Consider the following 56,638-nt stretch of genomic DNA (forward strand, 5'->3'; position numbering starts at 1 on the left):
CCCGGAACTGGCGGATCTTCCGCATATGCCGGCCCGGTGGACGAAGCTCATCGCCATGGCACAAGCGTTTCTCCAACAAGAGGCGGCCTGACTTTTTTGTCCGCCGGAGCCCGTTGAACAGAACTCCTGCCGGATTCGGCGAAGCGAACCCTTGACCAACCGAACACCGCCAAAGGTAAAATTCGGTCATGGCAAGGGCGGCTTTCCTATTGCCTTCTTTTTGTCCCCGTCGCCCTTGACGACTCTTTCCCACCTTTGGCGGGTGTTGGTCAAGGGCGAATCCGGCCCTCCGCATGCCCCACGATGCTCAATGGTATGATCTGTGTGGAGTTTTCATAGAACTTTTGACGCTACCTAACTATATTATACTATATTTTACTGAATCTATCCTATTTTCAGCAAAATATAGTTAAGGCGATTCATCTCCCACTTACTCCGCTTCGCTTCGTTGAAGTGGGAGTCTTCTCGCCTAATTAAGATAAAAAGAATAAAAATTCCTCACCGATATGCGGAAATGTTTCGTATAATAGAAAAAAAAGGAGGCGGCAAGAATGAACGGCATCTTCATCGACGACAAGCGGCTCGGCATCCGCGTGCCGCATCTGGACAAGCCTTGGGAGGACTACAGCCCAAACGAACAAGAGGCGATTTTACTGGAATGGGAAACAATCCGCGGCATGATCCCCGACCGCATCGCAGAACTGGAGCGGGAAATCAACGAAAAACAAGACGCGCTCGGCCAAGAAGCGGATTTTGCGCGCTCGTGCCGGCTCAATGCCGACATTGCCGAACTCGCTTCGATCGTGAATGATTTATGGATTTGGTATCGGGTCAGTCCCCATGTTTCCTTTGAAAAGGAAGCGGCGGTAAAACGCAAAATACGCTGACGAAACCGGCCGTCTCTTTTTTCTACGGCCATGTCGCCCCCGCCGCCCTTGCCGCGGCTTTCGCGACCACCTCCCAAAAGGCTCGGGACACCCTTTCTTAACTATGATGTAGGCGTAAAACAATCTTGAAGAAACGATGTGTTGTGTTTTGTTTAAGAAAAAACAACCTTTTAGGTCAGTCCCCCCATTTCCGCTCATCCTCTCCTTTCGTCAAAGCGTCTTTCGCTGCTTCTCCCTATCCTTCCGAATCTCTCTCACCACATGCCTCAACTCCGGCAAAATGAGCTTCGTCATCGCGAGGCGCACAGCGCCGGTGGAGCCGGGGGTGCAAAAGACGGCGGTGTCCATCGCCACGCCGGCGACGGCGCGCGACAGCATGGCGGCCGGGCCGATGTCTTCGGTGTAGCTTAGGAAGCGGAACAGCTCGCCAAAGCCGACGAGTTCTTTCTCAAGCAGCGCTTTCACCGTTTCGATCGTCACGTCGCGCTTGGCGATGCCGGTGCCGCCGTTCGTGAGCACCGCATCGACATCGGCGTGGCAGCAGCCGTCAAGCACTGCTTCGCGAATGGCGTCCGCTTCGTCTTTGACGATCTCATAGCCGACGACCTCATGCCCGGCTTCCGTGAGCAGCTCGATCATCAACCGGCCGCTTCGGTCGGTTTCCTCCGTTCTCGTGTCGCTGACGGTGATGACTTTGCAGCGGACGGTTTTGGGAGCTTCTTGTTTATGGGCAGCTGTGCTCATTCCCTCATCTCCTTTTGTCATTGTGTTGTTAGCTATAGTATAGCAAAAATTACCCAACTCTTGCCGGCTGCTTCTCGCTGGCGAAACGAAAGGAAAAGACCCCATCGTGAAATCAATGTCTTCCGCTCCGTCCGGAGTTGTTGAAACAAGAATCAAGCGCACCAAAGCGGCAAAACAAAAAAATGGCTGCCCCGTTTGTTTGGGGCAGCCGTTTTGGCCAAAATGGCTGCAACGATTCTTTTTATTACAATCCGCTTACAAATTCGCCAGCCGCATGACATCACGGGCGATCATGACCTCTTCGTTCGTCGGGATGACGAGCACTTTGACCGGCGAGTGCGGGTAGCTGATGAACGCTTCTTTGCCGCGCACTTTGTTTAGGATGGGATCCCAGTAAACTCCCATAAACTCGAGGCCGCGCAGCACTTTGGCCCGCACGACTTCGCTGTTTTCGCCGATGCCGGCGGTGAAAATGATGGCGTCGACGCCGCACATGCGCGCCGCATACGAGCCGATGTATTTATGAATGCGGTTCGCAAACACTTCCAACGCAAGTTCCGCGCGCTCATTTCCTTCGGCGGCCGCTTTTTCCAAGTCGCGCAAGTCGCTCGAGATGCCGGAGATGCCGAGCATGCCGCTCTTTTTATTCAGCACTTCAATCACTTCATTAACGGTCATTCCTGTTTTTTCCATAATGTATGGGATAAGCGCCGGGTCGATGTTGCCAGAGCGCGTCCCCATCGCGACGCCCGCTAATGGCGTAAAGCCCATCGACGTGTCGATCGATTTGCCGCCTTCGACCGCCGCGATGCTCGCCCCGTTGCCTAAATGGCACGAGATGAGGCGCAGCTGCTCGATCGGCCGGCCGAGAAGCTCCGCCGCCCGCTGGGTGACGTATTTGTGCGACGTGCCATGGAAGCCGTACTTGCGAATGCCGAATTTCGTGTAATACTCATACGGCAAGCTGTACAAAAACGACTGTTCCGGCATCGTTTGGTGAAACGCCGTATCAAAAACGGCGACGGCCGGCACGTTCGGCAGCACTTCCTGAAACGCGCGGATGCCGACGAGGTTGGCCGGGTTATGAAGCGGAGCGAGCTCGGACACTTCTTCGATTTGTTTTATCACCTCATCGGTGATCAACACCGAATCGCTGAACTTCTCCCCGCCGTGGACGACGCGGTGGCCGATGCCGTCAATTTCGTCAAATGACCGGATGATGCCATAGCGAATCAGTTTGTCAAGCAGCAGTTTCACCGCCACGGCATGGTTCGGGATGGAAGTGACTTCCCGCTGTTTCTCCCCGTTCACGACGATCGTAAAAATCGCGTCGTCAAAGCCGATCCGCTCGACGATTCCTTTCGTTAACACCGTTTCCGCCGGCATGTCAAACAATTGGAATTTCAACGAAGAACTTCCCGCATTAACGGCTAACACTTTTGCCATCGAACATACAGCTCCTTTTTGCCAAAATCCGTTCGCACTTACGGTTAGTGTGCGCGATTGGGCGCTGTTTCACTATGCCTTTTTTCATTGTATGCCTCCCTTTTCTTCCTTTCAAGCGGCGTTTTCTTTCGTAATCGGTTGCAAATAAATGTTTTTATGTTGTGAAAATAAAAACAGCCTTCAAGCAGGTTGGAGACTGTCAGCGCCCTTTTTCGTCGGCGATCCAGGCATCGATTTTCGCCATCATCGCCTGCATGGCCGTCTTGTTGGAAAAGCGCGGCAGTTCGGCGAGCAGCACTTGTTTCGGCGCTTTCGCCATCGGGCCTTTCTTTTGCAAAATGAATATGCTTTTCGCCGCCTGCTCGTGTTTAAACATGGACAGCGGCAACTGCAACAAGCCTTGAACGATGGCGGTTTCTTTTAAAAATTCATTCAGCTGTTCCGCCTGAGGGCTGGAAAACAGCGTGTTCGGAATGAGGAAAAACAAATAGCCGCCGTCTTTTGTATAGCGCAAGCTTTGCTCGATCAACAAATGATGCGCATACGACCGCCCTTCTTTCGCTTTTAACACAAAGCGGCTGGCATTGGCGTCATCCGGGTAGTAGCCGACCGGCAAATCGCAGACAACGACATCGGCCGGTTCGACGAACAAAGGGCGCAGGCTGTCCTGGTTAAACAGCTGCACCGGGTGCTGCTGCAAGTTGGCATTGACATATGCGAGTTTGACGAGCAGATCGTCAACGTCGGCGCCGTAGCTTTTCGCCTGCCGGCCGCCGAGCCCGTTTAACACGGCTGTAAGCAAATTGGCCGTGCCGACGGCCGGGTCCAGAATCGTTAGCGCCAAATGCGGGCGCGTGAACTGCCGGACGAGGTAGGCCAAAAACACACTGACCGCATCCGGCGTCATTTGGTGGTTCGGCTGGACGTGCTGGCGCATCCCTTTTAAGACGGCAAGCTGAAACGCCTTGCGGATGTGCTCGTTCTGAAACTGTTCGAGCCCCAATTCGCGATATTGCTTTTTCAACCGTTTCGCGTTCAGCTCGCTCACCTCATCTTGCAGCACGTCGCCGTGAAACAAATTTTCCCCTGTTTCCGCGACAGCTTCCAAATACGTGCATTGCAGCTCCTCCTGCAAAATGCGGGCCGTTTCATCCAAGACGGCAAACAGCCGCTCAACGGGTGTCATCATACGTGCGTCCCCCTTTCTGCCCATGTCCCTTCTATATATTGTACGTCCGTCCGCCCCGCCCCGCAAGGCAAACAGCGACCAAAACGAAACGGCCCCGAACGGATCGGAGCCGTTTTCCTTATTTCGCCGCTTTCGCCGCTTCAATCGCTGCTTCGTAGTTCGGATGGTTCGTCACTTCCGGCACGTATTCGACGTATGTGACCGTGTCGTTGCTATCGATGACAAACACGGCGCGGGCAAGCAGGCGAAGTTCTTTGATCAGGACGCCGTACGCTTGTCCAAATGAGACGTCGCGATGGTCGGACAACACTTCAACGTTTTCGATGCCAGCGGCGCCGCACCACCGTTTTTGCGCAAACGGCAAATCCACGCTGATCGTCAGCACTTTCACGTTGTCAAGCTTCGACGCTTCCTCGTTAAACCGGCGCGTCTGCGCGTCACAAACACCGGTGTCAAGCGACGGCACGACGCTAATGAGGCGGACATGCCCCTTCGTATCGGCGAGCGTCACTTCCTGCAAATTTTGGTTCAACACGGTGAAGTCCGGCGCTTTGTCGCCGACTTTCACTTCGTTGCCGACGAGCGTGACCGGATTGCCTTTAAACGTCACTTGAGCCATGGCTTCTCCCCCTTAGGAAAAAATATGTACCATCTCCATAGTAAGACGAAAAGGCGGCGTTTGCAATCGTTTTACTCGCCGCATCGCCCCTTTCGCCTGCGGCCCGCCAAAACAAAGCGCTGGACGAAACCCGATCCAGCGCCAAGCCCGGCTAAATGTCAAAATCGTTCGCGGTGGAAGACGCGCCGTCTTTTTTGTTTTTCTTCAACATCGCCTGGATTTTTTCGATGGCTTGTGGGGCGAGATCGAGAATTTTTTCGTATAAATGCGTGCTTTCATCTAGATGGAGAAGTTTGACACCCGATGAGTTGACGACGAGAAACGCGATCGGGGTGATCGACACGCCGCCGCCGCTGCCGCCGCCAAACGGGTGCCCGTTCCCCTGTTGCTGCCCGTTTTGCCCGTTCGTTTGCGCCCCTTGACCGTTTGTCTGGCCGTCAAGCATAAATTCGCTGCCGCCGGCCGCAAACCCGAACCCGACCTTCGACACCGTTAAAATGACGCTGCCATCCGGCGTCTCGACCGGATCGCCGATAATCGTGTTGACGTCGATCATTTGTTTTAAATTTTCCATCGCGGTTGTCATAAGCCCTTGGATCGGATGGTTCGTCATCATCATTCCTCCTAATAGCCTTCATTTGCCTGTCGCGCAGCGGAAAGGCTGCGCTTTGGCGGATGCCGCCTGCGCCAATGTGTGATGACGCGCAATCCTGCTACCATAGCATGCCCGATTCGGAAATGAAACATACATAAAAACGACGTTTCCGAGACGGCTCGGTCGTACACGGGAACGATCGCAATCACCGGGGTCGTTTTCATGTTCATGTACCGCCTCGCCGCTCCGATAATAGCGTATTTCAACGACCAGCCAAGCCCGACGAGCAGCCCGGTCGATGCCGCATCACCCGTTCCGATGTTTGTCTTCCATTCCCATTTGGTAATCGTCACATGGCGACAAAATTGTTTCATAATTTCATGAAAATCGATGACGTGCTCCCAAAACTGTTTTACTTTGCGAAAAAAGTCGGCGATTTTTTTCGGCGTCCATTTTCCTTTCTTTTCTTCCTTGCCGCGCGTCTCCCCCATCCCTTTTTTGTGGATGAACGCCACCCCGGGCGCTTCCGATTCGGTTTCCAGCTTGATGAGCGGAATGTGAATCGTGTAGCGGATGAGGCCAAACAGCGTGCGCACCACAATTTTGTATTCATCATCGTCCTGCCGATGGCGAAACACAACCGTCACGGAAAGTTTCATGAAGGCGGCAAGAAGGAACAACACCATAACGGCTATGGCGACTATGATTACGACTTTCAAGGCCCGTCCTCCCTTTCACCATATCATTGTCGCCATATGAAAAAAAAATAAACCTGCCGCATGGCAGGTGAACAACGCCGTTTGCCCCGCAAAAGCCGGCTACTCGCGGATGACGATCGTATCGGCAAACTGGTCGTGCATTCCTTTTTTCTTTTCCGAAAAGGCGACAAACAAAAAGCCGACAAACAGCAATGTTTTGCTGATGAATTTGCCGATGACTTCGCGAAACAACACGGTCAGCCAGGTGAGCGGCTCGCCGCGCTCATCGACCACTTTTAAGCCGAACACCATTTTGCCAAACGTCTGCCCAAACGCTTTCGTCATCAACACGAAATAGGCGTAAAAGACGACGGCGGCCGCGACCGAGGCTGGCGCGAACAACCCGTCCCGCTCAAGCGGCCAATCGAATAGGCGGAAAAGCGGCCAAACGACAAGCCGGTTGAGGCTTGAGACAACAATGACATCAAGGCAATACGCCCAAAAACGAAGCCAAAACCCTCCGTAGCGGGGAGCGGGGTCCGCCGCATCACAGATGGACGCCGGCAGCGCCATCGATTGTGTGTCCTCCATTTCTTGATCCCCCCTATTCGGCGTACAAGTACATAAGCCGCGGCGAGGATGGGCGCGACAACAGGCGGATGAGCCCGGCCGCCTCGCTGTCCGGCTTCATCCGGTTCGACACCACCTCAAAGAGAGAGCTCCACGGCGCATCGTTCACGTATTTTACGACTTGAGCGCCGGTTAAATGATGCTCTTTTTTGAGCGCAGCGATCGCGTCATCCAAGTAGCCGAACTCGTCGACAAGGCGGAGCGCCTTCGCCTGTCGCCCGTCATAAATGCGGCCGTCCGCCAGCTTTCGCACCGTGTCTTCCGGCAGCTTTCTCCCTTTGGCTACCACATCCACAAACGCATCATACGAATCATTGATCAGCCGTTGCAAAATCTCCCGTTCCGCTTCGGTCATTTTGCGCGCCGGATTCATGATGTCTTTGTACGGCCCGCTTTTGATCGTGACAAGCTCCACGCCGTACTTCTTTGCCAGCCCTTCATAGTTGACGCTTTGCATGATGACGCCGATGGAGCCGGTGATCGTCTCCGGGCTGGCGAAAATTTTATCGCCGGCCGCTGCGATATAGTAACCGCCCGAGGCGGCCATGGTCCCCATCGATACATAAATCGGCTTGTTCGTCTTCTTTTTCAGCTTCATCAGCTGATCGTAAATTTCCGCGCTTTCCGCGACACCGCCGCCCGGCGAATTAATGCGCAAGATAATCGCTTTGATGTCTTGATCCTCTTTCGCCTGTTTGATCATTTGCAAAAACGTTTGGTGATTGTACTGTGATGAGGAAAGAAACGACTCCGCTTCCCCCGCATCTTGAATCACTCCGTTCACTTCCAACACTGCGATTTTTTTCAACGGGTCGCCCTCGGCGATGACTTCTTCGCTAAATGGCGACTCCATGAGCGCCAGCCACCTTTCCGACCAGCCGCCCGCCTTGTCGGACAAAAGAACGCCAACCGCCTGAACAAGCACGGAGATCACAAACAAGGCGGCGGCGATGGCCAACGCCGTCCATCGTTTTCGATTCATCATCTTCCTCCCTTTGCATCGGCTGCCATATTTTTAGAATCGTGGCAAACGTGGTACAATATTCATTGTACATCGGTTCAAGATTCAACGCTACTAGGAGGATGCAAAATATGGATACCGAACGCAACCACCTTTATTTTTTTTATAAGCGCGACGATGAACTCGTCCGGCGAGTGAAACCGCTCATCGAATGGGCTGAGCGCGGGCCGTTTGTCGTTGTCGACGACTATCGGGAAGCGAACATCATTGTCAGCATCGGCGACGACGGCGCATTTTTGCAGGCGGTCCGGCAGACGGGATTTCTTCCTGACCGTTTGTACGTCGGCGTGTCCGTCTTGCCGGCGCGCGGGTTTTACTGCGATTTCCATATTGACGACATCGATCATATGGTGGAAGCGGCGAAAAATTGGAAACTCGAAGTGCGGCGCTACCCAATCATCGAAGTGACGATCGACGGCGCGGCTTCGTTTTTCTGCTTAAACGAATGTTCGATCCGCTCGCAAATCATTAAAACGATGGCGGTCGACGTGTTCATCGACGATTTGCATTTTGAGACGTTCCGCGGCGACGGCATTATCGTCTCGACGCCGACCGGCAGCACCGGCTACAATAAATCGGTGCACGGAGCGGTCGTCGATCCGCTCTTGCCGTGCTTTCAAGTGAGCGAACTCGCCTCGCTCAACAGCAACCGCTATCGGACGCTCGGCTCGCCGTTCATTTTGAGCGGCTCGCGGACGTTGACGCTGAAAATGTTGGAAGAAACAAGCCATTTTCCGATCATCGGCCTCGACAATGAAGCGCTCAGCATCCAGCATATTGAGCGGATTGACATTCGTTTAAGCGACCGGGTGGTCAAAACGGTGCGCCTAAAAGACAATTCGTTCTGGGATAAAGTGAAACGCGTCTTTTTGTGAAGCGTGTGTCTGTTCTCCCGGCGAAACACCGGATCTAAAATGGCGAATCCGTTCGACGCGCATGCGGCAAGAGGGTGTCTCGCAACGAGACACCCTCTTGTTTGGTCGCCGCGCGGACATCGCTCCGCTTCTGGCAACGGCCAGCTCAACCGGCTCTTTCTACTTACGACGACCGGCCGACAAGGCGGGCTTCCCGCTCGCGCAGCTCGACGCGGCGGATTTTTCTGGACGCCGTTTTCGGCAAATCGTCGACAAACTCGATTTTGCGCGGGTATTTGTACGGCGCCGTCAACTGTTTCACATGTTCTTGCAAGGCCGGAATCAGAGACGAATCGTCTTTGTCGACCCCGTCGCGCAGCACGACAAACGCTTTGACAACATGGCCGCGCACTTCATCCGGACTGGCGACAACGGCGCACTCTTTTACGGCTGGGTGCTTGACAAGCGCGTCTTCGACTTCAAACGGGCCGATCGTATAACCGGCGCTGATGATGATGTCATCCCCGCGGCCTTCAAACCAGAAATAGCCGTCTTCGTCTTTGCGCGCTTTGTCTCCCGTAATGTAGTAGTCGCCGCGGAACTGCATCGCTGTCCGCTCCAGATCTTTGTAATAATACTTAAACAGCGCCGGCGTCTCGATATGGACGGCGATGTCGCCGACTTGTCCGGGCGGGCACGGCTCGCCGTTTTCATCGATAATTTCGACGCGGTTGCCTGGCGTCGGTTTCCCCATCGAACCCGGCTTGATGGGCATTCCTTTCATGACTCCGACCAGCAGCGTGTTTTCTGTCTGGCCGTAGCCGTCTCGCACTTCGACGCCGAAATGCTTGGCAAACGTGTCGATCACTTCGCGGTTGAGCGGCTCTCCGGCGGACACGGCGCTGTGCAAATGAGATAGATGATAGCGGCCGATGTCCGGCACTTTCGCCATCAAACGATACTCGGTCGGCGTGCAGCACAGCACATTGATGTTGTGTTTTTCCAATAGCTGTAAATATTTTTCCGGCTCAAAGCGGCCGTAATAGACAAAGCCGGTCACCCCTGAGCCGAGCACCGATAAAAACGGGCTCCAAATCCATTTTTGCCATCCCGGTCCGGCCGTCGCCCAAACGAGGTCGCCTTCTTCAATGCACAGCCAGTTTTTCGCAGCCGTGCGCAAGTGGGCGTACGCCCAACCATGGCAATGGACGACCCCTTTCGGATTGCCGGTCGTGCCGGATGTGTACGACAAAAACGCCATATCATCGCGCGAGGTATCCGCCGCCTCAAGCGTTTCGCTCTCTTTGGCCATGGCGTCTTCAAGCGGAATCCATCCGTCTCGGGGTTCCCCGATGACGAACTTCGTCAAACGTTCGATGCCGTCAATCGGCGCAAATTCGTCCGTATACGGCGCATAAGCGACAACCGCCTTCGCTTCGCTATGGACGAGCCGATATTGCAAATCCTTTGTCCGCAGCATCTCCGAGCTTGGGATGACGACAAGCCCGGCTTTGAGCGCCCCTATATACACTTCGTATGTTTCAATGAGGCGCGGCATCATGACGAGCACTTTATCGCCTTTTTCGAGCCCATGCGATAAGAAAGCGTTTCCAATCTGGTTGGCGCGCGCCATCAAGCGGCCGTATGTAATCTCTTTCGTTTCGCCTTGCTCGCTCTCCCATTTCAACGCGATCCGATCCGGGCCGGCGGCCGCATGCCGTTCCATTTCCGATGTTAAATTGTAGCGCTCGGGAGCAATCAAGTCTTCCCTCCTCATCGTTCCTCTCCCCCTCTGTCTTGTTTCGCCTTGGTCGGCATCTTTATTATACAAAATAATCGTTCTATTTTGAATACCGTTTTTCTCATATGAAAGCGGCGGGGAATGCCCCCGCCGCGTAAGCCATCATTATGAAATTAGAATTGGCGTGCGCCGCCCAATTGTTGCTGCGCCATGGCAACGAGGCGTTTCGTGATCTCGCCGCCGACCGAACCGTTGGCGCGGGAAGTCGTGTCAGCGCCTAAGTTGACGCCAAATTCTTGGGCGATTTCGTATTTCATTTGTTCGAGCGCTTGTTGGGCACCCGGAACAAGCAATTGATTGTTGTTGCGTGCCATCTGTTTTCACCTCCTTGTACCTATAGAATGTGTGAAAACAGATGGCGATATACAGTGATGCTTTTTGGTAAATTTTGAAATTCAAAACAGCTCGGCAAACTCATCGCCCTGCCCTGTTTCTTCATCAATGACGAGCGTTTCTGTGTCATTGACTGCCTTTTCCAGAAGCGGAGCGAGGTCGAGCTGGCTCTCATAATGGAACACTTTTTCTTTTTTTGGCTTCGTTTTCGGCGCTCTTGGCGTAAAAATGGTGCAACAGTCTTCATAAGGAAGAATGGAAATATCATGTGTGCCGATTTGCTTCGCCAGCTCGATAATTTCAAGTTTATCCATCGAAACAAGCGGGCGCAAAATCGGGGTATTGGTCACCTCATTGATCACGTACATGCTTTCTAGCGTCTGGCTCGCGACTTGGCCGAGGCTTTCGCCTGTGACAATCGCCAACGCCCGCTGGCGGCGGCGCAGCGCGTCGGTGATCCTAAGCATCGCCCGCCGAGTGGAAATGAGCGAGTACTCGTTCGGAACTCCTTGATAAATGGCTTGCTGCACTTCCGTAAACGGCACGATGTGAAGCTTGATTCTCCCGCCGTATGTCGTCAACTTGCGCACGAGGTCAATCACTTTTTGCTTCGCCCGTTCGCTTGTAAACGGCGGGCTGAAAAAGTGGACGGCCTCAATTTCCAAACCGCGCTTCATCGCCAAATAACCAGCAACCGGGCTGTCGATGCCGCCGGAGAGCATGAGCATCGCCTTGCCGCTCGTTCCGACCGGCAGGCCGCCGGCGCCGAAAATGTCGCGGCACGTGACATATGTCCCGTCTTGGCGCACTTCAATGCGCACGTCAATATCCGGCTCGCGCACGTTGACCCTAAGCCCGTCCGTCTGCCGCAAAATATGCGCCCCCACCTCGTAGTTCAGCTCGTCGCTTCGATACGGAAACTGCTTATCGACGCGGCGGGCGCTCACTTTAAACGTTTTTCCTTTGTATGGGAGCTGGCGGACGGCGGCGAGCGACGTTTCCTTAATGGCGTCCAGATCGTTTTCGCACTTCATCGCCAGGCTGAACGAATGAATGCCAAAAACGGTTTTCAGCTTTTCGATGATCGGTTCATGCGGCTCGCCGTTTAATAAAATATACATTCGGTCACGCATATATTCAATCTGAATCCGCTCGAACGCCTGCAGTTTGCGGGCAATGTTGTTTTTAAGACGCCGGACGAAGATGTTCCGATTTTTTCCTTTCGTCGTCATTTCTCCGTAGCGGATCAAAATGCGGTCATAGTTCATCATCTTATTCCGTTACCTCGCTTAATGTTTTGATCGCCTGCTTGATCGCTGCCACCGCCGGCGCGATTTCTTCCCGGCTGTTGTCAAACGACAAGCTGATGCGAATGCCGCGCTCGGCTCGGTCTTCACCAAGCCCCATGGCCAAAAGCGTCTTGCTCGGCGCCTTTTTTTTCGATGAACAGGCTGACGTCGTCGAAACGTATATTCCTCTTTTTTCTAGTTCGTGAACAAACACTTCCGGCTTCACGCCGCGCTTTAACGAAAAGTTGATGATATGAGGAGCGGCGCCATCGCGCGGCGTGTTGATCTCGATGTCTGGAATCGCCAAGAGCGCTTCAAGCCACTCGTCTTTCAATGCTTGAAGCCGGCCGATGTCCCGCTCGTAGCGCTCGAGCGCCAAGCGAAGCGCCTTCGCCATCGCGACGATGGCGGCGACATTTTCCGTTCCGGACCGAAGCTGCCGCTCCTGCCCGCCGCCGGCAATCAACGGCGCCAAGCGGACGCCTTCACGGACATAAAGCAAGCCGGCGCCGCGCAATCCGTGAAATTTATGCGCCGATATCGTGCATAAATCGACACCGGCTTGCTTCAAGTCGAGCGGCACTTTGCTGATCCCTTGCACCCGATCGACGTGAAACAATGTTTTCGGATAGCGGGACAAGAGGGCGCCGATTTCTTCGATCGGCTGCACCGTGCCAACTTCGTTATTGACGTGCATGACCGACACGAGAATCGTATCGTCGCGTAGCGCGCGTTCCACTTGCTCAACCGATACCCTTCCTTCGCGGTCGACCGGCAAGTACGTCACCTCAAAACCAAGCTCCTCAAGCTGGCGGCACGGTTCAGCGACAGACGGATGCTCGATTTTCGTCGTAATGATATGCCGGCCGCGCCGCTGATATTGCCAGGCGACCCCTTTGATGGCGAAATTGTTCGCCTCCGTTCCGCCGGAGGTAAAAACGATTTCGTTCGGCTTAACGCGCAGCATGGCGGCGATTTGTTCACGCGCCTGCGCCAAAAGCCGCTCCGCCTTCATGCCCAGCCCATGGAGCGACGAAGGATTGGCAAAATAGTTCGTTGCGACGGCGACGAACGAATCGATCACCTCGGGAAATGGTTTGGTCGTCGCACTGTTGTCAAGATAAATCATCGCTTCCATCCTCCGCTCATTGTCGGCAAAATATCGCTGTACATCGTCCATCTTAACCAAAACAGGCGCCAATCGACAACGAAAACACACCGTCATTTACATTATTCACCAAAAACCCATTGAACAATCTCCCACCTGCGCGAAGAGGTGGGAGATTCTTGGGAACACCCGCCCCACGGCAGGCTGTCAGCCAAGCCATCCCCGTGCATCCCACGGTTTGGCTGCCTTACGAAGACAGCAAACGAAGCCCCTCATTCAAGATATTCCGGGCGGCGTTCTTGTTTGAGGGAAGAGGTAGAAAAGCTTGTGTTCAGCCATATGATTCTGTGTTTTTTAGGTAAAATAATGGATAATCAATACTCGTGATCGGGTGGTTTATCACTGTTCGCGGCTGTTATCCTCCTGCCATAATTTCTGCACACGGTCAAACGCGCCCGGCTCGACTTCTTCAACGGCCGCCACCGCCTGCCGGAGCGCCTCCTCATAATCATAATGGCGAAATAAAAATTCGGCTTCTTCCAGCCCTTTGCGGACCGCTGGATAGCGGCGGCGGTAGCGGTTGCCGTATTGAATCGTCCGCTCCGCCAGCGTCGCCTGTTCGATCATTTCCACCGTCCGCTCATACAACCGTTCCACAGCCGCTTTCGCCTCCTCCAACGCTTGGTCGACCGCCGGCATGTCAAGCGGCTTTTCTTCAAGACGCGCGGCAACGGCTTGCAAGCTGCGTCTCGCTTCCGCCAATTCAAGCGCATACGGTTCAGGCAGCCCCGGCAGCCGGCTTTTTTGCACAAGGCGGATCGCCTCGGCCAATGTTTTTCTCATGCCGTCAAGCTTTTCGCGGGCGATCAATTCGTCTTTGCGCAGCGTCTGCAGCATCGTTCGAAACTGTTCATGCTCTTCCTTCATGAGGTCGATCTGAGACACAAGCTGCTCAAGCTCCTCTTTCAGGAGCGAATACGCTGTTTTCGCCTCGGCAACGCGGTCTTGAATGAGAAAAAACCGCTTTTGCAACTGGTGCAGCTGCTTTTCGATGCTCCGGTACTTTTCGAGGTCGCTTGGCGCCAAATGGTAGCTTTGCTGGACGAACAGCGCCTCAGCCTCGGTTTCCTTCGCCTCGGCGGCGAGCTCCTGAAGCATGCCGCTGAGGCGCGGCATTTCCGTTTGCACATATTGATGCGCGAGCACTTCGTTTTCGAGCAAATCGTAGAGCGCGTCGATCTCTTCTTTCAGCTCAGCGACAATCTGCTTCGCTTCTTCGATGCGCAGCTCATGGATCATGGCCAGACATTGCTCGATTTTTTCCCGTTTTTCCTGAAGCGTGCGCTCCATGTGCAAATGGTCAAGGATGTATCCGCGCTCTTCCATCTCTCGATAGCCATCAGCCAACTCAGCGAGCTGAGCTGGCAACGACGTTTGGCATTCGCCAAGAAGTTTAGGAATATCTTCCATCATGGCTGTGAGCCGGCCGAGCTCTTCCTTCAGTGTCAGAACCACATCGCGCGCCGCCAAATAGTTGCCGGCTTCCGTCAATTCGGCAAACCGCTGAAACTGCTTTTCCGCTTCCGTTAAACGGACGTCAAGCAAGTCGGCAGCCGAACCGAACGTATAACGGTAAGCAAGCAACGCCTTTTTCGCTTCCCGGTGAGCCGCACGCAGCTCCTCGATCTCCGCCCGGCTTTGTTCCTCGCTGCCGATCAACTCATTCACTTCATGAATGATTTCATGCACTTCTTCCTCAAGACGACGCAATCCGTCGGCGATCTGCCCAAGCAGCCGGCGCGCCTGCCGGTAGCGGTATTTGTCGAGCAGCCGCTCCGCGTCAAACAGCTGTTCTTCCACATTCGGCAGCTTCACTGCCACAATGTCGTCCCATTGCTGGCGCCATCGTTCAAACAGCTGCTCCGTCTCCCCTGTCATATTCAGCTGTTTCACTTTCGCCAGCTCATCCGGCACCGGCCGGTTCATCAAGTTGATTTTCCATTCCTCGAGCCGATCGATTTCCCGGTACATCCGCTTCCGGTACACATGATTATATATGATTGCCCCCGCTCCGAGGAGCAGAACGATCCATGCCATTCCCATCCGCTGATGCCCTCCTTGCATTCAAGCTACTTCTATCGAACAAACGAAAATAGCGGAGAAGACAAAAATATATGTTTTTCAATGTTTTTATGATACCATGTTAACGACATTTTTTGACCAAAATTTTTATTTTTTTTACAAGAATCTTCACTATTTTTTCTATGATACATGAAGAAAGGAGGAAAATCGATCATGCGCGACGGGCATATTCATACGCTGTTTTGTCCGCACGGAAGCCAAGATCCGCTTGAGGCCTATGTAGAGCGCGCGATCGAACTGGGCTATACCGACATTTCCTTTACGGAGCATGCCCCGCTTCCTGAGCGGTTTATCGATCCAACGCCCAACCAGGACTGTTCGATGAAGCTTAGCCAGCTTGAGCGCTATTTGCACGCCGTCGCTGAGGTGAAAGCCCGCTACCGAAACGACATTGCCATCCGTGTCGGGCTCGAAGTCGATTTTATTCCTGGCTTTGAGGAAGAAACAACCCGCCTGCTCGACGAGGTCGGCCCGCTGCTTGACGACAGCATTTTATCGGTTCACTTTTTGGCCTACGAAGGGCAATATGTATGCCTTGATTACAGCGAAGATATGTTCGCTGACATCGTCCGCTTGTTCGGATCGGTCGAACGCGTCCACCGCACCTACTACGAAACAGTGCTGCAATCGATCCGCACGGAGCTTGGCCGCTACAAACCGAGACGCATCGGCCATATGACGCTTGTGCGCAAGTTCCAACGCCGTTTCCCATGCTTGGAACCAATGGATGAGTGGATTGTTGCCATTCTCGATGACATCAAGCAGTTCGGCTATGAATTGGACTACAACGGCGCCGGCGCCGCCAAACCGCTCTGCCTTGAGCCATATCCGCCGGGCGGCGTGATCGCCGAGGCGCGGCGGCGGCGCATCCCAATCGTCTACGGATCCGACGCCCATCGCGCCGCCGACTTGCACCAAGGACGGGAGAGGATGGACCGCGAGGCGCTTTCGGTTGACAACCGCCCGCAGCCGTCATAAAATAGGCGAATCAGCCATTTCCCTGCTTGCATCCTGCTGGATGTTGAGGCCAGAGTCCTGCTCCAACCATGATGAAAAAGGAGGCTAGTTCTATGTTTCGTCCCATGGCTTACAACGGAACACGCGAAGAAAATTACGCGCTCGTCATCGAACAGCTGAAATCGCTCATTTCCGGGGAACCCAACTTCATCGCCAACTTGGCGAACGCAGCCGCCTTGCTCAACCAGTTTTTCACCGACATCAATTGGGTCGGTTTTTATCTCGCAGACGGCGAGGAGCTTGTGCTTGGCCCGTTCCAAGGCTTGCCGGCATGCGTGCGCATTCCGTTCGGCAAAGGGGTGTGCGGCACAGCGGCCGCCAAACGGCGGACGGTGGTCGTTCCAGACGTTCACCAATTCCCGGGCCATATCGCCTGCGATGCGGCGTCTCAATCGGAAATCGTCGTGCCGCTCATCAAAGACGACCGCGTCATCGGCGTTCTTGACATCGACAGCCCGGTAAAAAACCGCTTCGATGACATCGACCGCCGCTACTTGGAGCAGTTTGCCAGCGTGCTCATTTCCGCCTGACGAAAAAAGCGCACCAAGCGCGAAGAAGGAATCCGCTTGCTCGGATTCCTTTTTTTACACCTTATACAAATGACAGTCATCGTGCACAAAAATGCAGTTTTTTCCCGTCTCTTTTGCCATGTAAAGCGCGGCGTCGGCTCGTTTGAACAGCTGTTTTGCATCCTCGCAGCCTTGGCGCTCCCACCATGACACGCCGCACGAAACGGTCACCGTCGGAATCGTTTGTTCTCTGACTTTTTCTGTGATGCGGCGGGCAATCGAAATGGCGTCAGACAGCGGCACTTTCGGCAAATACACCGCCAGCTCTTCCCCGCCCCAACGCGCCGCCACATCGCCATCGCGAATGTTGGCGCGCACCGTCTCAGCCACTTGGACGAGCACCCTATCGCCCGTTTGATGGCCGTACACATCGTTGATTTGCTTAAAGTTGTCAATGTCAAACAAAATGAGCGCCCCAAATGCATCGGATCCCATGGATGTTTGGATCACCTCGTCCAAGTAACGGCGCGTATGCAGCTTTGTCAAATAATCGGTGACTACCATCTTCTCGAGCTCTTCGCGCAGCATCGCGTTCATAAACGCCAGCGTTGAATGTTGAACGAGGGATTCCAAGAGCTTAAACATCTCAAACGTAAATCGGTATGGCTCGCTGGCGAGCGCAATGCACAGTCCCTTCGTTTCCTTGTTTTGCTGCATCGGCGCCGCCATGATGGAACGAAACGAACCGAAAGCGGACACGCATACATCACCGGCAAATAAAATGTCATTTCCGCTTTGGCGCCGCTTTTCCACCCATTCGATATAGGGCTCGGACCGATGGTCGAAAAAAAACGGCGTGCTGCCTGGCAAAAGCTCCCGCTTGCCGTCGGCAAACAAGAAAAAACCGACTTCATCCGCGCCGAACGATTGTTGGATTTGCGATACCATGTACTCAATGGCTTCATGAAGCCGCGGCCGGGCGTTCAATTGGCGCATTGTGTCGTTGATCAGCTGCAAATCGGCGACAAGCCGGCGCGACTGTTCATACAACTTGGCGTTCTCAAGCGCGCTTCCAGCCGTGCTCGCCAGCAGCGAAACAAAATGAATCTCTCGTTTTGGAAATGGCGCAGCGTATGGGGCGATCATTTCAATCACCCCATACACCGCCTGCACCCCTTTAATCGGGGCGTACAGCACCGAGCGCGGCGGCGCCTCCATCTCCTCGCATTGCACTTGTCCAGTCAAAAACGCCCGCAACGCCGCCGTCTGTTTTTCCCTTTCATCCAATACAAGCGTTTTAATCGGCAAATTTCCGCGCAGATGGTTGTCATGCGACAACAGAAGGTGGTAGGTGAATGATGGATAGACGTTTTGCAGCGTGCGGATAATTTCTTCAAGCACAACATCGATATGCATCGAGGAATGAATTTTTGCGGCAAAGTGATGCAGCTGTCCATACCGTTTCTCTTCGCCCTCTCCTTGCAGCACCGCGCTAAGTTTCCGAAACAATCGCGCCAAATCCGTCCGGATCTCCCACAACAACCGCTCGTCAAAACCGCCATCTTTTCGATACACGAGCTCGACCATCGCCGGTGTCTCATCGGAAAGCATGAAAAAGAGCCGGGCCGCCATATGCGGCCCACCGGCATCGACAACAGCGACTTTCCGCTCTCCATCAGCCGCGATCGGCCTAGCGTCCGGCGTCCCAACCGCAGCCGCTTCCGGATAAAAGGCAGCCCGCACCGGGTCGTACAAATAAAAAACGGCTTGCTCGAGCGCCAGCTCTTCTTTTAGCAGCGCGAGCAACTCGCCCGCCGCCGCCGAAAACGGCCTATCGTCCTGAAACGCTAAAAACCAGTGGAAAAATTTTTGTTTAAATGATTCATACCGATTCATTTCTTCCTTGTTCATCGCCTTTTCCACCCAAACCGGCATCATCATTCCAAATGAGAGAATGGGATGGCAATTTTTCTGAAAATTGCATCTTATATTATATCATACAAATAGAGAAGAAGGGAAACAAAATGTTGACTTTATCCTCTAAAAATCATATAATAGCCTTTGTGTAAAATATAGCAGCCTTTGTGCCCACTTTTATGGTTCATTTTGTTCCTCGACCCGCCGAGGTGCATCGTGTAACTCTTAGCTGCGAGAGCGAGGATGCATGAAAACAAAATGGCCATAATTGTTGGCGCACATCTGCTTTTATTTTACGGGAATAAAAGCGTAAGGAGGAGCAACGAATGGCTCGTTATACTGGCCCAATGTGGAAAATTTCCCGCCGCCTTGGCATCTCGTTGAGCGGCACGGGGAAAGAATTGCAAAAACGTCCGTATCCGCCTGGCCAACACGGTCCGGGGCAACGGCGGAAATTGTCGGAATATGGCTTGCAGCTGCAAGAAAAACAAAAGCTGCGCCATATGTACGGCGTGAACGAACGCCAATTCCGCAAAACGTTTGAAGAAGCAGGCAAAATGCCGGGCAAACACGGCGAAAACTTCATGATTTTGTTAGAATCGCGCCTAGACAACCTCGTCTATCGCTTAGGGTTGGCCCGCACGCGCCGTCAAGCCCGCCAGCTCGTGACGCACGGCCACATTTTGGTCGACGGCAGCCGCGTCAACATCCCGTCGTACCGCGTCAAACCGGGACAAACGATCGCCGTTCGCGAAAAATCGCGCAACTTGCAAGTGATTAAAGAAGCGCTCGAAGCGAACAACTACATTCCAGATTACTTGACGTTCAATCCGGAAAAAATGGAAGGGACGTACACCCGCTTGCCGGAGCGTTCCGAACTGCCAGCGGAAATCAACGAAGCGCTCATCGTCGAGTTCTACTCGCGTTAAGGCGCAAAAAAGATCCGAAATGCATCGGCATTTCGGATCTTTTTTCTTAGGCGTAGCGAATCAAATAATACTTTTTCTTCCCGCGGCGGATGACCGTAAACCGCCCCTCAAGGCGGTGTTCAGCCGTTAATATGGCTCCGACGTCTTGAAGGCGCTCGCCGTTGACGTAAATGGCGCCGTTTTGGATGTCTTCGCGCGCTTGTCGCTTCGATGGCGAAATGCCGGCAGAAACGAGCAGCTCGACAAGCGGAACGTCGCCTCCTTCATGAACGAATGACGGCACATCTTTGAACCCTTGCTCAATTTCCGCCGCTGTCAAATTGGCAATGTCGCCGCTAAAGAGCGCTTCAGAAATGCGAATCGCTTGCCTGAGCGCCTCTTCGCCGTGCACGAGCTTTGTCACTTCCTCAGCAAGCGCCTTTTGGGCCGCCCGCTTCTCTGGGGCCTCACGAAGCTCTTGTTCAAGCGCTTCGATTTCCTCTTTCGACAGGAACGTAAAGTACTTCAAGTAACGGATCACATCGCGGTCATCGGTGTTGATCCAAAACTGGTAAAACTCGTACGGCGACGTTTTCTCTTTGTCGAGCCAAATCGTGCCGCTTTCCGTTTTCCCGAATTTCGTGCCGTCCGCTTTCGTCACAAGCGGGATCGTCAAGCCAAACGCCCGCGCCTCGCCTTTCGTTTTGCGAATAAGCTCAAGCCCTGCCGTGATGTTGCCCCATTGGTCGCTCCCGCCGATTTGCAGGCGGCATCCTTCCGTCTCGTACAGGCGGAGAAAATCGTATGCCTGCAGCATCATATAGCTGAACTCGGTAAATGAAATGCCCGTCTCGATGCGCGATTGAACCGACTCTTTCGCCATCATGTAGTTGACGCTGAAATGCTTGCCGACGTCGCGCAAAAACGTAATGACATCCAGCGGCCCGATCCAGTCGTAGTTGTTTTTGATTTTCGCCGGATTGCCGTCCGCTTCAAAATCTAAAAAGCGGCCGAGCTGTTCTTTAATACGCGCGCTCCATGCCTCGACGGTTTCTTTGGCATTGAGCGTGCGCTCGCTTTTTTTCCCGCTCGGATCGCCGATCAACCCCGTCGCTCCGCCGACTAGGGCGATCGGCCGGTGCCCCGCCTGCTGGAAGCGGCGCAGCGTCAAAATGGCGGCCAAGTTGCCGATATGCAAACTGTCCGCCGTCGGGTCAAACCCGCAGTAGAGCGTCACCCGCTCCTCATTCAACAGCTTGCGCAACCCGTCTTCATCCGTCGTTTGGTTGACGAGCCCGCGCCATTGCAATTCCGCAAGCAAATCCATGTCCTTCACCTCTCTATAAATGTCATGCAAAAGAAAACACCCGCCCGTGATGAAGGGGCGAGTGTTCGTCGCGGTACCACCCTACTTAGAAAGCATGGTGCTTTCTCACTCATTTGGATAACGGCGCCGGCCGGCGGATGGCTACTAGGTGCCAAAAACGTTCGCCATCGCTGCTCAGGGAGGTAATTCACGCCTGCCTGTGGACTGGCTCGCACCGTCCGCCAGCTCTCTGCACCAGGGAGGCAGCCGCTACTTGTTCCCATCATCGCTTTCTCATATGAAATATATACATTCTTATACCATAGCGATGCGCTCGCTGTCAACCCTAACGCTTTTCGCACAAACGGCGAAAAATCAGCAAAATTCCACAATGTTATACGACGATCGACAAAAAGATTTATGAACAAATGCAGCGCATCGCCGCCCGCTACCCATATTACGGAAGCGACAATGTGTATTACACCAAAGACAAGAAAACAGGAAAAATGATCCCCCATCGCCAACCGGTCGAAGTCGGGGCGATGCTCATCGAAAACAAAACGGGAAAAATCATCAGCTTCGTCGGCGGCCTCGATTATGGGCGCAAGCAGTTGAACCACGCCACCCAGGCGCACCGGTCCAACGAGTCAACGATGAAACCGCTCTTAGTATACGCGCCGGCGATGGAGATGGGCGTCATCCAGCCGGCGACGATCATTCCCGACTTGTCGCTTTCGATCGGTTCGTATACACCGAAAAACGCGGACGGAAAAACGCACGGGCTCGTCACGGCGCGCTATGCCTTGCAGCAATCGTTCAACATCCCGGCTGTTCGGACGTATATGAGAATTCGATCCCGCCATCCGGTCGACTATTTGCATAAAATCGCGCCAGCCGGCGCCATTTTTATTTATATCGGAAGCGGCGGCGCAAAACTACGGCCTTGGCACCGAGGATACGCCGATTTTCCCCAACATGCACGAATCGAGCGCTCTTTTGGTCGGCAGCACCCTCACCGCCGTCGACGCGGTTCTTTCCGGAGCGGCCGAGCATGCGCTCAACCTTGGAGGCGGTCTGCACCACGGCTTCCGCGGCAAAGCGTCCGGCTTTTGCGTCTACAACGACAGCGCGGTCGCCATTCAATACATCCGGGAGAAATACGGACTGCGCGTGTTGTACGTCGACACGGACGCCCACCATGGCGACGGAGTGCAATGGGCGTTTTACGACGATCCGAACGTTTGCACGTTTTCCATTCATGAAACGGGGCGCTATTTGTTCCCAGGGACCGGAAATGTCAAAGAGCGCGGCTTAGGCGCAGGCTACGGCTATTCGTTCAACATTCCCGTTGATGCGTTCACGGAAGACGAATCATGGATCGCCGTCTATACGACCGCGCTTCGGGAAATCGCCGACTTTTTCCGCCCGAATGTCATCGTGACGCAAAACGGCGTCGACGCCCACTATTACGATCCGCTCACCCATTTGTCGGTGACGATGAAAACGTACCGAGCCATTCCGAAGCTCGCGCACGAAATCGCACATGAATATTGCGGCGGACGCTGGATCGCCGTCGTCGTCGGCGGCTATGACATCTGGCGCGTCGTGCCGCGGGCATGGGCGCTCCTTGGGCTCGAGATGACGGGACAAGCCGATGTGTCCGGCTCGCTGCCAGATGAGTGGCGCGAACGTTAGCGACCGCTTTCACCCGTCGCGCTTCCGCTTGAGTGGGACGACCCGGATGACTTGTATCCCCCGATTCCGCGCAAAGCAGAGATCAGCGAAAAAAATGCCCAGACGGTGGAAAAAGCGTTGTATTTCATCCGCAGCCAGCGGCCGGCACGGTGACCGGCCGACCGAACCGCCCTCCAAATTCAGAAACAATAGGCGAAGGTGGCTGCTTTTTATGGGCGCCATCGAGCCGGTTCGCGCCTGTTGGCGGCGCATGGGAAACGCAAACGAGAGCGCATCGGCGGCCGCGTTCGGAGGAAACGCGAAAAAGACTGATCCGAAAACGCTCCGCGTTTTCGGATCAGCCTCGCTCCTTATTTCGTCGATTCCCGCACTTCAAGCCGGTGCGGCAAGACGACGATATGGTTGTCAACTTTCTCCTTGTTCATGTACTTCGTCAGCAACCGCATCGCTACCGCTCCGATGTCGTACATCGGCTGCACGACGGTCGTCAGCCGCGGCCGCACCATCGTCGCAAGCCTTGTGTTGTCAAAACCGACGACTTCCACCTCTTCCGGCACGCGCACGTGATGGTCTTGGGCGCTGTGGATGATGCCGAGCGCCATTTCGTCCGTGCCGGCAAACACCGCCGTCGGTCGTTCGGCAAGCTCCTCGATTTTCTCATACGCTTCCAAGCCGGAGTCGTATGAATTGTCGCCCTCAACGACCAGCTCTTCGTCATATGGCACCCCGCGCTCTTCCAACGCGCGCCGGTAGCCAGCCAACTTCCGCTGGTTGATCGGATCGTCGGTCGGACCGGTCACATACGCCACACGGCGGTTTCCTTTTTCCAGCAAATACGTCACCGCTTCAAACGCCGCCTGCTCATAATCGATGTTGACCGATGGAATCTCCTCCGGCCCGACCGTCGCCGCCAGCACGATCGGCACCGATGATTTTTGAAATTCGGCGACGTGCTCTTCGGTGATGGTCCCGCCCATAAACAACAGGCCGTCCACTTGCTTGGCGAGCAACGTGTTGAGCAAATGCAGCTCTTTTTCTTTGTTTTGGTCGGAGTTGCTTAAAATAATGTTGTATTTGTACATCGTTGCAATGTCTTCGATGCCGCGCGCCAGTTCGGCGAAGAAAATGTTCGAAATATCCGGGATGATCACCCCGACCGTCGTCGTTTTTTTGCTCGCCAACCCCCGCGCCACTGCATTCGGGCGGTAGCCGAGCCGCTCGATCGCTTCCAACACTTTTTTTCGTGTCGACGGCTTGACGTTCGGATTGCCGTTCACGACACGCGAAACAGTCGCCATCGAGACGTTCGCCTCCCGCGCCACATCATAAATCGTTACGGTCATTCCTTTCACTCCTTTTCACTCAACCGGTCAAATTCCGAATGTATGTACAACTATCATACGATACATTATCGCCAACTCGCAACGAAATCGCAACCATTTTTGCCGGTTTGTTCACAAACCGTTCACCGGTAGTTTGCCCGAAACCACGCCCTTGCATGAAAAGGAAGCCCGCCGTTTCCCCGTGTTTTTGTGCTGGGCGCCAACGGCCATCAGCGCAAACAGGAATCCGCCAGACAGCGCGATTCGGTTGCCCTATCATGCCGCCAACCCAACCGGCCTCCATTTCCCGCCTCGACCACAGCCTGCTTCGCACTGCCCCAAAAACAAAAGACGCCCCAACACAATGGGACGTCTTCTTTCGCCGACACACCGCCCTTTGCCCTTTACGCTTGGACGAACTGGCGCTGGAAGGCGCGCACTTCTTCCATAAACTCGTTGAATTGGGCGATGTCCATTTGCTGGGCGGAATCGGACAAGGCGACGGCCGGGTCCGGATGCACTTCGGCCATGACGCCGTCGGCGCCGATCGCCAAGGCCGCTTTGGCGCACGGGATGAGCAGATCGCGCCGCCCCGTTGAGTGGGTGACATCGACGAACACCGGCAAGTGCGTTTCTTTCTTCAAAATCGGCACAGCCGAAATGTCGAGCGTGTTGCGCGTCGCCCGCTCGTACGTACGGATGCCGCGCTCGCACAAAATGATCTGCCCGTTTCCTTTCGACATGATGTACTCAGCGGCGTTGATGAATTCTTCGATCGTCGCCGCCAAGCCGCGCTTCAGCAAAATCGGCTTATTCACTTGGCCGGCTGCCTTAAGCAGCTCAAAGTTTTGCATGTTGCGGGCGCCGATTTGGATGACGTCAATATAGTCCAAGGCGATTTCAATGTCCGCCGGCGTGACGATTTCACTGATGACCGCCAAATCAAACTCATCGGCGATCCGTTTCAAAATTTTCAGTCCTTCCACGCCGAGCCCTTGGAAATCGTACGGCGACGTGCGCGGTTTGTACGCACCGCCGCGCAGCATCTTGATGCCTTGTTTTTTCACCGCTTCGGCGACCGCAGCCACTTGCTCGTAGCTTTCCACCGCACACGGGCCCATGACAAAATATTGCTTGCCGTCGCCGATCCGCTCTCCTTTCACCTCGACGATCGTGTTTTCTGGATGCTTTTTCCGCGAGACAAGCAGCGCTTTCCGATGGTCATCTTCTTGCAATTCGAGCGCCGCTTTGAAAATTTCCTTGAAAATGTGCTGCAGCGTCGACGTTTCGAACGGACCGTCGTTATGCTCGGAAATGAGGTCGAGCATTTTCCGCTCGCGCACCGGGTCGTAGCGGTGCGTTCCTTGCGCTTCTTTGATCTTGCCGATTTCTTGAACGAGCCGCCCCCGTTCGTTGATCAGCTTCAACAATTGCAGGTTAATCTCATCGACCCTTGCCCGCAGCTCCTCCAACCGTTCGTTGCTCATGCTTCTCTCATCCTTTCGCCCATTTTCATGCATCGTTTCCGCCCCATAGCGGCCGCCGCCGGCTGCGTTCGGGGCGCTTCCCCGTTTTGAAGATCGAAGTTTTGTAATTAGTCTTTATTATAATCGATGACCTAGCGGTTGTCACGAAAAAAATGCTTTTTTGATTAAACGCTTTTAAGTGGTAAAGTTTAAAAGGAGAACAAACCGCCTGTCGCGCGGACAGGCGGCTAGGCGGTGGCTATGTTCGTTCTCAGCGCATCGTACGTAATAGCCCAATGGGACGCGTGCCAGACGACTTTGCCGTTTTCAAACAAAAGCGCCTGCGGCGATTCGTGCTTAACGCCGGTCGTCTCGGCGATGTAGTTCGAGAGCGGCCGCGCTTCTTGAACGTACAGGCAATATACCGCGAGCTCCGGGTGATCGGCGGCGAACTTTTCACATTCGCCGAACGCCGCTCGGCTGATCGGGCATGTTAGGCTATGTTTGACGAACAAAAAGCGGTTCGTTTCCTTCTTGACGCGTTCAAACTGTTCGACGGTTTCCAGTTTCTCCATTCCCACGTTCTGCTCACTCCATTCCGCTTCGGTGTCCCATCGTTTGCTCGGCGTCATCGAGCGCCGCTTCCGCTTCCTCAAACAGCTTTTGCAGCGTCTCGCGGTCGGCCGGCTCAGCGGATGGCGGAATCGGGATCGTCGCTTTTTCAGCACCGGTCTTTGCCTCTTCGCCTTCGGACGGGGCCTCAGCTGTTTTCAGCGGGATGAACTCGGCGATTTCCTTCGTTTTCTCTTTCGCTGTTTCCAACCATTCCGCCGCCGTCGTTTTCACCGGCTCCCACGTTTCGCTGCTGCTCCATTCCGCGAGCCATTGCCGTCCTTTCTCACTTGTTAAAAACATGGCCGCCGCCGCGCCGGCGATGCCGCCGACAAGCGCCCCAAGCAAAAATCCGCCGTTATTTTTCGCCATTTTGCATTCCCTCCTGTTCACGCAATCGTTCCCTTTCCCTCCATTTTTCCCTTAGATCGAGCAAAACATTTGCCCATCGCAACGTTTTGCGCCATTTTTTCCGCCCGCCGCCCGCTCGAGCCGACAGCGCCGCGACTGTCTGCTGAAGGGCGCGGTTGAACGAGCGGACGGCGTCGCCGACTTCACTGACGGCTTCGACGGCGCTGTTCAGCTTTTCCACCTTCTTTTGCACATCGCCGGCGATGTCGTTCGCCGTATGCAAAAGCTCGGTGACTTCGCGGACCACCGCTTGCACTTGCTCCTCCGTATGGCCCACCGCCGCCGTCAGCCGGCGCAGCGTTTCCTGCAGGACGACGAGCGTCCTCGCGATGTACACGACAAGCAACAAAAACGCCGCCGCCGCCACCGCAGCGCTCGCGTACAAAAGCCACTCCACTTCGTTTCCCTCCTTGCCGTCCGGACCGCCTCATCCCGTTTGTACCCGTTTGCCTCCGCCTTTAAACGTTCGCCGCCGTCTCATTCGATTCCTGCCGCCCAACGAAAAACGGGCTGTTTTGGTCACAGCCCGCTTCCCGGCCGGCCGCTACGCGGACAGAACGGCCTGTTCGTACGCCTGTTGAAATTTTTGAATATCGCCGGCGCCCATAAACACCAACACTGCATCCGGATGCTGCTTCAACACTGCGACGTTGTCTTCTTCAAGCAGCTGCGAGCGCGGAATTTGCGCCTGCAAATCGCGGATGGACAGCTTGCCCTCGCGTTCGCGCGCCGAGCCGAAAATATCGCATAAATAGACGTGGTCGGCCTGCTTTAAACTTTCGGCAAACTCGCGCAAAAACGTCTGCGTTCGCGTATACGTGTGCGGCTGGAAAATGGCAACGACCTCGCGTCCCGGATATTTTTGCCTTGCCGCCTCCAATGTGGCGGTAATTTCGCGCGGATGATGCGCATAATCGTCAATCAACACCTGGCGCCCGACCGTTTTTTCGCTGAAGCGGCGTTTCACCCCTTGGAACGTCTGCAGCCGGGCGGCGATCGTGCCGGCGTCAATGCCTTCATAGTGGCAAAGGGCGATGACCGCGAGCGCATTCAGCACGTTATGGGTGCCAAAGCGCGGGATGGAAAAAGAGGCAAAAAACGTGTTGCGCACGAACACGTCAAACGCCGTCCCTTCGGGCGTCTTGACAATATTGCGCGCCTGAAAATCGTTTTCGTCGCTAAGCCCGTAAAACAAAATCGGCACTTTCGCCTGGAGATTCGGCAAATACGGATCATCCCCGCAGGCGACAATCGCCTTGTTCACTTGTTCCGCCATTTGTTGGAAGGCGGAAAAGACGTCGTCAATATTGGCAAAATAGTCGGGGTGGTCGAAGTCAATGTTCGTCATGATTGCATAATCGGGAAAATAGGACAAAAAATGCCGGCGGTACTCGCACGCCTCAAACACAAAGTATTTGCTCCCCGGCTCCCCTCTTCCCGTTCCGTCCCCAATTAAATATGACGTAGGGTGCGCCCCTTGCATCACGTGAGCGAGCAAGCCCGTCGTCGTCGTCTTTCCATGTGAGCCGGTCACCGCGATGCTTGTGAATTTCCCCGCCAGCTCGCCCAAAAAGCGGTGGTATCGAATGACAGGGACGCCGAGTTGACGGGCCGCTTCGATTTCCTCATGCGTATCGGAAAAGGCGTTGCCGGCAATGACCGTATAACCTGGGCGGATATTGTCTTTGGAAAAAGGCAAAACCGGGATGCCCCGTTCCTCGAGCGCCTTTTGCGTAAAAAACCACTTTTCTACATCCGACCCTTGCACTGTATAACCGAGATCATGAAGCACTTGTGCAAGCGCGCTCATTCCCGTGCCTTTGATGCCAACAAAATGGTAAACTGTCATCGCTAAGCCCTCCAGCCATCTTCTCTCTGTAGAACAGTATATGATATTCGTCTAGTTTTGCCATTTGCTTCATGCCGCCGCGCCGGCGGTTTCATTTCCCCATTATAGCACGGCCGGCGGCAAAACACTACCGCCCGGAAGCAACGCCGTTGGCAGAGCGCCCTCCGTGCTCCCCGCGCCAGCGCGCCCACTCTTCCTCGCTCATCAGCACATCGCGCGGTTTGCTGCCGCGCGCTTCCGAGATGAGCCCATGATGCTCCATCATCTCGATGAGCCGGGCGGCGCGGTTGTAGCCGATGCGGAAATGACGCTGCAAACTTGACGTTGACGCCCCTCCCTGGGCGATGACAAACCGGCATGCTTCGTCAAACAGCTCGTCGTCTTCCTCGCCGAACGCCGCCGCTTGCCGGAACTCGTCCGGACTGAACATGTACGAAGGGGCTTGCTGCGCTTTCACGTGGGCGGTGACCCGCTCAATTTCTTCATCAGAAATGAAGCAGCCTTGCAACCGCACCGGCTTGGCTGACCCGTTTTCCAAAAAAAGCATATCGCCGCGCCCAAGCAGCCGCTCGGCGCCGTTCACATCCAAAATCGTGCGCGAGTCGACTTGGGAAGAAACAGAAAAGGCGATGCGCGTCGGAATGTTCGCCTTGATCAAGCCGGTGATGACGTCAACCGACGGCCGTTGCGTGGCGATCAACAAGTGAATGCCGCACGCCCGCGCCTTTTGCGCCAAGCGGCAAATCGATTCCTCGACATCGGCCGGGGCGGCCATCATCAAATCAGCCAGTTCGTCGATGACGATGACGATGTACGGCAACGGCGCCTCACTTCCCCCGCTTGCACGCAGACGGTCATTGTATTTTTCAAGATCGCGCACGCCGGCATGGACAAACAGCTCGTACCGCCGCTCCATTTCGCCGACCGCCCACTTGAGCGCCCCGGCGGCTGCTTTTGCTTCGGTGATGACCGGGCTGAGCAAATGCGGCAAGCCGTTGTACGGGGCAAGCTCCACCATTTTTGGATCAATCAGCAGCCACTTCACCTCATGCGGGGCGGCTTTGTACAACATGCTGACAAGCATAGCGTTCATGCAGACGCTTTTGCCTGACCCGGTCGCCCCGGCAATGAGACCATGGGGCATGTTGCGGATATCGGTCACGACCGGCGCGCCGCTGATGTCAAGCCCAAGGGCGACAGTGAGCGGAGAGCGGCGCTCGCGGAAGGCGCGGTCGTCTAAAATCTCCCGCAGCCGCACCGGACGGCTCGATGGGTTCGGCACTTCAATGCCGATCGTCCGCTTTCCGGGAATCGGCGCTTCAATCCGAATGTCTTTCGCTGCCAAACTCAGTTTAATGTCGTCCGTCAAGCTCGTAATTTTGCTTACTTTCACGCCCAAATCGGGCTGCACTTCAAACTGCGTCACCGTCGGCCCTTGCGTTGCCCCAACGACCTTCGCTCCGATATGGAAGCTCGCAAACGTCCGGTCGAGGCGGGCGCATTGTTCGCGAATCCACTGTTCGTCAGCAGACGCCGCCTCCCCGGGCGACTCAAGCAACGCAGACGGCGGCAGCGAATAGCCGTCTCGGCGCGAGCGTTCCTCGAGCTTGCGCCGGTCTTCCTTTAGCATCATCACATTGTACGGGATGCGCGCCCGTCCGAGACGGGGAGAAGACAGCCGCGCTTCTTCTTCCCGTCCGGCGCCTTTCTCCGCCCCATGGCCGCGTTGCCCCTCATCCGGTCGCGGCGCTCCTTCTTCTAGCACCTTGGTGATCTTCTCCGCCGCCGTTTCATTCTCAATCGCCTCTTCAAGCCGCGGACCGGCGCCAAAGACGGACCGCTCCTCTTCCTCTTGCCCGGCGCCCCTTTCCTGCTGATCGTGCTGCCGCTCATCCGATCGCGGCGCCCCTTCTTCCGCGGCCTTGGCCATAGTCTCTGCTGCCGTTTCGCTCCCGGCCGCAACGGCGGCTTGTTCATCCGGTGGGGCGGTCGCTTTGCTGTTCTCTTCCTGTTCGGGCGGCGCCAAAGAGGCGGAGCGGCTTTGCTCCGGCTTAAAGTCGGAAACCGGCGTTCGTTTTGCCCCCCGCTGTTCGCCGCCCTGTCTTTGATACCCAAATACCGGCGACGGCACATCGGACGGGCGGAACGGGCGTTTTTCCGCCGTTTCCCGCGCCAGGCTGTCTGACGGGCGGCCAGAGGCCGGCCGCGTTCTTCCCCCGTCTACCAACCGCTGCGGCTGTTTCTGTTCCTCCCGCGGCTGATCGTCGGGAATGAGCGGAAACCGAAAGCGGCCTTGCGGGTATTGGTACACCACTTTCGCCTCTGCACGCTCCGGTTGAGGAATGGGCGGCTGTTCCTTCTCTTCTTCCTCCGCGAACATGCGAAGCCATCGTTTCCAAAATTTCATCGGCCGTTTCACTCTTTCTATCTCATTCATTGTCGGCAAAAACGCCGCCGGGACGGTCAAAACACGAACGGCTGGCCGACTTCGTACTCGTCGGAGAGCACAAGAATCCCTTTTTCTTGCGGGGCGTTCGGCAGCCCGAGTTCGCGCGCCGAACAAATCATGCCGGATGACCGGACGCCGCGCAGCTCGCTTTCCTGAATGACAAGGCCGCTCGGCATGACGGCGCCGATTTTGGCGACGACGACTTTCTGCCCGGCGGCGACGTTCGGCGCCCCACAGACGATTTGCAGCACTTCACCGCCGACATCGACTTGGCAGACGCTCAGTTTGTCGGCGTTCGGATGCTTCGTTTTTTCTTTCACATATCCGACGACAAACTTCGGCGACAAATCAGCCTCGATCGGTTCGTCAAAACCGTTTTTCGCCAAAATGTCATTGATGACGCCAACGAGTTCTTCATCGACATCGAGCGGGCCGTTGCCGGAAAACGGATGGTATGAAGAAGCGGAAAAAATGTTGTAACCGACCGTCTCTCCGCTCCGCTCCGAAAAAATGCGAACGACGTCGCCTCGTTTCACAAACGCCCGCTCTTCGGCAGGAATCGGCTTCAGCGACACAAGCAATACATCGCCGATTCCTTCGCGATTGTAAAATACATTCATCGGTTGATTCCTCCTTGCACCTTACGTTCTCCGTTTTTTTCCTAAAATAAAAATAGGTTCTAACTCTCCGTTTTCGTACAAAAAGGATAAGGCGGTAATCGGCACGCGGCCGCCGGCAAAAAAACTCATCGTCATTTGCGCTAGAACGTCGTAGCCGACCTCGTTGCGCAAATCGGCGATAATGAGCACATCTTGATGCGGGACGGCCAACGCCATCGTCCCTTCGATGCGCGCTTCCATTTCCGCCAAAAATGCCTCGTTCAACAACCGGCTCGCATCATAGCCGTCGTTCGTGTTGACAAAATAAAACACGTTGTCCGCCACGCGGTCTTCTTTCACCGGCGTCGGCAACGACCGGACGTTGAAACGGGCGATTTCCTTCACCCGCTCGGCGCTCCACCGCTCCGCTTTCAGCATTTGTTCATCGATCAAGCGGTACGTTTTGCCTAAATCAAGCGCATAATAAATGCGCGTTTCCGCCGTATGGCCATCGTGCACAAGCGGCACGCCTTCTTTCGTCTCCGTCGGAAACGATGTCGAGCGAATGACCGGGTAAATGTTCCGCTCGTTGCCGGAAAGCGCCGCCGCTTCTTCCATCGTTTTCAGCGTTTGTTCCACGTAATAGACGATTTCGCGCACCGCTTCGTCTTTTTGATCGTGCCACTTGGCGATCACACCGGGAAGCGAAATCGTCACGCCTTTTTTCGTGCGTTCATCCTCGATGCGCATCGCATCCTGCTTGGCGTCAAAGCGAAACGTCCAGTGAGGATGGCCGCCTAGACGCTTCTTAATCGTCTCGTACATTTGCCGGCTGTCCATTCGTTTGCCTCCTTAGCATAATAGCGTCGTCAGCCGCTCCCTTTTATCATACCGTGAACGGTCCGTTTTGGCAAAAAAACTCATAGTGGCCGGCCAGCAGCTCGACGATGTGGGAAAACATCGCCGCACGCTTGATGCGCCCGTTCGTCAGCACGCCAACCGCCCCTTCATTTGCGCGAATGTTCCGCCGCCCCGTATATTCCTCCATCACCTCGCCGAGTTCTCTTCCTGCTTCAAGTCCGGCGCCGATCTCCGGCGGCAGGGCAAGGCGCGCACCCGCCGCGGTGAGAACAAGGCCGCTTCGGTCGGCCAACGCCCCCCAATTGCACAGCCACCATTGCCCGTCGATCCGCATCACGCCGCCTTCCAACCCGATGCCGATCTCCGCTCCTGCCGCGTCCAGCGCCCGTTTGGCGCGGTTCATCGCCCCAAGCCGCGTTTCTTCATCGGACAGCGGCTGGACGGAGACGCCGGAGGGCACGTCCAGCGGTACAAGGCGCCACGACGGCGCGGCGAACACCGCGCGGACGGCGGCAACTTTCGCTTCGTTTTTCGTTCCGACCGCAACAGTTTTCATCATTGGCCCTCCTTCGCATGGAAAAGGAGAAGCTGCCGCTTCTCCCCCTCCCTTTGTTCCGCTCTGCCGTTCGTTTCTCTTTGCCTAGCTGTTTTGGCGGATCGCCTCAACCGTCGCCCGGTCGCACCGTTTCACGAGCTCGACGATGAGTGCTTTCGCCGCCGCATAATCGTCGACATGAATGATCGCCGCATGCGTATGAATGTAGCGGGCGCAAATGCCGATCACCGCCGATGGCACGCCGCGGTTGGCGACATGGACTCGCCCGGCGTCTGTCCCCCCGCCCGGGGAAATGAAAAATTGGTACGGCACATCAAGCGACTCGGCCGTATCGAGCACAAATTCGCGCATGCCGCGGTGCGTGATCATCGTCCGGTCGTACAGACGGACGAGCGCTCCTTTCCCGATATGGCCAAACGCCTGCTTGTCGCCGGTCATATCGTTCGCCGGGCTCGCCTCAAGGGCGAAGAAGATGTCCGGATTGATCATCGTGGCCGCCGTCTGCGCCCCGCGCAGCCCGACTTCTTCCTGCACAGTCGCGCCGGCGTACAGGACGTTCGGCAGCGCAGCGCCTTGGAGCTCTTTCAGCAGTTCAATCGCCAACCCGCAGCCAAACCGGTTGTCCCACGCCTTCGCCATCACCGTCTTCCCGTTCGCCAACGGCGTAAACGGGCTGACCGGCACGATCGGCTGGCCGGGGCGAATGCCGATGCGCTCCGCGTCGTCGCGGCTTTCCGCACCGATGTCAATGAGCATGTTTTTCAGGTCCATCGGCTTATTGCGCTGCTCTTCATCAAGCAGGTGAGGCGGAATCGAGCCGATGACGCCGATGACCGGCCCGTTGTCCGTAATAATTTGCACGCGCTGGGCGAGCAGCACTTGGTTCCACCAGCCGCCGAGCGTTTGAAAGCGGATCATGCCGTTGTCGGTGATCGCCGTCACCATAAACCCGACCTCATCCATATGACCGGCGACCATCACCGTCGGGCCGGTTTCGTCGCCGCGCTTGACGCCGAAAACGCTGCCGAGCCGGTCTTGCACCACTTCGTCGGCATACTTCGCCAGCTCTTGGCGCATAAACTGGCGCACCGGATGTTCATAGCCCGGCGCCCCCGGCAGCTCGGTCAACGTCTGAAACAATTGGAGCGTTTCTTCATTCATCGCCTATCTTCCTTTCTGTTTTCAGTTCCTTTTCCCGTTCTGCTTACCTATTTCGCCAAAATCGGCTATACTAAACCGTATCAAGGCAAAAGGAGGACCGAACGCATGGCTTGGAAAAAATGGATCGTTGGCGCCGCAGTGGGCGCCGCCGCCATCTGCGCCGTCCGCGCCGCCGCAAAGCCGACGCTTCTCGCGCCGGAACAAGCGCTCGCGATGGCGAAACGCGCGCTCGGCGGACCGCTCCCCATTCGCGGTTCATGGATTCAAGTTGCGCCGGAGCAGTATGAGAAAAACGGGTTGACGTACACTGTTTACCGCGGCGGCGTTTGCCGCGATGACGGGGACGCGGAATTTTTCGTCAACGCCTACACCGGCGCGGTCATCGAGGCCAAACCGTTATAGCGACGGCCGGTTCCGCTTCACCGCTGCGGCGATCGCGCCGTCCGCCTGCCATTTCACCGCCCGGTAATAAGCGTCGTGGTAAAACGTAAACCAGGCGTTTCGCTCCATGCCGTACGGGATCCATCGCTGTTTGGCAAAAATGGAATCCATCGGGTAGTCGTCGTACGCCATCACCCAAAGCACGTTTTGATGGGCGTGCGTCCCGAGCAAATCGCCAAGATGAATCGCCATCTCCCCGTCTGATTCGATCACCACGATCGCATGGCCGGCGCTGTGGCCGCCGGTATGTATAAGGCGGATTCCCGGAACGACTTCGGTCTCTTTCGCAAACGGAACGACTTGTTCGGCGATCGGTTCCCAGTTTTCTTTCCAATACGTATTTCGTGAACGAATGTTCGGATTTCGCATCTCATCCCACTCAACATCCGACACGATGACCGCCGCCCGCGGAAACGCCGGCACGAGCCGCCCGTCTTCCCACACTGTCAAGCCGCACGCATGGTCAAAATGAAGATGCGTCATGATGACAATGTCAATGTCGCAGCGCGCAAGCCCAAGCGCGGCAAGCGATTCATCGAGCGACGATTCTTCGGTGACGCCGAAGTTGCGCTTTTGTTTGTCGGTCAGCTTGCCGTTGCCGATGCCGGACTCAATGAGCAGCCGCTTGCCGCCCGCTTCAACCAAAATCGGGTCGGTGCGCAGCTCAATCTGGTTGTTGTCGTTTGGCGGATACTTTTTCGACCAAAGCGGCTTCGGAACGACGCCAAACATCGCCCCGCCGTCCAGGTGAGTGACGCCTCCGTTCAGCCACGTCAAGGTGATTTGCCCGATTTTCAGCTGTTCCATGTCCATCTCCCCCTTCCTTAGTGTACCATTTTCTTCATAATCGAGAAAGAAAAAAACCGCCCCGCCGTTCCGTTCTAAACCGATGGGGAAAACGGCGGTGTTCCGTGGGTGAACCGATGCGGTTCAACATTTTTCTGTTTGAGCCGACGATCATATCGATGACCAAAAACGGGATGAAAATCGGTGTGGTGCAACATGTTTCCGTTTGAGCGGGGCTGACCCAAAAGGCTGTCTGTCTTCAGGATAGACACAAAATATAGCGCGGAAGAAGCGATCGGTGTATATATAAAAACGAAAGGGGGTGTCCCGATCCTTTTGGGACACTGCCTTTTTTTGTAAGGCCGGAAACGCTCATCCGCTTTGATGTTCGCAGACTGGGCCGGCATCGTGCCCTCTTGGTCGCGGCAGCGCAGCGTCCGCCCCTGTCGGCTTTTCGTAAAACAAAAAAGAGCCCCGCCTGTTGGGGCTCTTCCGTTTGCGGCTACGCCCGCCGCGGGCGCACCGCCTCGCAGCGGTAAATGCGGTTGCCTTTAGCGGAAAACTTCTCCTCGTATTCGGTCATCACATTGCCTTCGACATCGCTCCGATGCAAATCGAGCTGAACCGCCGCGAGCACAAAGCCGTATTGCGACAAGCTGACGAGCGAGTATTCAAAAAACGACTGGTTGTCCGTTTTCAAATGAATGTCGCCGTCTTCCGTTAAAATGCGTTCATAAAGCGCCAAAAAATCCCGATATGTAAGCCGCCGCTTCTCGTGCCGCTTTTTTGGCCACGGATCGGAAAAATTCAAATAAATGCGGGAGACTTCCCCGTCGGCAAAAAATGTGCCGAGGTCTTTCGCATTGGCATTGAGCAGCCGCACGTTCGGCAGCTCGCTCTCAATCAGCTTGTCAAGCGCTGATACGAGCACGCTCGGATACAGCTCGATGCCAATGAAATTGAGATCAGGATGAAGCTTCGCCATTTCGGTGATAAATTTCCCTTTCCCCGTGCCGATTTCAATATGGATCGGCCGCTCGTTGCCGAACAGTTCGCGCCATCGCCCACGCCTCGCTTCCGGGTCGGGAATGACGTAATGCGGATAAGCGGCGATTTTGTCTTTCGCCCACGGTTTGTTGCGCAAACGCATACGGACACCTCTGCCTCGTTGAATTTGTCAGTTTGACGATATCATAGTCGCGCCCAAAGAAGCAAACGCCCGGGCATAAACGCTGCTGCGCCCGGGCATATTAACAACGTACAGCTTTGCTTGAAGGATGGTGATCGACATGACGCTCGACCATAACGACCAATTGACCGTGCTCCGCGATATTTTATCCGAACATCAACTTGATTGCTGCGGAACCGTCTCCGAATGTGAACAAATTGAGCGGCTTGTAAAGTCGCTGCTTGCCAATAGCGAAGTGAACGCCCATGTCAAGCAAATTCTTCCGAACATTTACGCCTACGGCCAAGACGGAAAATACAGCGCCGATTTAAGCGCCCACATTTCCGCTCATCAAAGCCAGCTCGCCGACTGGGTGAACGAGCTCTCCTGAACAGGGGGCGGCGCCAAACCGCCGCGCTTTGCGCTGCCGCTTCGGTGCACGTCAAAGCGGGTCGGACAACACACGGTGCAAAAACTGGAGCGACTGCTCCTTTTCTTTTTTCCAGTCCTTTCCCTTCGGCCAAAACAGCGAGTAAAGCGTATGGGCGATCGTATACCACTTCAGGCGGAGGCCAAGCTCCTCCGTCCACGCCAACCCATACTCGCGCAGCCACGCTTCCCATTCGGCGCGTGGAATGTATAGATGAAGCAGTGTGCCGATGTCAATGGCCGGATCCGCAATGACCGCCCCATCCCAATCGATCAAGTACAACGTGCCGTCATCGGCAAGCAGCCAATTGTTATGATTGATGTCACAGTGGCAAACGACATATTGATCAGCCGGCAGGAGCGGGACGCGCAGCTCAAGCCAGCCGAGCGCTTCGGAAACGGCCGCCGAACCGAGCGGATGGCGCCTCTGCTGCTCAGCGAGCGCAGCGAACATCGCCTTAGGGTGCAGCGGCGTTTTGCCAAGCCGCTGAAGCATCGTCACGAGTTCTTTCGAGCCGTGAATTTTCTTCAGCAGCGCCGCCACCTGCCTGCTCTTCATTTCATGCGGCTTCAGTTCCCGCCCGTTCAGCCATTGCTGAGCCGTAAACACATCGCCGTTTTCCAGCCGTTTCGTCCATACGAGCTTCGGGACGATGCCCTCGGCAGACAGCACGGCAAGAAACGGGGAAGAATTCCGTTTCAAAAACAGCTTCTTTCCCTCATATTCCGCAAAATACGCATCCCCTGTTGCACCGCCAGCCGGAGTGATCGCCCACTCCTTACCTAGTAACTGTTCCAAAGCATGTTCACCTGCGACTTAAAGTACAAATAAAAAGGACGGCCATCCCGCAGCCTGCTTCCGTCCATGTTACTTGTATTATACTGAAATACAACCCCGGCATGCAAACATTTTTCTTGCCAAACAAACCTCCTAGAAATAGGCAAGGCGCGGCAGCCGCTTGGCGTTCGCCATCGTCGCTTTTTGCTCCGGAGCGAGCGGCGTCGGCAAGTCCCAGCCTTCCCCATAGACGAGAATGGACGGGTCGATCGCATCGAGCGCGTCGCGCACCGACTTCATCGTTTCGATATCATGCACGCCCATCAAATCAAAACGAAACCCGTTTATGCCGTACTCTTTCGCCCAAAACACCACTGAATCGACAATCCAGCGGCGCGCCATCCGCCGCTCGGAGGCGATATCGTTGCCGACACCGGTGCCGTTGGCCGGCCGGCCGTAGGCGTCATAGCGGAAGTAATAGCCGGGAACAAGCTTCTCAAGCGGCGACTGCTCCCGGTCGTACACATGGTTGTACACCGCGTCCATCACGACGCGCAAGCCGTTCTCCTGCAGCGCGCGGATCGCCTGCTTCAGCTCGACAATGCGCGCGTATGGGTCATGCGGATCGGTGGCATAGCTTCCTTCCGGCGCATATAGATGAAGTGGATTGTATCCCCAGTTGTAGGCCGCTTGTGGATCGCGCTCATCGACCCCGGCGAAATCGGCAAACGGCATGAGCTGGACATGGGTGACGCCCAGCTCCTTCAAATAGGAAAGCCCAGTGACGGTCCCGTTCGGCCCGCGCGTATGTTCCTCCGTCAACCCGAGGTATTTTCCTTTCCAGACGGCGCCGCTGTCGGGATGGCTCGTAAAATCGCGGATGCTCAGCTCGTAAATGACGGCATCGGTCGGCGACGGGCATGGCGGAAGCGGCGGAGCAGGCTTGGCCAGCTTCGTTTTTTCCCAATCTACGATCACGCCATACTCTCCGTTGACCGAGACAGCGGTCGCATACGGGTCAACCGCCTCGCGCCAGACGCGGTTGATGCAGGCGACATACATATAGCGCGCCCGCTCCCAGTCCCCGGAGACGGCCACCGACCAGACGCCGCGCTCCCCGCGCACAAGCGGCACATAGCGGACATCGCCATGGTCTGGATGGACGAGCTTGACGCTCACGGCAGTGGCCGTCGGCGCCCAAACGCGGAAGATCGTCTGCTCTTTCGCATACTCCACGCCAAGCTTTCCGTCGTAAAAAAACTGGTCATCAAACGCTGCCGTCCGCACCACCGCCCCGATTTGCACATCGGAATCCTCCCCGGAGCGGGCGCGAATCCAATGCGTCTCTCCAAATTGAAACGGCACCGAAAACCAGCACACATATTTGACCGCATCGCCCAAGTCCTCCTTTTGTTGCACCACAAGCGGGATGTCTTCTCCGCTTGGCGCCGTCATCACAAACGGCTCCATGTTGTCGAGGCAGAGCGCTTTCGGCACGATCACTGTTATTTGATCGATCTCGTCCAAATAGGCGGCAAACGTTCTGCTGATGTGAAGCATCGCGGTTCACCCCCTTTTTTTGCCTCCCGTTAGTACTATCATACGCAAAAGAAAAAGGGCGGTGCCAAAAAAACGGCCGGTCGCCCCATCGATGCACACATGATTCTATTGTTGCCACTCATCAACGCCGCTATTCCCGTCATAACGGCGGCTCGAAAAGCTGATGCAATGCCTGAGCAGTGCTTCAGCCGCCTTCAGCTGCCCGTGCCGAAGCGGCAGGGCCGAGCCGCGCAGGCGGGAAAACCATGATTCATAGTTTCGCTTATCGATATAGCGGACAAATGGAAAGAGATGGCCACTGTCAATGTAGCCATAGCGGTTGACAACCGCCAGTTGGATCGGCCACTCCACACCGTGCCGGCGGAAAATGTCCGAAACGATTCCTTCCGTCCGCCGCAGCGAGATAACCGGGTTGACCCGCTTCACTGTGTCCGCTCCGGCGCGTTCCACCCAAAACCGGCCGGTGGAGGCGATGACGACGTTGTCCGGCTCCCCTTCGACAAACGCGAGACACCAAGCGGCCGCCGGCGTCAACAAAATCGTCTCAAGCTCGACGGCCGCCTTGCCGGCTGCCGCGACTGGCCGGTAAAAACATAAATAGGTGTCCGGAAACCGCTGCAAAAAATATTTCAACCTTTCATCGCCGTACCATGCTTCATCCACAAAAGAGATGTGCGTCATCGTTGAACTCGCCCATCTCAGCTGGAGCTCAAACAAATCGTCAAGAAACTGCCGCTTCAGCTCATCGAGGGTGGCCGCCCGGCTCAAAGACGGGGCGGGCGGCCATTCTTCGTCCATCTCCGGCTCCGGGCCGCGGCGCCAGCGGCCGATGAGCCGCTCCCACCATGACGGCTTGTCAAGCAAAAAGTCCCACGTTTCTCCCGGTTCCCGCCGCGCGCCATCGGCGTCCCGCTCCGCCTCCCAACGCGCTTTCGCCTGCTCCCATTGCCATTGTTTCAGCCGGATAAACTCCGGCACATAATGATACACATCCGTTTCATAGCGGGAAATATAATCCCGCAGCTTCAAAAGCTGCCCCATGCCTTCACCCGCTCCGGCCGTCCGGCGCGCCAAGCAACGGGAACGCGGCGATCGTCTCGTATTTCGGCGTTTTCTCCATATTCGTCCGGTACAGCACGATTTCCGGCACCGAAAACACCGTCGAAGCGGCTGGAAGCGAACGGAGCGCCTCCGGCTGAAACGGCGCCTCGCCCTGCCATTTGCGGGCGATCGTAATATGCGGGGCAAACGGCCGCCGGTCGAGGGAAAAGCCGAGCGCAAGGCACGCTTCATACACATCGCGTCGCAGCTCGTTCAACGCAGCCTCCTCTTTCACCCCTTGCCAAAAAATGCGCGGCGCCGTCCGCTCCCCGAACGTCCCCAGTCCGGCAAGCGCGAGGGAAAACGGGGCGCTTTTGGCGGCGACGGCGGCCATCGCTTCACACAGCGGCGCCATTTTCCCCGGCGGCACATCGCCTAAAAACGCGAGGGTGATATGATAATCCTCTTCATGCACCCATGTGCGAAACGGCAGCGATGACGACGCATCCCCCGAAAATCGGGCAATGGCTTGTTTCGCTTCAGACGTCAGCGGAACAGCGATAAAATAATGGCTTCGTTTCACTTCTCTTCACCTGCCGTTCGTTCTCGTTTTGCGAGCAAAAGGAGCACGAGCACACCCACGATCGTGCAGATGCTAAAAAACAAGTAGACAGCGCCGATCTGCCAACGCTCAAGCAAATATCCACCCACCAACGTGCAAAACCACGCGCCAAGGCCGTTGCCGACCGCTGAGTATAACGCCACCGCCGTCGACTGCACCCGCTCCGGCGCCAGGCGGCGCGCATATTGCAGCGCCGTCGGGATCGCCAGACCGACCGAACAGCCTTGCACGACCGTCGTCATATACACAAACCAAAGCGGCGGGTCGGCCGCATACGCCAGCCAGCGAGCCGCCGAGATGAGCGCCGCCAATAGAAGAAGCCGCACCATGCCGAAACGGCCGATGAGCCGATCCGCCGCTTTCATAAACGGCGCCTCGCTGCCGGCGGCAAACAAAAAAGCAAGGCCAATGCCGGTCAACGTCCCGCCCAGCTCATGAATGAGCAACCCGAAATACGAATTGTTGGCCAAAATCGGGCCAAACAATAAAAACGTCGCCACAAGCAGCAGCCGAAACGGGCGGGACGCCAGCAGCCCGCGCACGTCCTGCCGCGTCAGCGCCCCCGGCGCCCCCATCGGATAGCGCGGCAGGCGGGTGGCCAAAGCCGCCGCAGTGAGCAGCGCCAACGAAAAGGCGTAAAAAATGACCGCAAAGGCGATATGATCAGACAGCCAGCCGACGGCCAGCACCGCCATCGCAAACCCAAGCGACCCCCACAGCCGGATCGCCCCGTAGTTTCCTCCCTGTTCGTGCACATGGCGAAGGGCGAGGCTGTCGGAAAGCGGAACGATGGCGCTTTGCATCGCTGACAGCAGCACGGTGAGCACAACAAACAGCCGATAGCTGCCGGCGAGCGCATACATGACCCCAAACAGCGCCGCCAGAACGAGCGCTACCAGCAAAAGGCCGACCGGTTTGCGCGTGTAATCGGCCGCCGTGCCCCAAAGCGGCTGGGCCGCCATCGTCACGATCGGAGGAAGAGACATGATCCAGCCGATCGCCGCCCCCGAAAGGCGCGCCTCTTCCTGCAAATAGACGGACAAAAGCGGAAACAACGCGCCAAAAGCAAAAAAGATGAGAAAGTAAAAGAGCGGAAACACCGTTTTTCGCGCTGCCGTCCCCCGTTTGAACGCCGCTCCCATCCCGTCCCCCCCTTTCGTTAAAACAACGCCCGCCCCGCTCTCTTTTTCGCCGGAGCGGCGGACCGCCGTTTATTTCGCCAGCTCGTAGATCGCCTGCGCGTAAATGGCGGTCGCTTTCACCAAATCGTCGATTTCGATATACTCATCTTTCTGGTGGGCGACATCCGGACGGCCCGGAAACAACGCGCCAAACGCCACCCCGGCGGTCAAGGCGCGGGCGTATGTGCCGCCGCCGATGGCCAAAAGCCGGGCCGGCTCGCCCGTCTGCTCTTCGTAGACGCGCTGAAGCGTGCGGACAAGCTCGTGGCTCGGATCGATATAATGAGGTTTCGTATCGCTGAAACGGCTGAGCGCGAATCCATGTTCAGCCGCAGCGCCGGCGAGCGTCCGGCGGATCGCGTCGCCGTCGGCCGTCACCGGATAGCGGATGTTCAGCCCAATCGTTCCGCCATGCCGCCGGTCATACGACAGCACCCCGACGTTGACGGTCAAGTCGCCGCTTTGTTCGTCCCGATACGCAAGGCCGAGCCGCCGGCCGCGGGCATCGCCGAAAAAGGCGGAGGTCACAAACTGAACGAACGGCCGGCTTCGGCCATCGAGCGGAAGCGACGCCAAAAACTGCGCCAAATAGACGCCGGCGTTTTTGCCGCGCTCCGGCTCAGCGCCATGAGCGGACACCCCTTCCAATTGAAAGACGACGGCCCCTTCGCTTTGCCTCATGCTCCCCTTTACGCCGCGCTCTCGGCAAAACTGTTCATAGAGGCCAAGCAGCTCCTCCGTCCGTCCCGCTCCTTCCACCACCGCTTCGGCCGCATCCGGCACCATATTGTAGCGGCGCCCGGCTTGGAATGAGACAAGCGCGAGCCCTTCCGCCTCCGTCGATTCAGGCGGTCGGTACGACAAATCGGCGTCAATGATTCCTTTTTCGGCATGAATGATCGGAAAATCAGCATCCGGCGCAAACCCGACATCCGGCATTTCTTCCCGCTGAAAATAATGAGCGACGCAACGCCAATCGCTTTCCTCGTCGCCGCCGAGGATAAGCCGCACCCGCTTGCGGAGCGGCAAGCCGAGTTCTTTGACGATTTTCAAGGCGTAAAACGCCGCGACGGTCGGCCCTTTGTCATCGATCGCCCCGCGCCCGTAAAGGCGGCCATCCTTGACCTCAGCAGCAAACGGATCAACGGACCAGCCGTCCCCTGCCGGCACGACGTCCAGATGGCCGAGCACGCCGATGAGCTTCTCCCCTTCTCCCATTTCGATATGACCGGCATAGCCGTCGACGTTTTTAATGCGAAATCCTTCTTCTTGACCGCGAGTTAACATGTAATCGAGCGCCTCCGCCACCTTCGGGCCAAACGGCGCCCCCGGTTTCGCCCCGCCGTCATCGCGGACGCTCGGAATGCGGACAAGCGCTTTCACGTCGCGGACAAGATCGTCTTTTCGTTTCTTCGCTTCGTTCATCCAGTCGATGTTCAACGCCATTCTTCCTTTCCTTATTCAACACCCTTTGTTGCCAACGTATCATATCAAAAACAGGAAGTCAAAATGTTTCATTCGTTGCAAATCGATTTCCGTTTCATGACAAAATGTTGAAATTTTTCGTGAATAGAGGCAACCGGGTAGCATTTTCCCCCTCATTTCGTGTACAATGGTAGTAAACAGACAAAGACATCTCTCATCTGCTAGCAGTCGGTTGTGCCATGCGAATGATGCTAAGATAGGGAGTGGTCTTTTGAAACCTTCAACACATCGGATGCTTACCCGCATCAAATCCGTGTATATGTACATTAGCGAAAAAGGAACGGTTACGACCCAAGAGCTTGTTGATGAGTTCGGCACCACCCCACGAACGATCCAGCGCGACTTAAACGTGCTTATGTACAACGATCTCGTTCTCAGCCCAAGCAAGGGCAAATGGACGACCACAAACAAAAAAGTGCGCATCTCTTCGTAAACCCGGTGCCAATAGGGTAGGCAAGATGGGAGATGAACGCGAACCATTTTTCCGCAGATGAATATCCACTATTTTTCCATAAAAAAGGAACCGCGTCAGGTTCCTTTTTTTTCGTCCGTCTCTGGCCGGTATTGCTTCAACATGTCCACCTCTTCGTCCGTCAATTCCCGATACTCACCGACCTCCAAATCCGGGTCAAGGGCGAGCGGCCCCATTTGAATTCGTTTTAAATAGACGACCCGCTTGCCGACCGCTTGAAACATCCGCTTCACTTGATGGAACTTCCCTTCGGTGATCGTCACCTCGACATCGGAACGAAGGCCGGATTTCAACACAACGAGCTTGGCCGGTTTTGTTTCATAGCCGTCATCAAGGACGACGCCGCGCTGAAACGCCGCGACATCCGCTTCCGTCACTTCCCCGTCCACGACGGCAAAATACGTTTTCGGCACGTGTTTTTTCGGCGACAACAGCTGATGGGCGAGCTGGCCGTCATTCGTCAAGAGCAGCAGCCCTTCCGTATCTTTGTCAAGCCGCCCGACCGGAAACGGGGAAAACGCCCGGTCTTCTTCTTCAAGCAAATCGACGACCGTCTCTTCCACGGCATCTTCCGTCGCGGAAACGACCCCCGAAGGCTTATTCATCATCAAGTAAATGAATGGCTTGTACTCGACCGTTTCTCCCCAAACGGTCACGATTTGCTCATCCGTCCGCACTTTCGTTTTCGCATCACGAACCGGCGCGCCGTCCACTTTCACCGCTCCGGACTTGAGCAGCTTTTTCACTTCCTTCCTCGTCCCATACCCCATATGGGCGAGCAGCTTGTCAATGCGCAGCTCCACAAATCTCCCTCCTAAAAAAATGGCCTTCATTAGGCGTTCATCTAGTCCGCTTCCGCCTTCCCCCCATACACTGTGAAGGAAACATCAAGAAGGGGGATTTACCGATGAATGAATATTACTATTATGTCCCAACGTTGGATGATTACCGTCAACAGCCGCCAGCCAGCCAATTTTGGCCCGGATACCCAGGCGGGCCATTCGCCAACTGGGCGCGGCGCATCGAACGGCTTGAGCGGGCCGTCGAACGGCTCGACCGCCGGCTCGACCGGGTGGAAAGCCGCCTCGATCGCGTCGAACGCCGGCTCGGCCTGTCGTAAGCGAAATGGAGAAAGAAGGCGGGGACGACCGCCTTCTTCTTTTTTTGCCGCAAGCCGAACGGCATGGGGGAGGGCGAAAAACAGCCGTCGTCGAACCCTTTCGCTCGGGCGCCGCGATGTTCGCAAGAAGCGCCGTCCGCCAGGCTCCCGGCCTAAACGAGCCGCTTCTAGGAAACGGCCGATCCCCCCATACACCCTCGTCTACGATACCGCCTTTTTCTCTTTCCGGCGCCAAAACGCAAACCGGTCGCCAAACAGCGCCGAAAACAACCCGAAGCGGATGCTGAGAAACAAGTAGACGGCCGCCCCGACCGCTGCGCCGATGGAAACAGCGCCCACCGATTCAGCGGTGCCGGCGCGGTAATCGATCCATCGGGACGCCAGCGCCTCGACCCCCATAACCGCCGCTGACATCGCCGCCGTCAGGATGGCCATAAACGCCGTCCGGCGGGCGACAAACCGATAGCGGTAGCGCGTGCGGCGCTGAATGACCCATAAGTTGAACGCCACCGAGACGAAATAGCCCGCCATCGTGGCCACAATGGCCCCGACGGCCGACCATTTCATAATGAGCGGCGTGTTGAGCAAAAGCTTCACAAGCAAGCCGGCTGTCAAACTGACGACCGTAAACCGCTGCTCGTTGATGCCTTGCATGATCGCCGCCGTCACAGAAAACAAAGCGTACAAAATCGCCGCCGGCGCATACCAGCGCAACACTTGTTCACCAAGCGGATCATAGCTGTAAAACGAGCTGTACACCGGCCCTGCCAGCACCGCCATGCCAATCACCGCCGGGAGCGTTAAAAACATGAGCACTTGAAACGTCTGGTTCAAATATTGCCGCAGCGCTTTCCGGTCTTGCGCGACATACGCTTTCGTAATCGTCGGGATGAGCGCCAAGCTGAACGAGGTCGCGAGCGTCACGGGGATGACGACGAGCTTTTGCGCCCACATGTTGAACACGGAATACGCGTGCTCCGCGATGCTCCCGCGGCCCGCCGCCGCCATCGCGTGATTGAACGTAAACTGATCGACGAGCTGGTACAGCGACATCGACAAGCCGACAAAAACAAACGGAATCGAAGAAAGAAGCAGCTCTTTATACATCGCCAAAAGCGACACGTCCGCTTCGCCGCGGTCACGCGCAAGCAGCGACTGCAAATACGGACGCCGCTTCCACCAATAGACAAGCAACACCAAAAGCCCCGCCGCCGCCCCGACAAACGCGGCAAACGTCGCCGCGCTCACAGCGGAGACGATCGAGCCGTCCATCAGGCGCAAAATGACGTAGCACGCCCCAAGCAAAAACGCGATGCGCGCGATTTGTTCGACGACTTGCGACAGCGCCGTCGGGCCCATCGACTCATGTCCTTGGAAAAATCCGCGGATCAAGCTCATCACCGGCACGATGAGGAGCGCAAAGCTGACCGCGCGGATGACGGCCGTGACGTCGTCGACCGAGTTGACGTTCGTTTTCGCATCGATGACGTGCGGCGCCAAGATGGGCGCCAGGGCGTACAAAATGAGCCATGAGGCGATGCCGCTTGCGATCATCAAGACAAGGCCGGAGCGAAAGAGCCGATAGCCGACGCCGTATTCCCCAAGCGCGTTGTATTTCGACACAAACTTTGACACCGCCACCGGCAGCCCGCCGGTCGCCAAGCTCAAAAAAATTTGGTACGGCACATAGCCGTATCCGTACAGCGCCCCGCCGCGCTCGCCGACAAGATGGTAAAACGGGATGACGTAAAATAAACCAAGAAGGCGAGAAATCATCACGCCAGCCGTTAAAATAAACGTGCCGCGCAGCAGTTTCGATGTTGACATATGACCCCTTCCCTAGCCATGGACGTTGAAAATGATAACGTATCTATTTTACCATAGTTGTCAATGGAACGAAAAATATCGGCCACGCGCAAAAAGAAAGGGTGGAATGAACATGGGATACGACGTCATCATCATCGGCGGCGGTCCGTCCGGGCTCATGGCGGCCATCGGCGCCGGCGAAGAAGGGGCGAAGGTGCTCTTGTTGGAAAAAGGAACGAAGCTCGGGCGCAAGCTCGCCATCTCCGGCGGCGGACGCTGCAACGTGACGAATCGGCTGCCGGTGGATGAAATGGTCCGCCATATTCCCGGCAACGGCCGCTTTTTATACAGCGCCTTTTCCGTATTTAACAATGAAGACATCATCCGCTTTTTTGAGCGGCTCGGCGTGCCGCTCAAGGAGGAAGACCACGGCCGCATGTTTCCCAAAAGCGACAGCGCCCAGTCGGTCGTCGACGCGCTTGTTCGCGAATTGTCGCGCCTTGGCGTCGATGTTCGACTTGAATCGCCAGTGGCGGACGTGTTGTATGAACAAGGAAAAACAGTCGGTGTCACGCTGAAAAGCGGGGAGACGATCCACGCCCGTGCGGTTGTCGTCGCCGTCGGCGGCAAATCGGTGCCGCAAACCGGCTCAACAGGCGACGGCTATCCGTGGGCGGAAAAAGCGGGCCACACGGTGACCGAATTGTTTCCAACCGAAGTTCCGATCGTCTCGCATGAGCCGTTCATCCGAGAGCGGACGCTGCAAGGCTTGTCGCTGCGCGACGTCGCGTTAAGCGTCTTAAAGCCGAATGGCAAACCGATCATCACCCACCGGATGGATATGCTGTTTACGCACTTCGGCATTTCCGGCCCAGCTGCTCTCCGCTGCAGCCAGTTTGTCGTTAAGGCGTTGAAAAAAGCGGCGGACGGCGCGGTCAAAATGAGCATCGACGCGCTTCCGGACGTGACGCAGGAAGAGCTGTTTCAACAGTTCGCCAAGCTGTGCAAAGAGGAGCCGAAAAAGGCGATGAAAACGATCGCCAAAACGGTGCTTCCCGAGCGGTACGCCGTCTTTTTGCTCGAGCGGGCCGGCATCGACCCGCACGCCTCTGCCGGCACGGTCGGCCATGAGGCGCTGCGGGCGTTTGTCCGACAGTGCAAACAATTTACCTTTTACGTCCACGGCACGCTGCCGCTTGAGAAAGCATTCGTCACCGGCGGCGGCGTGTCGGTCAAAGAAATTGAGCCGAAAACAATGGCCTCCAAATGCATGGCCGGCCTTTACTTTTGTGGGGAAATTTTGGACATTCACGGCTACACGGGCGGCTACAACATCACCGCCGCCCTTGTCACCGGGCGGCTCGCCGGCGTGAACGCCGCCCGCTATGCATTGGCGAAAAAAAACGGGGCGAGCGGCTCCGCGGGGCAGACAGCAACGAATTGACCGCCGTCCTCATGCCCCTCGGGTGCTCCGGGGCGTTCGCTGACATTCCGACAACGCCCGTCTTCAAGGCGGGCGATCGCAAAATTTCGCCGTCTGAAATGGAAATGCCGAAACGAAAAAAGCGTCGCCCGCTTTGGGGGGATCAGCACGAAAACGGCCAAAGAATCCCGCAGTCTGGAGCCGTGTGAAGTGTCAAGTCCGGTAAATGACCATGGCGGAAAAACAGTAGATTTGCTCGCCTTCCGATTCCATCGCCGCCACGCTGTACTTGACATCGATCAACTGTCCGTCTTTCAATCGGGCTAAAAAATCATTGACCGCCGCTTCCAAATCTTTTTCATGCTCTTTATCAAACACTTTCACTTTGTACATCGCCATTCCCCCGTTTTCTTTTTCCTTTTCCACGCATTTAGGGAAAATCCTGCCCACAAAAGGCGTCACGCGCCCCCGAACAGCGGGACGCGTGACGTCAGAAACTTCATTCGTCTTAATACACTCCAACCGCATTGAACGCCTGTTTCACCGAGTTGACTTCTTGGCTTGTCGACCCGTACAAATCAGCGGCCGCTTGCACGCAGGCGGCGCGCAGCTGGCTGAAGTTCGACGTCGGCGTCAAATAGTAGACAAGCGCCCGGTAGAAAATTTTCCCCATTTTGTCGCGGCCGATGCCGGTGACGCTCACGCCGTAATGGACGCCGCCTTGGCTGAGCAAGTACGCCGCTTTATTGATGATGCCGCTGTTCGTATGGACGCCGCCGTTGTCTTGCGTGCCGGTTTATTTTACTGAAAATTATAACGTTTTTTCTGTCTGCTTCCATCGCCCTTCGGCACTAAAAAACAAAACAGGCGCCCCAAACGATTGGGACACCTGTCGAACAAAACGTGCAGGCCGCCTTCGGCTGCCGGCTGCATGTCGACCGAAACTGTGATGTCTCGTTAACATGGAAACCTTCTTCACGAAAGCCCACATCGCCATTCGCACGGACGCCCGGCCGCGGTCAGGCGGAAACGGCAGGCGCGACGAGGCATCATCGTTTCGGCACCGTTTCCCCTTCCCACTCAAGCATGCCGCCTGTCATGTTGCAAACACGGTAGCCGCGCTCTTGTAAATAGCGGCAGACGTTTTCGCTACGCCGCCCGGAGCGGCAGACGAAAATATATTCTTCATTGCGGTCGAATTCCTCAAGCCGATCGGGGATGTCGCCCATTTTGATATGCTTGGCGCCCGGAATCATACCGAGGGCGACTTCCTCGTCTTCGCGCACATCGACAATGTTCAGCTTTTCACCGCGTTCGAGTTTTTCCTTCACCTCAGCCGGGGTAATTTCTTTGATCTCTTCCATGGCGGACCGACTCCTTTCTTTGATCGTTTCAGCAAACGGTTCTTGCTTTTGGCCGCTTCGACAAACGGCGGCGAGAAAGCGCAGTTTCCCCGCCCGCTGCCTAAAAGCACATCGGCGATGGACGCCCGCTTCCGCGCCAAGCGGAGGGACAAAGCCGGCCCAGACGGCGCGGGCGCCGTTGCGGTTGCTTCGCAGGAAACGGCACGCGCCACCGCCTGTGCGGATCGAACAGCCAACGATCAGTTGGCGACGATATTGACGAGCTTGCCGGGGACGGCGATCACTTTGCGCACCGTTTTGCCCTCGAGCTGCTCTTTGATTTTTTCGTCGGCCAGCGCCCGCTCCTCGAGCGCTTCTTTTGGCAAGTCGGCTGGCACGTGCAGGCGCGACCGCACTTTGCCGTTGATTTGCACGACGATTTCGACGACGTCGTCGACGAGCTTCGTTTCATCATACGCCGGCCACGGTTCGTAGGCGATCGTGTCCGTATGGCCGAGCTTTTGCCACAACTCTTCGCCGATGTGCGGACAAACCGGTGACAAGAGCTTGACGAAGCCTTCCATGTATTCTTTTTTCATTTGCTCCGCTTTGTACGCTTCGTTGATAAACACCATCAGCTGCGAAATGGCAGTGTTAAAGCGCAAGCCTTCATAGTCTTCCGTCACTTTTTTCACCGTTTGATGATAGACGCGCTCGAGCGTATCGTTCGCCGGTTCGTCGACAATGTTCGGGTTCAGTTCGCCATTCTCGGTGACAAAGAGTCTCCAGACGCGGTCGAGGAAGCGCCGCGCCCCGTCAAGCCCTTTCGTCGACCAGGCGATCGACGCTTCAAGCGGCCCCATGAACATTTCATACAGCCGCAGCGTGTCGGCGCCATGGCTTTCGACGATATCGTCCGGGTTGACGACGTTACCTTTGGATTTGCTCATTTTTTCGTTGTTTTCGCCCAAAATCATCCCTTGGTTGAACAGCTTTTGGAACGGCTCTTTCGTCGGCACGACGCCAAGGTCGTAGAGAAACTTATGCCAGAAGCGGGCGTACAGCAAATGCAAGACCGCGTGCTCCGCCCCGCCGATGTAGACGTCGACCGGCAGCCATTTTTTCAATTTCTCCGGATCGGCGAGCTGCTTGTCGTTGTGGGGGTCGATGTAGCGCAAGTAATACCAGCAGCTGCCCGCCCATTGCGGCATCGTGTTCGTTTCGCGCCGCCCTTTTTTCCCGGTTTTCGGGTCGACAACATTGACCCATTCTTCGATGTTGGCCAGCGGCGACTCGCCCGTTCCCGACGGACGGATTTCATCCGTTTTCGGCAACACAAGCGGCAATTCCTCTTCCGGCACCGGCGTCATCGTGCCGTCTTCCCAATGGATGATCGGAATCGGCTCGCCCCAGTAGCGCTGGCGGCTGAACAGCCAGTCGCGCAACCGGTACGACACTTTTTTCCGCCCTTTGCCATGCTCCTCAAGCCAGGCGATCATTTTGTCGATCGCTTCCTGCTTGTTCAAGCCGTTTAAAAACTCGGAGTTGATATGCTCACCATCTCCGGTGTACGCTTCCTTTTCGATATTCCCGCCGGCAACGACTTCTTTGATCGGCAAGTGGAATGTTTTCGCGAATTCATAGTCGCGCTCATCGTGCGCCGGCACAGCCATGATCGCTCCGGTGCCGTAGCTCATCAAGACGTAGTCGGCGATCCAAATCGGAAGCCGATCGCCGGTGACCGGGTGAATGGCGTACGCGCCGGTGAACACACCCGTTTTTTCTTTCGCCAAATCGGTGCGCTCAAGGTCGCTTTTGCTTTGAATTTCCTTTAAGTAGGCGTCAACGGCTGGCTTTTGCTCCGGCGTTGTGATTTTTTCCACGAGCGGATGCTCCGGCGCCAAGACGGTGTACGTCGCGCCAAACAGCGTATCGGGCCGCGTCGTGAAGACGGTGAACGTTTCGTCATGGCCGTCGACGGCGAACTCGATTTCCGCTCCCTCCGAACGGCCAATCCAGTTGCGCTGCATTTCCTTAATGCTTTCCGGCCAGTCGAGCTCTTCTAAGTCTTCGAGCAGCCGGTCGGCGTAGGCGGTGATTTTCAGCATCCATTGCCGCATCGGCTTGCGGATGACCGGATGCCCGCCGCGCTCGCTCCGGCCGTTGATCACCTCTTCGTTCGCCAGCACGGTGCCGAGCGCCGGGCACCAGTTGACCGGCACTTCATCCATGTAGGCGAGCCCTTTTTCATACAGCTTCAAGAAAATCCATTGCGTCCATTTGTAATAATTCGGGTCGGTCGTGTTGATTTCACGGTCCCAGTCGTATGAGAACCCGAGCGATTTGATCTGCCGGCGGAAGTTGTCGATGTTCTTTTGCGTAAACTCCGCCGGGTCGTTGCCGGTGTCAAGCGCATATTGCTCGGCCGGCAGCCCAAATGCGTCCCAGCCCATCGGGTGAAGGACGTTGTACCCTTGCATCCGCTTCATGCGCGCCAAAATGTCGGTTGCCGTATATCCTTCCGGATGGCCGACGTGCAAGCCGGCGCCGGACGGATACGGGAACATGTCGAGCACATAAAACTTCGGCTTGTCGTCATCATCGGGCGTGCGGAACGTTTTGTTTTTCTCCCAATAGTCCTGCCATTTTTGTTCAATTTCGCGGTGGTTGAAGCTCATCGCAGCACTCCTCCTATCCAGTTCTACTTGCATCATAGACGAAAATATGTACAAAAAAACCCCTCATCCCGAACAAAAGGGACGAGAGGAACGCTTCCCGCGGTACCACCCTTTTTTGGCGCGCCTATGGCGCACCCGCTTTGTTCCTTAACGCAGATTCACGGCCGGCGTTATCGGCCGCAGCCGTTCACGCCGGCAACTCCGAGGCGAGTTCGCGGATTGACTTCGGTTGACTCGCACCGACCGTCAACTCTCTGCCGTCCATCAAGCCCGCTACTATTCCTCTTCACCGTTGTTCGCTTTATGATGACAAATTTATTATTATTGTAAAAAATTTGTCGATCGATTGCAAGCGAAAAACTAGACGGTCACAGCCGTTTTTTCCCCCGCCTCTTCCGCCCGCTTCGGCAGCCCCCGGTCATACACGAGCGCCGCGCCGGCGGCCAGCAGAGCGAAGGCGACAAGCAATCCGATGAGCGGTTTCATTCCGAACGCATCGGCGACCCACCCGCCGAGGACCGGCCCGATCATCCGTCCAGCCGTGGCCGTGCCGTTGACGATCCCTTGGTAAAACCCGGCTCTCCCCAGCGGCGCCAGCTCGTTCACCACCGCCGGAATCGCCGGCCAGACGATCATTTCGGCGATCGTGAGCACAACCATCGACGTCGCAAATTGCAAAAGTGAATCCGCGCCAAACAATATCGCAAACGAGACGGTGAAAACGGCGAACCCGATGGCGATCTGCCGCTTCATCCCCGGCATAAAGCGGCGGACCAACGGCGCCAACAGCGGCTGGCCGAGCACGATCAAGGCGCCGTTGATCGTCCAAAGCAAGCTGTAGTGATGAACCGGAATGGAAAGCTCGCGCGTATAGGCGGCGATCGTCGTCGACCATTGGACGTAGCTCATCCAGCATAATCCATAGCCGGCGCAAAGAAGGACAAGGGCGCGGATGTGCGCCCGGGGCGCCCCGTCCCCCGTTCGGCGCTTCCGCTCTTTTCTCCGCAGCGGCGGAAGCGGCATGCGCCGCAGCCCAATGACGACCGTCGCCAAAAAAGCGGCATACAGCCAAACGTTCGCCCAAAACACGAGCGCAAACGAATGCGAGGCGACAACGCCGCCAAGCGCCGAGCCGGCGGCGACGCCGATGTTTTGCGCCACATACAAGGCGTTGAATGCCCGCCGTCCCCCTTCCGGCCAAACCGCCCCGACATACGCCGACGCCGCCGGAAAGACGACGCCGTTGCCGATGCCGACAAGCGCCAGCCAGACGGCATAATGCGGCCAACCATGCCAGACGCCCAAACCGGCAAGCGCCGCCATCGTCAGGCACGCTCCGGACACGAGCGTGCGAAACCCGCCGATCCGGTCAAACAACATGCCGCCGAGCAAGCTGCCAATGACGCTGCCGCCGGAGTTGAGCATCAGCACCGCTCCCGCTACGGCGAGCGGCTGGCCGAGCTGTTCATGCAAATAAATGGTATTTAGCGGCCATAAAAACGACGCTCCTGTGACATTGAGCGCCATGCCGACAAGCAGCCACCAAAGAGCGCGGGGCATCGGTCATCATCCTTTTCGTCTGCTATTTCGACTCCCAAACTAATTGTATGTGGGAAAGCGAAAAAAAGCAATCAAAAAAAGAGGGCGGCATGGCGCCCTCACAGACAGCGGCGCGTCACCCGTTCCGCTGCTTGGAGCGGGCCGGCTGGCCACCTGTTTGTTCATACTGTTTTTTCGCCAGTTTCACCGGATCAAAGTCTTGGCCGAGTTCCAAATCGTTGTTGTTGTGACCGTTGCGCGTTTTTTGCTCCGGGTTCGTTTGTTTCAGACGTCGCTTCATTCCTTGTTCCTCCTTGTGTTCGCCATCAAGCAGACAGCCGCCCTGCGGTTGCTTTCCGTTTCACCGGTCAGGCAACATCCGCTTGTTATGCACCAGGACCTTCGATAGCGGCCATCGTGCAAAGCTCTTGTTTCATCGGTCAAGCAAAATCATCTCGTTTTGCAGCTGCTCAAGCTGAAGCCGCATCCGATGCAGCTGTTCGCGCTGCTGGGCGTTGCAACTTCGCGCCAAGTGAGCCAAATCGTTGACTGTCTGCTCAAGCATTTGCTGGGCGTTTGTGTATTCCGTGATGTTGTAGTGCTCTTGCTTTTGCGCTTCCGTATATTGTTCTTTCGCAAAGCGGATGACGTCTTCGCACCGCTGCAAAAATTCTTCCACCGATTGTCTTGTCGCCATGCGCTCACCTCTTTTCATGATGTTCCCTCATCTTTACTATGCGCCGACGCTTTCATCTGTATCACGTCAATGATTGGCAACAGTCGCTTTTTGCCGCCATCCGTGGTACAATGCAAGGATGATGCCATTTCAGCACAAGGAGAGAACGGCCGTGACAAACGCAATCCCATTTCCATATGCCGCCGACGGAAAACGGTATCACACATGGAACTGCCATTTGCAGCAAACGTTCGGCCCAAACGTGTTCAAAGTCGCCCTTGACGGCAGGTTTGACTGCCCGAACCGCGATGGGACGGTGACGTATGGCGACTGCACGTTTTGCAGCGCCGCCAGATCGGGCGATTTTGGCCCGATGTGGAGCGTCAACAAATGGGAAGGGCTAAACGCCATTGACGCTGAACTCAAGCGGCGGGACAGCTTTCAAGGAAAGCGGCGCGAACAGGGGGTGGCAAACGCATGGCCATCATGAATATTTTGCCGTTTGCCCGCTTTTTGCTTGATCAAGCAGTCAACGAAGGCGACATCGCCGTCGATGCGACGGTTGGCAACGGCCATGACACCGTCTTTTTAGCCGAGCTCGTCGGGGAGCGCGGGCATGTGTTTGGTTTTGATATTCAAGCCGAAGCGATCGCGGCGGCCAGAGCCCGCCTCGCCGAACACGGGCTGGACGGGCGGGTGACGCTGTTTCAGACAAGCCATAGCCTGCTGCTCGAAACGCTCCCCAACTCCGTTCACGGACGCATCGCCGGCGCCGTGTTCAACCTCGGCTATTTGCCGGGCGGCAATAAGCAAATCGCCACCCAGCCGGAATCGACGATTCAAGCGGTCGAGCAGCTTCTTTCCATCCTAAAGCCGGGCGGCATCATCGTTCTTGTCGTCTACCACGGCCATCCGGAGGGAAAGCGCGAACGCGACGCGCTCCTTGATTACGTCCGCTTTCTTGATCAACGGCGCGTCCATGCCTTGAAATACGAATTCATCAATCGGCAAAACAACCCGCCGTTTTTGATCGCACTCGAGAATCGGGCGGATGGGAGCGCCTGATTCCGTCCGATCCGCCGACGAACCACTGCTCTCGCCAGTACAAGCAAACGGCTGCCCTTACGAAAAGGACAGCCGTTTTTGTCGCTCCTGCCAAAAGCGGTACGCTTTTCCGTTCCAATAAAAAAACATCGACGCCGCCCCGCCGGCGCGGACGAGCCGGCGCGCCAGCCGGTGCAGACCGCGTTGCTTTTTCACCTTGGCATCCGACAAATACAACCCAAGAAGCCCTCGGTGAATAAGGCGGTGAAACTGGCCGTGCGGAAGGGCGCCGACATGGCGGTCGGCCTCTTCGATGAAATGGCAAAGCCGCTCAAGCATCACCGTTTCATTCGGATAGTAAAAGCAAAAATTCAAATCGCCGCCGGCTCGATCTTCCTCTTGATCGATCAAATAGTCGAGCAAAATGTGCAGCCCTTGAATGTATGGAAAATAACCGTCGCGCACTTGTCTCGCCATCTCCGGCGGCAGCGATTCGCCAAACGCATAGGCGACGAGACAGAAAATACCGAGCGTCGAACCGGAGCAGGCGGAAAACTCATACCACTCCATCGGCGGCAAGGCGTCTTTGTATTGCGCGAACCATTTCTCCAGCCGCGGCACCCGCTCGCTCGCTTCGACATGTTTATGCACTTGCAAGTCGCAATAATATCCGGCCAATTCATGCAAAAATGGGGCGATCGTCTCATAATGGCGCACCGTCTTGAGCACCTCTTGGCACGTGCGGACAAGCGCCGGCAAATAGCCGCCGTCTTCCTGTTCGCGGCGATGGCGGTAATAGTTCGACGGCTCGGCGCCGATTGTCAACGCGTCCGGCATCGAATCGTGCAAGGCGCGAAAGTCGAGCGGATCGAGCGAGGTGCTGCGGTCGCACAAATTATCCAAATAATCGCTAATCGTCTGGTAAGCCACGATAAAGCGGATGCAATCCTCCATGTTTTCTCCGGCCAAAAGCGCCAAAATGGAGCCGCCTTCGCAATGGAACGTTTTCGACGCGATGCTCGCCAAGGCCTGGCGCCGAAGCTCCGGGTCGG

General features: G+C 56.1%; 53 protein-coding genes, 5 pseudogenes and 2 other annotated features (1 of these 60 cut by a window edge). Of the genes and pseudogenes, 14 read left to right on the forward strand and 44 right to left on the reverse strand.

The annotated features are described in order from the left end of the window. Nucleotides 1-551: 551 nt before the first annotated feature. Nucleotides 552-887, forward strand: a complete 336-nt coding sequence (locus tag AP057_RS13050) for a hypothetical protein (protein ID WP_055358923.1) — start codon at nt 552-554, stop codon at nt 885-887. Nucleotides 888-1,097: 210 nt separating this feature from the next. Here the strand turns inward: AP057_RS13050 and AP057_RS13055 are convergent, their stop codons facing one another. From AP057_RS13055 to sppA, 8 genes are all read right to left on the reverse strand, one after another. Then, nucleotides 1,098-1,631 carry a molybdenum cofactor biosynthesis protein B gene (locus tag AP057_RS13055; RefSeq protein ID WP_033014471.1) on the reverse strand — a complete coding sequence of 178 codons (534 nt, stop codon included), beginning with the start codon at nt 1,629-1,631 and terminating at the stop codon, nt 1,098-1,100. Between the two features lie 255 nt (nt 1,632-1,886). Further along, nucleotides 1,887-3,077, reverse strand: a complete 1,191-nt coding sequence (locus AP057_RS13060; RefSeq protein WP_033014474.1) for an acetate kinase — start codon at nt 3,075-3,077, stop codon at nt 1,887-1,889. Nucleotides 3,078-3,276: 199 nt separating this feature from the next. After that, nucleotides 3,277-4,266 carry a class I SAM-dependent methyltransferase gene (locus AP057_RS13065; protein ID WP_050367691.1) on the reverse strand — a complete coding sequence of 330 codons (990 nt, stop codon included), beginning with the start codon at nt 4,264-4,266 and terminating at the stop codon, nt 3,277-3,279. Nucleotides 4,267-4,384: 118 nt separating this feature from the next. Then, nucleotides 4,385-4,885: a thiol peroxidase gene (gene tpx / locus AP057_RS13070; RefSeq protein WP_033014480.1), complete on the reverse strand. Its 501-nt coding sequence runs from the start codon at nt 4,883-4,885 to the stop codon at nt 4,385-4,387. A 151-nt stretch (nt 4,886-5,036) separates the two neighbouring features. After that, entirely contained in the window at nt 5,037-5,498 is a 462-nt protein-coding gene (ytfJ, locus tag AP057_RS13075; RefSeq protein WP_033014481.1) for a GerW family sporulation protein, read from the reverse strand. Between the two features lie 11 nt (nt 5,499-5,509). Then, on the reverse strand, nt 5,510-6,199 hold the full coding sequence (locus tag AP057_RS13080; protein WP_055358924.1) for a DUF2953 domain-containing protein: 690 nt from the start codon (nt 6,197-6,199) through the stop codon (nt 5,510-5,512). 99 nt (nt 6,200-6,298) lie between these two features. Continuing rightward, on the reverse strand, nt 6,299-6,751 hold the full coding sequence (locus AP057_RS13085) for an RDD family protein (protein WP_235468574.1): 453 nt from the start codon (nt 6,749-6,751) through the stop codon (nt 6,299-6,301). Nucleotides 6,752-6,782: 31 nt separating this feature from the next. Then, entirely contained in the window at nt 6,783-7,790 is a 1,008-nt protein-coding gene (gene sppA, locus AP057_RS13090) for a signal peptide peptidase SppA (protein ID WP_055358926.1), read from the reverse strand. A gap of 110 nt (nt 7,791-7,900) precedes the next feature. On the opposite strand from sppA, the gene AP057_RS13095 reads away from it, so the two are divergent. Next, a complete protein-coding gene (locus AP057_RS13095; protein ID WP_055358927.1) occupies nt 7,901-8,704 on the forward strand; it encodes an NAD kinase in 804 nt (267 codons plus the stop codon). A 163-nt stretch (nt 8,705-8,867) separates the two neighbouring features. On the opposite strand, the gene mbcS is transcribed toward AP057_RS13095, so the two are convergent. The 5 genes from mbcS to ezrA all read right to left on the reverse strand — a co-directional run bounded on the left by mbcS (nt 8,868) and on the right by ezrA (nt 15,317). Continuing rightward, the gene (gene mbcS / locus AP057_RS13100; RefSeq protein ID WP_055358928.1) at nt 8,868-10,460 is read right to left on the reverse strand and encodes an acyl-CoA synthetase MbcS; all 1,593 of its coding nucleotides are present in this window, start codon (nt 10,458-10,460) and stop codon (nt 8,868-8,870) included. A 137-nt stretch (nt 10,461-10,597) separates the two neighbouring features. Next, the gene (locus AP057_RS13105; RefSeq protein ID WP_033014490.1) at nt 10,598-10,798 is read right to left on the reverse strand and encodes an alpha/beta-type small acid-soluble spore protein; all 201 of its coding nucleotides are present in this window, start codon (nt 10,796-10,798) and stop codon (nt 10,598-10,600) included. 81 nt (nt 10,799-10,879) lie between these two features. Next, complete coding sequence (thiI, locus tag AP057_RS13110) at nt 10,880-12,085, reverse strand: tRNA uracil 4-sulfurtransferase ThiI (protein WP_055358952.1); 1,206 nt, start codon at nt 12,083-12,085, stop codon at nt 10,880-10,882. Nucleotides 12,086-12,089: 4 nt separating this feature from the next. Next, entirely contained in the window at nt 12,090-13,235 is a 1,146-nt protein-coding gene (locus AP057_RS13115) for a cysteine desulfurase family protein (RefSeq protein ID WP_033014582.1), read from the reverse strand. A gap of 378 nt (nt 13,236-13,613) precedes the next feature. Further along, complete coding sequence (gene ezrA, locus AP057_RS13120; RefSeq protein ID WP_055358929.1) at nt 13,614-15,317, reverse strand: septation ring formation regulator EzrA; 1,704 nt, start codon at nt 15,315-15,317, stop codon at nt 13,614-13,616. Between the two features lie 192 nt (nt 15,318-15,509). Here ezrA and hisJ point away from each other — a divergent pair, with 192 nt between their 5' ends. Both hisJ and AP057_RS13130 read left to right on the forward strand, forming a co-directional pair. Further along, the gene (gene hisJ / locus AP057_RS13125; protein WP_055358930.1) at nt 15,510-16,334 is read left to right on the forward strand and encodes a histidinol-phosphatase HisJ; all 825 of its coding nucleotides are present in this window, start codon (nt 15,510-15,512) and stop codon (nt 16,332-16,334) included. Nucleotides 16,335-16,426: 92 nt separating this feature from the next. Further along, a complete protein-coding gene (locus tag AP057_RS13130) occupies nt 16,427-16,903 on the forward strand; it encodes a GAF domain-containing protein (RefSeq protein ID WP_011232274.1) in 477 nt (158 codons plus the stop codon). A 54-nt stretch (nt 16,904-16,957) separates the two neighbouring features. Here the strand turns inward: AP057_RS13130 and AP057_RS13135 are convergent, their stop codons facing one another. Continuing rightward, nucleotides 16,958-18,793 (reverse strand): sensor domain-containing diguanylate cyclase, encoded by a 1,836-nt coding sequence (locus AP057_RS13135; RefSeq protein WP_055358953.1) that lies wholly within the window; start codon nt 18,791-18,793, stop codon nt 16,958-16,960. A gap of 332 nt (nt 18,794-19,125) precedes the next feature. On the opposite strand from AP057_RS13135, the gene rpsD reads away from it, so the two are divergent. After that, nucleotides 19,126-19,728 carry a 30S ribosomal protein S4 gene (gene rpsD / locus AP057_RS13140; protein WP_011232276.1) on the forward strand — a complete coding sequence of 201 codons (603 nt, stop codon included), beginning with the start codon at nt 19,126-19,128 and terminating at the stop codon, nt 19,726-19,728. Between the two features lie 46 nt (nt 19,729-19,774). Here rpsD and tyrS read toward each other — a convergent pair whose 3' ends face one another. Next, entirely contained in the window at nt 19,775-21,034 is a 1,260-nt protein-coding gene (gene tyrS, locus AP057_RS13145; protein ID WP_015375638.1) for a tyrosine--tRNA ligase, read from the reverse strand. Between the two features lie 50 nt (nt 21,035-21,084). Next, nucleotides 21,085-21,309: a binding site (T-box leader), on the reverse strand. Between the two features lie 99 nt (nt 21,310-21,408). Here tyrS and AP057_RS17125 point away from each other — a divergent pair. Continuing rightward, nucleotides 21,409-21,900, forward strand: a pseudogene (locus tag AP057_RS17125) (penicillin-binding transpeptidase domain-containing protein); the annotation flags it as partial. A gap of 25 nt (nt 21,901-21,925) precedes the next feature. Continuing rightward, nucleotides 21,926-22,861 (forward strand): annotated as a pseudogene (locus AP057_RS13155) (acetoin utilization protein AcuC); the annotation flags it as partial. A 197-nt stretch (nt 22,862-23,058) separates the two neighbouring features. Here the strand turns inward: AP057_RS13155 and ccpA are convergent. From ccpA to AP057_RS13210, 11 genes are all read right to left on the reverse strand, one after another. Then, nucleotides 23,059-24,051 (reverse strand): catabolite control protein A, encoded by a 993-nt coding sequence (gene ccpA / locus AP057_RS13160; RefSeq protein ID WP_055358932.1) that lies wholly within the window; start codon nt 24,049-24,051, stop codon nt 23,059-23,061. Nucleotides 24,052-24,434: 383 nt separating this feature from the next. Then, nucleotides 24,435-25,517 (reverse strand): bifunctional 3-deoxy-7-phosphoheptulonate synthase/chorismate mutase, encoded by a 1,083-nt coding sequence (locus AP057_RS13165; protein ID WP_050368709.1) that lies wholly within the window; start codon nt 25,515-25,517, stop codon nt 24,435-24,437. A gap of 227 nt (nt 25,518-25,744) precedes the next feature. Next, entirely contained in the window at nt 25,745-26,077 is a 333-nt protein-coding gene (ytxJ, locus tag AP057_RS13170; protein ID WP_044743344.1) for a bacillithiol system redox-active protein YtxJ, read from the reverse strand. 7 nt (nt 26,078-26,084) lie between these two features. Next, a complete protein-coding gene (locus AP057_RS13175; protein WP_049625011.1) occupies nt 26,085-26,480 on the reverse strand; it encodes a hypothetical protein in 396 nt (131 codons plus the stop codon). Continuing rightward, nucleotides 26,467-26,916, reverse strand: a complete 450-nt coding sequence (locus AP057_RS13180; protein ID WP_055358933.1) for a DUF948 domain-containing protein — start codon at nt 26,914-26,916, stop codon at nt 26,467-26,469. Before AP057_RS13180 ends, AP057_RS13175 begins: the two co-directional genes overlap by 14 nt. A 147-nt stretch (nt 26,917-27,063) precedes the next feature. After that, on the reverse strand, nt 27,064-28,368 hold the full coding sequence (gene murC / locus AP057_RS13185; protein WP_049625013.1) for a UDP-N-acetylmuramate--L-alanine ligase: 1,305 nt from the start codon (nt 28,366-28,368) through the stop codon (nt 27,064-27,066). A 127-nt stretch (nt 28,369-28,495) separates the two neighbouring features. Then, a complete protein-coding gene (locus tag AP057_RS13190) occupies nt 28,496-30,775 on the reverse strand; it encodes a DNA translocase FtsK (RefSeq protein ID WP_055358954.1) in 2,280 nt (759 codons plus the stop codon). A gap of 56 nt (nt 30,776-30,831) precedes the next feature. Beyond that, nucleotides 30,832-31,437 carry a YtpR family tRNA-binding protein gene (ytpR, locus tag AP057_RS13195; protein ID WP_033014508.1) on the reverse strand — a complete coding sequence of 202 codons (606 nt, stop codon included), beginning with the start codon at nt 31,435-31,437 and terminating at the stop codon, nt 30,832-30,834. Between the two features lie 21 nt (nt 31,438-31,458). After that, nucleotides 31,459-32,256 (reverse strand): DUF1444 domain-containing protein, encoded by a 798-nt coding sequence (locus AP057_RS13200; RefSeq protein ID WP_033014510.1) that lies wholly within the window; start codon nt 32,254-32,256, stop codon nt 31,459-31,461. Between the two features lie 46 nt (nt 32,257-32,302). Then, on the reverse strand, nt 32,303-32,833 hold the full coding sequence (locus tag AP057_RS13205) for a DUF84 family protein (protein ID WP_033009790.1): 531 nt from the start codon (nt 32,831-32,833) through the stop codon (nt 32,303-32,305). A gap of 84 nt (nt 32,834-32,917) precedes the next feature. After that, nucleotides 32,918-33,994, reverse strand: coding sequence for a M42 family metallopeptidase (locus tag AP057_RS13210; RefSeq protein WP_044744770.1), 1,077 nt, complete (start codon nt 33,992-33,994; stop codon nt 32,918-32,920). Nucleotides 33,995-34,099: 105 nt separating this feature from the next. Between AP057_RS13210 and AP057_RS13215 the strand changes: the two genes are divergently transcribed. Then, complete coding sequence (locus AP057_RS13215) at nt 34,100-34,396, forward strand: PepSY domain-containing protein (protein WP_049625016.1); 297 nt, start codon at nt 34,100-34,102, stop codon at nt 34,394-34,396. Here AP057_RS13215 and AP057_RS13220 read toward each other — a convergent pair. Then, complete coding sequence (locus AP057_RS13220) at nt 34,391-35,242, reverse strand: MBL fold metallo-hydrolase (protein WP_055358934.1); 852 nt, start codon at nt 35,240-35,242, stop codon at nt 34,391-34,393. The two genes, AP057_RS13215 and AP057_RS13220, sit on opposite strands and share 6 nt — an antisense overlap. Nucleotides 35,243-35,723: 481 nt before the next feature. Then, entirely contained in the window at nt 35,724-36,371 is a 648-nt protein-coding gene (gene trmB / locus AP057_RS13225) for a tRNA (guanosine(46)-N7)-methyltransferase TrmB (protein WP_033009793.1), read from the reverse strand. Between the two features lie 139 nt (nt 36,372-36,510). Here trmB and AP057_RS13230 point away from each other — a divergent pair, with 139 nt between their 5' ends. After that, nucleotides 36,511-36,780, forward strand: a complete 270-nt coding sequence (locus tag AP057_RS13230; protein WP_055358935.1) for a YtzH-like family protein — start codon at nt 36,511-36,513, stop codon at nt 36,778-36,780. Nucleotides 36,781-36,831: 51 nt separating this feature from the next. Here AP057_RS13230 and AP057_RS13235 read toward each other — a convergent pair whose 3' ends face one another. The 6 genes and pseudogenes from AP057_RS13235 to pepV form a co-directional block, all read right to left on the reverse strand. Continuing rightward, on the reverse strand, nt 36,832-37,617 hold the full coding sequence (locus AP057_RS13235; protein WP_055358936.1) for a phosphotransferase family protein: 786 nt from the start codon (nt 37,615-37,617) through the stop codon (nt 36,832-36,834). Between the two features lie 135 nt (nt 37,618-37,752). Continuing rightward, nucleotides 37,753-39,156 (reverse strand): annotated as a pseudogene (gene pulA / locus AP057_RS13240) (type I pullulanase); the annotation flags it as partial. Between the two features lie 105 nt (nt 39,157-39,261). Next, nucleotides 39,262-40,197, reverse strand: coding sequence for a hypothetical protein (locus AP057_RS13245; protein ID WP_055358937.1), 936 nt, complete (start codon nt 40,195-40,197; stop codon nt 39,262-39,264). Between the two features lie 4 nt (nt 40,198-40,201). Beyond that, entirely contained in the window at nt 40,202-40,780 is a 579-nt protein-coding gene (gene thpR / locus AP057_RS13250) for an RNA 2',3'-cyclic phosphodiesterase (protein WP_049626118.1), read from the reverse strand. Further along, nucleotides 40,777-41,961, reverse strand: coding sequence for a maltose permease (malA, locus tag AP057_RS13255; protein WP_055358938.1), 1,185 nt, complete (start codon nt 41,959-41,961; stop codon nt 40,777-40,779). The genes thpR and malA overlap by 4 nt, the downstream gene beginning before the upstream one ends. 69 nt (nt 41,962-42,030) lie before the next feature. Then, nucleotides 42,031-43,446 carry a dipeptidase PepV gene (pepV, locus tag AP057_RS13260; protein ID WP_081106604.1) on the reverse strand — a complete coding sequence of 472 codons (1,416 nt, stop codon included), beginning with the start codon at nt 43,444-43,446 and terminating at the stop codon, nt 42,031-42,033. Nucleotides 43,447-43,696: 250 nt separating this feature from the next. Between pepV and AP057_RS13265 the strand changes: the two genes are divergently transcribed. Beyond that, nucleotides 43,697-43,918 carry a DeoR family transcriptional regulator gene (locus AP057_RS13265; RefSeq protein ID WP_033014532.1) on the forward strand — a complete coding sequence of 74 codons (222 nt, stop codon included), beginning with the start codon at nt 43,697-43,699 and terminating at the stop codon, nt 43,916-43,918. 95 nt (nt 43,919-44,013) lie between these two features. Here the strand turns inward: AP057_RS13265 and AP057_RS13270 are convergent, their stop codons facing one another. After that, nucleotides 44,014-44,760 (reverse strand): pseudouridine synthase, encoded by a 747-nt coding sequence (locus tag AP057_RS13270; protein WP_055358939.1) that lies wholly within the window; start codon nt 44,758-44,760, stop codon nt 44,014-44,016. Nucleotides 44,761-44,864: 104 nt separating this feature from the next. Between AP057_RS13270 and AP057_RS13275 the strand changes: the two genes are divergently transcribed. Continuing rightward, nucleotides 44,865-45,077 (forward strand): hypothetical protein, encoded by a 213-nt coding sequence (locus AP057_RS13275; protein WP_033006856.1) that lies wholly within the window; start codon nt 44,865-44,867, stop codon nt 45,075-45,077. A 201-nt stretch (nt 45,078-45,278) separates the two neighbouring features. Here AP057_RS13275 and AP057_RS13280 read toward each other — a convergent pair whose 3' ends face one another. Continuing rightward, a complete protein-coding gene (locus AP057_RS13280) occupies nt 45,279-46,904 on the reverse strand; it encodes a polysaccharide biosynthesis protein (RefSeq protein ID WP_055358940.1) in 1,626 nt (541 codons plus the stop codon). Nucleotides 46,905-47,016: 112 nt separating this feature from the next. Between AP057_RS13280 and AP057_RS13285 the strand changes: the two genes are divergently transcribed. Then, nucleotides 47,017-48,327, forward strand: a complete 1,311-nt coding sequence (locus AP057_RS13285) for an NAD(P)/FAD-dependent oxidoreductase (RefSeq protein ID WP_055358941.1) — start codon at nt 47,017-47,019, stop codon at nt 48,325-48,327. Nucleotides 48,328-48,519: 192 nt separating this feature from the next. Here AP057_RS13285 and AP057_RS13295 read toward each other — a convergent pair whose 3' ends face one another. The 7 genes and pseudogenes from AP057_RS13295 to AP057_RS13325 form a co-directional block, all read right to left on the reverse strand. Beyond that, nucleotides 48,520-48,699 (reverse strand): sporulation protein Cse60, encoded by a 180-nt coding sequence (locus AP057_RS13295; protein ID WP_008880941.1) that lies wholly within the window; start codon nt 48,697-48,699, stop codon nt 48,520-48,522. Nucleotides 48,700-48,814: 115 nt separating this feature from the next. Next, nucleotides 48,815-49,102, reverse strand: a pseudogene (locus tag AP057_RS13300) (peptidase M4 family protein); the annotation flags it as partial. 253 nt (nt 49,103-49,355) lie between these two features. Next, nucleotides 49,356-49,670, reverse strand: a complete 315-nt coding sequence (locus tag AP057_RS13305) for a rhodanese-like domain-containing protein (RefSeq protein WP_050367712.1) — start codon at nt 49,668-49,670, stop codon at nt 49,356-49,358. Nucleotides 49,671-49,909: 239 nt separating this feature from the next. After that, a complete protein-coding gene (leuS, locus tag AP057_RS13310) occupies nt 49,910-52,327 on the reverse strand; it encodes a leucine--tRNA ligase (RefSeq protein WP_055358943.1) in 2,418 nt (805 codons plus the stop codon). 74 nt (nt 52,328-52,401) lie between these two features. Beyond that, nucleotides 52,402-52,626: a binding site (T-box leader), on the reverse strand. Between the two features lie 61 nt (nt 52,627-52,687). Beyond that, nucleotides 52,688-53,887, reverse strand: a complete 1,200-nt coding sequence (locus AP057_RS13315; RefSeq protein WP_050367713.1) for an MFS transporter — start codon at nt 53,885-53,887, stop codon at nt 52,688-52,690. 115 nt (nt 53,888-54,002) lie between these two features. Further along, a complete protein-coding gene (locus AP057_RS13320; protein ID WP_033009817.1) occupies nt 54,003-54,167 on the reverse strand; it encodes a hypothetical protein in 165 nt (54 codons plus the stop codon). A gap of 132 nt (nt 54,168-54,299) precedes the next feature. Further along, nucleotides 54,300-54,563 (reverse strand): YtzC family protein, encoded by a 264-nt coding sequence (locus AP057_RS13325; RefSeq protein ID WP_033009819.1) that lies wholly within the window; start codon nt 54,561-54,563, stop codon nt 54,300-54,302. Between the two features lie 121 nt (nt 54,564-54,684). Between AP057_RS13325 and AP057_RS16585 the strand changes: the two are divergent. Together AP057_RS16585 and AP057_RS13335 are read left to right on the forward strand one after the other, a co-directional pair. Continuing rightward, nucleotides 54,685-54,909: pseudogene (locus tag AP057_RS16585) on the forward strand (hypothetical protein); the annotation flags it as partial. 110 nt (nt 54,910-55,019) lie between these two features. Continuing rightward, on the forward strand, nt 55,020-55,607 hold the full coding sequence (locus AP057_RS13335) for a class I SAM-dependent methyltransferase (RefSeq protein ID WP_055358945.1): 588 nt from the start codon (nt 55,020-55,022) through the stop codon (nt 55,605-55,607). A gap of 57 nt (nt 55,608-55,664) precedes the next feature. Here AP057_RS13335 and AP057_RS13340 read toward each other — a convergent pair whose 3' ends face one another. Next, a protein-coding gene (locus AP057_RS13340; RefSeq protein ID WP_081106603.1) for a tetraprenyl-beta-curcumene synthase family protein crosses the window boundary here: on the reverse strand, nt 55,665-56,638 show its 3' portion. Its footprint extends 136 nt past the window's final position; 974 of the gene's 1,110 nt are visible here — the last part of the coding sequence; the start codon falls outside the window, past its right edge — the gene reads right to left on this strand; it ends in the stop codon at nt 55,665-55,667.

This window comes from Geobacillus sp. Sah69, from assembly GCF_001414205.1.
GTDB classification, from domain to species: Bacteria; Bacillota; Bacilli; order Bacillales; family Anoxybacillaceae; genus Geobacillus; species Geobacillus stearothermophilus.

Bases quoted from the DNA above. Each gene is read 5' to 3' on its own strand.
- AP057_RS13335 (WP_055358945.1), top strand. From the start codon at position 55,020: ATGGCCATCATGAATATTTTGCCGTTTGCCCGCTTTTTGCTTGATCAA.
- AP057_RS13065 (WP_050367691.1), bottom strand. From the start codon at position 4,266: ATGATGACACCCGTTGAGCGGCTGTTTGCCGTCTTGGATGAAACGGCC.
- hisJ (WP_055358930.1), top strand. From the start codon at position 15,510: ATGCGCGACGGGCATATTCATACGCTGTTTTGTCCGCACGGAAGCCAA.
- AP057_RS13135 (WP_055358953.1), bottom strand. From the start codon at position 18,793: ATGAACAAGGAAGAAATGAATCGGTATGAATCATTTAAACAAAAATTT.
- AP057_RS13230 (WP_055358935.1), top strand. From the start codon at position 36,511: ATGACGCTCGACCATAACGACCAATTGACCGTGCTCCGCGATATTTTA.
- ytpR (WP_033014508.1), bottom strand. From the start codon at position 31,437: ATGAATGTATTTTACAATCGCGAAGGAATCGGCGATGTATTGCTTGTG.
- murC (WP_049625013.1), bottom strand. From the start codon at position 28,368: ATGACAGTTTACCATTTTGTTGGCATCAAAGGCACGGGAATGAGCGCG.
- malA (WP_055358938.1), bottom strand. From the start codon at position 41,961: ATGGGAGCGGCGTTCAAACGGGGGACGGCAGCGCGAAAAACGGTGTTT.
- mbcS (WP_055358928.1), bottom strand. From the start codon at position 10,460: ATGAGGAGGGAAGACTTGATTGCTCCCGAGCGCTACAATTTAACATCG.
- AP057_RS13060 (WP_033014474.1), bottom strand. From the start codon at position 3,077: ATGGCAAAAGTGTTAGCCGTTAATGCGGGAAGTTCTTCGTTGAAATTC.
- AP057_RS13210 (WP_044744770.1), bottom strand. From the start codon at position 33,994: ATGAATGAAGAAACGCTCCAATTGTTTCAGACGTTGACCGAGCTGCCG.
- AP057_RS13320 (WP_033009817.1), bottom strand. From the start codon at position 54,167: ATGAAGCGACGTCTGAAACAAACGAACCCGGAGCAAAAAACGCGCAAC.
- AP057_RS13205 (WP_033009790.1), bottom strand. From the start codon at position 32,833: ATGAAAACTGTTGCGGTCGGAACGAAAAACGAAGCGAAAGTTGCCGCC.
- AP057_RS13165 (WP_050368709.1), bottom strand. From the start codon at position 25,517: ATGAGCAACGAACGGTTGGAGGAGCTGCGGGCAAGGGTCGATGAGATT.
- AP057_RS13200 (WP_033014510.1), bottom strand. From the start codon at position 32,256: ATGGACAGCCGGCAAATGTACGAGACGATTAAGAAGCGTCTAGGCGGC.
- ezrA (WP_055358929.1), bottom strand. From the start codon at position 15,317: ATGGGAATGGCATGGATCGTTCTGCTCCTCGGAGCGGGGGCAATCATA.
- leuS (WP_055358943.1), bottom strand. From the start codon at position 52,327: ATGAGCTTCAACCACCGCGAAATTGAACAAAAATGGCAGGACTATTGG.
- AP057_RS13295 (WP_008880941.1), bottom strand. From the start codon at position 48,699: ATGTACAAAGTGAAAGTGTTTGATAAAGAGCATGAAAAAGATTTGGAA.
- AP057_RS13305 (WP_050367712.1), bottom strand. From the start codon at position 49,670: ATGGAAGAGATCAAAGAAATTACCCCGGCTGAGGTGAAGGAAAAACTC.
- AP057_RS13095 (WP_055358927.1), top strand. From the start codon at position 7,901: ATGGATACCGAACGCAACCACCTTTATTTTTTTTATAAGCGCGACGAT.
- AP057_RS13085 (WP_235468574.1), bottom strand. From the start codon at position 6,751: ATGGCGCTGCCGGCGTCCATCTGTGATGCGGCGGACCCCGCTCCCCGC.
- trmB (WP_033009793.1), bottom strand. From the start codon at position 36,371: ATGCGTTTGCGCAACAAACCGTGGGCGAAAGACAAAATCGCCGCTTAT.
- AP057_RS13285 (WP_055358941.1), top strand. From the start codon at position 47,017: ATGGGATACGACGTCATCATCATCGGCGGCGGTCCGTCCGGGCTCATG.
- AP057_RS13325 (WP_033009819.1), bottom strand. From the start codon at position 54,563: ATGGCGACAAGACAATCGGTGGAAGAATTTTTGCAGCGGTGCGAAGAC.
- AP057_RS13055 (WP_033014471.1), bottom strand. From the start codon at position 1,631: ATGAGCACAGCTGCCCATAAACAAGAAGCTCCCAAAACCGTCCGCTGC.
- AP057_RS13115 (WP_033014582.1), bottom strand. From the start codon at position 13,235: ATGATTTATCTTGACAACAGTGCGACGACCAAACCATTTCCCGAGGTG.
- AP057_RS13245 (WP_055358937.1), bottom strand. From the start codon at position 40,197: ATGGGGCAGCTTTTGAAGCTGCGGGATTATATTTCCCGCTATGAAACG.
- tyrS (WP_015375638.1), bottom strand. From the start codon at position 21,034: ATGGATTTGCTTGCGGAATTGCAATGGCGCGGGCTCGTCAACCAAACG.
- ytfJ (WP_033014481.1), bottom strand. From the start codon at position 5,498: ATGACGAACCATCCGATCCAAGGGCTTATGACAACCGCGATGGAAAAT.
- AP057_RS13280 (WP_055358940.1), bottom strand. From the start codon at position 46,904: ATGTCAACATCGAAACTGCTGCGCGGCACGTTTATTTTAACGGCTGGC.
- AP057_RS13175 (WP_049625011.1), bottom strand. From the start codon at position 26,480: ATGGCGAAAAATAACGGCGGATTTTTGCTTGGGGCGCTTGTCGGCGGC.
- rpsD (WP_011232276.1), top strand. From the start codon at position 19,126: ATGGCTCGTTATACTGGCCCAATGTGGAAAATTTCCCGCCGCCTTGGC.
- tpx (WP_033014480.1), bottom strand. From the start codon at position 4,885: ATGGCTCAAGTGACGTTTAAAGGCAATCCGGTCACGCTCGTCGGCAAC.
- AP057_RS13190 (WP_055358954.1), bottom strand. From the start codon at position 30,775: ATGAAATTTTGGAAACGATGGCTTCGCATGTTCGCGGAGGAAGAAGAG.
- AP057_RS13130 (WP_011232274.1), top strand. From the start codon at position 16,427: ATGTTTCGTCCCATGGCTTACAACGGAACACGCGAAGAAAATTACGCG.
- AP057_RS13215 (WP_049625016.1), top strand. From the start codon at position 34,100: ATGGCTTGGAAAAAATGGATCGTTGGCGCCGCAGTGGGCGCCGCCGCC.
- AP057_RS13220 (WP_055358934.1), bottom strand. From the start codon at position 35,242: ATGGAACAGCTGAAAATCGGGCAAATCACCTTGACGTGGCTGAACGGA.
- AP057_RS13315 (WP_050367713.1), bottom strand. From the start codon at position 53,887: ATGCCCCGCGCTCTTTGGTGGCTGCTTGTCGGCATGGCGCTCAATGTC.
- ccpA (WP_055358932.1), bottom strand. From the start codon at position 24,051: ATGACCGTAACGATTTATGATGTGGCGCGGGAGGCGAACGTCTCGATG.
- AP057_RS13050 (WP_055358923.1), top strand. From the start codon at position 552: ATGAACGGCATCTTCATCGACGACAAGCGGCTCGGCATCCGCGTGCCG.
- AP057_RS13105 (WP_033014490.1), bottom strand. From the start codon at position 10,798: ATGGCACGCAACAACAATCAATTGCTTGTTCCGGGTGCCCAACAAGCG.
- pepV (WP_081106604.1), bottom strand. From the start codon at position 43,446: ATGGCGTTGAACATCGACTGGATGAACGAAGCGAAGAAACGAAAAGAC.
- thiI (WP_055358952.1), bottom strand. From the start codon at position 12,085: ATGAACTATGACCGCATTTTGATCCGCTACGGAGAAATGACGACGAAA.
- AP057_RS13275 (WP_033006856.1), top strand. From the start codon at position 44,865: ATGAATGAATATTACTATTATGTCCCAACGTTGGATGATTACCGTCAA.
- sppA (WP_055358926.1), bottom strand. From the start codon at position 7,790: ATGAATCGAAAACGATGGACGGCGTTGGCCATCGCCGCCGCCTTGTTT.